This is a genomic window from Eggerthella sinensis (genome assembly GCF_003339815.1).
Taxonomy (GTDB): Bacteria; Actinomycetota; Coriobacteriia; order Coriobacteriales; family Eggerthellaceae; genus Eggerthella; species Eggerthella sinensis.
In genome coordinates, this window is record NZ_PPTT01000010.1 from 57672 (window position 1) to 115342 (window position 57671).

46 protein-coding genes (2 of these 46 cut by a window edge) are annotated in these 57671 nt (G+C 65.1%); 35 read left to right on the forward strand and 11 right to left on the reverse strand.

From position 1 onward, the window contains the following. From C1876_RS07220 to C1876_RS07260, 9 genes are all read left to right on the forward strand, one after another. On the forward strand, positions 1–2541 hold the 3' portion of the coding sequence (locus C1876_RS07220; RefSeq protein WP_114546047.1) for a bifunctional diguanylate cyclase/phosphodiesterase. 126 nt of this gene lie to the left of the window's left edge; 2541 of the gene's 2667 nt are visible here — the last part of the coding sequence; its start codon lies off the left edge, out of view; it ends in the stop codon at positions 2539–2541. Then, entirely contained in the window at positions 2541–3665 is a 1125-nt protein-coding gene (gene tilS, locus C1876_RS07225) for a tRNA lysidine(34) synthetase TilS (RefSeq protein WP_114546048.1), read from the forward strand. The genes C1876_RS07220 and tilS overlap by 1 nt, the downstream gene beginning before the upstream one ends. Before the next feature lie 39 nt (positions 3666–3704). Continuing rightward, positions 3705–4364, forward strand: a complete 660-nt coding sequence (locus C1876_RS07230; protein ID WP_114546092.1) for a Maf family protein — start codon at positions 3705–3707, stop codon at positions 4362–4364. A 205-nt stretch (positions 4365–4569) separates the two neighbouring features. Beyond that, the gene (gene hpt, locus C1876_RS07235; protein ID WP_114546049.1) at positions 4570–5112 is read left to right on the forward strand and encodes a hypoxanthine phosphoribosyltransferase; all 543 of its coding nucleotides are present in this window, start codon (positions 4570–4572) and stop codon (positions 5110–5112) included. A gap of 9 nt (positions 5113–5121) precedes the next feature. Further along, on the forward strand, positions 5122–7326 hold the full coding sequence (gene ftsH, locus C1876_RS07240; protein ID WP_244910073.1) for an ATP-dependent zinc metalloprotease FtsH: 2205 nt from the start codon (positions 5122–5124) through the stop codon (positions 7324–7326). After that, entirely contained in the window at positions 7323–8630 is a 1308-nt protein-coding gene (folP, locus tag C1876_RS07245) for a dihydropteroate synthase (protein WP_114546050.1), read from the forward strand. The genes ftsH and folP overlap by 4 nt, the downstream gene beginning before the upstream one ends. A 107-nt stretch (positions 8631–8737) precedes the next feature. Then, positions 8738–9502, forward strand: a complete 765-nt coding sequence (locus tag C1876_RS07250) for a biotin--[acetyl-CoA-carboxylase] ligase (RefSeq protein WP_244910076.1) — start codon at positions 8738–8740, stop codon at positions 9500–9502. A 119-nt stretch (positions 9503–9621) separates the two neighbouring features. Further along, positions 9622–11130: an MATE family efflux transporter gene (locus tag C1876_RS07255; RefSeq protein WP_114546051.1), complete on the forward strand. Its 1509-nt coding sequence runs from the start codon at positions 9622–9624 to the stop codon at positions 11128–11130. Between the two features lie 114 nt (positions 11131–11244). Then, entirely contained in the window at positions 11245–11844 is a 600-nt protein-coding gene (locus tag C1876_RS07260; protein ID WP_114546052.1) for a biotin transporter BioY, read from the forward strand. 89 nt (positions 11845–11933) lie between these two features. On the opposite strand, the gene C1876_RS07265 is transcribed toward C1876_RS07260, so the two are convergent. After that, entirely contained in the window at positions 11934–13043 is a 1110-nt protein-coding gene (locus tag C1876_RS07265) for a 3-oxoacyl-ACP synthase III family protein (RefSeq protein ID WP_114546053.1), read from the reverse strand. A gap of 161 nt (positions 13044–13204) precedes the next feature. Beyond that, positions 13205–14011, reverse strand: a complete 807-nt coding sequence (locus C1876_RS07270) for a gamma-glutamyl-gamma-aminobutyrate hydrolase family protein (protein WP_114546054.1) — start codon at positions 14009–14011, stop codon at positions 13205–13207. 195 nt (positions 14012–14206) lie between these two features. Between C1876_RS07270 and C1876_RS07275 the strand changes: the two genes are divergently transcribed. Together C1876_RS07275 and C1876_RS07280 are read left to right on the forward strand one after the other, a co-directional pair. Then, positions 14207–15451 (forward strand): CoA transferase, encoded by a 1245-nt coding sequence (locus C1876_RS07275; RefSeq protein WP_114546055.1) that lies wholly within the window; start codon positions 14207–14209, stop codon positions 15449–15451. Between the two features lie 109 nt (positions 15452–15560). Continuing rightward, positions 15561–16835 carry an MFS transporter gene (locus C1876_RS07280; RefSeq protein WP_114546056.1) on the forward strand — a complete coding sequence of 425 codons (1275 nt, stop codon included), beginning with the start codon at positions 15561–15563 and terminating at the stop codon, positions 16833–16835. 94 nt (positions 16836–16929) lie between these two features. On the opposite strand, the gene C1876_RS07285 is transcribed toward C1876_RS07280, so the two are convergent. Then, complete coding sequence (locus C1876_RS07285) at positions 16930–17691, reverse strand: Hsp70 family protein (protein WP_114546057.1); 762 nt, start codon at positions 17689–17691, stop codon at positions 16930–16932. A gap of 129 nt (positions 17692–17820) precedes the next feature. Here C1876_RS07285 and C1876_RS07290 point away from each other — a divergent pair, with 129 nt between their 5' ends. The 7 genes from C1876_RS07290 to C1876_RS07320 all read left to right on the forward strand — a co-directional run bounded on the left by C1876_RS07290 (position 17821) and on the right by C1876_RS07320 (position 28269). Further along, complete coding sequence (locus tag C1876_RS07290) at positions 17821–19062, forward strand: CaiB/BaiF CoA transferase family protein (RefSeq protein ID WP_114546058.1); 1242 nt, start codon at positions 17821–17823, stop codon at positions 19060–19062. Between the two features lie 144 nt (positions 19063–19206). Further along, complete coding sequence (locus C1876_RS07295) at positions 19207–20466, forward strand: MFS transporter (RefSeq protein WP_114546059.1); 1260 nt, start codon at positions 19207–19209, stop codon at positions 20464–20466. Between the two features lie 30 nt (positions 20467–20496). Beyond that, a complete protein-coding gene (locus tag C1876_RS07300) occupies positions 20497–22596 on the forward strand; it encodes an oxidoreductase (protein ID WP_114546060.1) in 2100 nt (699 codons plus the stop codon). A 21-nt stretch (positions 22597–22617) separates the two neighbouring features. Beyond that, a complete protein-coding gene (locus C1876_RS07305) occupies positions 22618–23385 on the forward strand; it encodes an enoyl-CoA hydratase/isomerase family protein (RefSeq protein ID WP_114546061.1) in 768 nt (255 codons plus the stop codon). A 43-nt stretch (positions 23386–23428) separates the two neighbouring features. Next, complete coding sequence (locus tag C1876_RS07310) at positions 23429–26011, forward strand: AMP-binding protein (RefSeq protein WP_114546062.1); 2583 nt, start codon at positions 23429–23431, stop codon at positions 26009–26011. 26 nt (positions 26012–26037) lie between these two features. Continuing rightward, positions 26038–27213 (forward strand): acyl-CoA dehydrogenase, encoded by a 1176-nt coding sequence (locus tag C1876_RS07315; protein WP_114546063.1) that lies wholly within the window; start codon positions 26038–26040, stop codon positions 27211–27213. A gap of 258 nt (positions 27214–27471) precedes the next feature. Continuing rightward, the gene (locus tag C1876_RS07320; protein ID WP_114546064.1) at positions 27472–28269 is read left to right on the forward strand and encodes a TIGR03084 family metal-binding protein; all 798 of its coding nucleotides are present in this window, start codon (positions 27472–27474) and stop codon (positions 28267–28269) included. Here C1876_RS07320 and C1876_RS07325 read toward each other — a convergent pair. Continuing rightward, positions 28260–28688, reverse strand: a complete 429-nt coding sequence (locus C1876_RS07325; protein ID WP_114546065.1) for a GNAT family N-acetyltransferase — start codon at positions 28686–28688, stop codon at positions 28260–28262. The two genes, C1876_RS07320 and C1876_RS07325, sit on opposite strands and share 10 nt — an antisense overlap. 196 nt (positions 28689–28884) lie before the next feature. Between C1876_RS07325 and rpoN the strand changes: the two genes are divergently transcribed. The 4 genes from rpoN to C1876_RS07345 all read left to right on the forward strand — a co-directional run bounded on the left by rpoN (position 28885) and on the right by C1876_RS07345 (position 34161). Further along, on the forward strand, positions 28885–30306 hold the full coding sequence (gene rpoN, locus C1876_RS07330; RefSeq protein ID WP_114546066.1) for an RNA polymerase factor sigma-54: 1422 nt from the start codon (positions 28885–28887) through the stop codon (positions 30304–30306). Between the two features lie 188 nt (positions 30307–30494). Beyond that, positions 30495–32378: a sigma-54 interaction domain-containing protein gene (locus tag C1876_RS07335; RefSeq protein WP_227114635.1), complete on the forward strand. Its 1884-nt coding sequence runs from the start codon at positions 30495–30497 to the stop codon at positions 32376–32378. A 90-nt stretch (positions 32379–32468) separates the two neighbouring features. Continuing rightward, on the forward strand, positions 32469–33236 hold the full coding sequence (gene fixA / locus C1876_RS07340; protein ID WP_114546068.1) for a putative electron transfer flavoprotein FixA: 768 nt from the start codon (positions 32469–32471) through the stop codon (positions 33234–33236). 10 nt (positions 33237–33246) lie between these two features. Continuing rightward, positions 33247–34161, forward strand: a complete 915-nt coding sequence (locus C1876_RS07345) for an electron transfer flavoprotein subunit alpha/FixB family protein (RefSeq protein WP_114546069.1) — start codon at positions 33247–33249, stop codon at positions 34159–34161. A 54-nt stretch (positions 34162–34215) separates the two neighbouring features. Here the strand turns inward: C1876_RS07345 and C1876_RS07350 are convergent, their stop codons facing one another. Next, complete coding sequence (locus C1876_RS07350) at positions 34216–34779, reverse strand: TetR/AcrR family transcriptional regulator (protein ID WP_114546070.1); 564 nt, start codon at positions 34777–34779, stop codon at positions 34216–34218. 171 nt (positions 34780–34950) lie between these two features. On the opposite strand from C1876_RS07350, the gene C1876_RS07355 reads away from it, so the two are divergent. Continuing rightward, entirely contained in the window at positions 34951–35439 is a 489-nt protein-coding gene (locus tag C1876_RS07355; protein ID WP_114546071.1) for an HsmA family protein, read from the forward strand. Between the two features lie 6 nt (positions 35440–35445). On the opposite strand, the gene C1876_RS07360 is transcribed toward C1876_RS07355, so the two are convergent. Both C1876_RS07360 and C1876_RS07365 read right to left on the reverse strand, forming a co-directional pair. Next, entirely contained in the window at positions 35446–36390 is a 945-nt protein-coding gene (locus C1876_RS07360) for a sensor histidine kinase (RefSeq protein ID WP_114546094.1), read from the reverse strand. Positions 36391–36500: 110 nt separating this feature from the next. Then, on the reverse strand, positions 36501–37196 hold the full coding sequence (locus C1876_RS07365; RefSeq protein WP_114546072.1) for a response regulator transcription factor: 696 nt from the start codon (positions 37194–37196) through the stop codon (positions 36501–36503). A gap of 124 nt (positions 37197–37320) precedes the next feature. Between C1876_RS07365 and C1876_RS07370 the strand changes: the two genes are divergently transcribed. Beyond that, positions 37321–38091 carry a type III pantothenate kinase gene (locus tag C1876_RS07370; protein ID WP_114546073.1) on the forward strand — a complete coding sequence of 257 codons (771 nt, stop codon included), beginning with the start codon at positions 37321–37323 and terminating at the stop codon, positions 38089–38091. A gap of 52 nt (positions 38092–38143) precedes the next feature. Next, complete coding sequence (locus tag C1876_RS07375; RefSeq protein WP_114546074.1) at positions 38144–39811, forward strand: formate--tetrahydrofolate ligase; 1668 nt, start codon at positions 38144–38146, stop codon at positions 39809–39811. 155 nt (positions 39812–39966) lie between these two features. Here C1876_RS07375 and C1876_RS18125 read toward each other — a convergent pair whose 3' ends face one another. Continuing rightward, complete coding sequence (locus tag C1876_RS18125; protein WP_274542567.1) at positions 39967–40098, reverse strand: hypothetical protein; 132 nt, start codon at positions 40096–40098, stop codon at positions 39967–39969. A gap of 359 nt (positions 40099–40457) precedes the next feature. Here C1876_RS18125 and C1876_RS07380 point away from each other — a divergent pair, with 359 nt between their 5' ends. Beyond that, on the forward strand, positions 40458–41069 hold the full coding sequence (locus C1876_RS07380) for a cyclodeaminase/cyclohydrolase family protein (RefSeq protein WP_114546075.1): 612 nt from the start codon (positions 40458–40460) through the stop codon (positions 41067–41069). Between the two features lie 16 nt (positions 41070–41085). Then, entirely contained in the window at positions 41086–41934 is an 849-nt protein-coding gene (locus C1876_RS07385) for a bifunctional 5,10-methylenetetrahydrofolate dehydrogenase/5,10-methenyltetrahydrofolate cyclohydrolase (protein ID WP_114546076.1), read from the forward strand. 83 nt (positions 41935–42017) lie between these two features. Here the strand turns inward: C1876_RS07385 and C1876_RS07390 are convergent, their stop codons facing one another. Further along, positions 42018–42920: an ECF transporter S component gene (locus C1876_RS07390; RefSeq protein WP_114546077.1), complete on the reverse strand. Its 903-nt coding sequence runs from the start codon at positions 42918–42920 to the stop codon at positions 42018–42020. Between the two features lie 130 nt (positions 42921–43050). Between C1876_RS07390 and C1876_RS07395 the strand changes: the two genes are divergently transcribed. Continuing rightward, positions 43051–43323, forward strand: a complete 273-nt coding sequence (locus C1876_RS07395) for a homocitrate synthase (protein WP_114546078.1) — start codon at positions 43051–43053, stop codon at positions 43321–43323. 66 nt (positions 43324–43389) lie between these two features. Here C1876_RS07395 and C1876_RS07400 read toward each other — a convergent pair whose 3' ends face one another. Next, complete coding sequence (locus C1876_RS07400) at positions 43390–44475, reverse strand: M24 family metallopeptidase (protein WP_244910074.1); 1086 nt, start codon at positions 44473–44475, stop codon at positions 43390–43392. A 180-nt stretch (positions 44476–44655) separates the two neighbouring features. Between C1876_RS07400 and tsaE the strand changes: the two genes are divergently transcribed. After that, positions 44656–45171: a tRNA (adenosine(37)-N6)-threonylcarbamoyltransferase complex ATPase subunit type 1 TsaE gene (gene tsaE / locus C1876_RS07405; protein ID WP_114546079.1), complete on the forward strand. Its 516-nt coding sequence runs from the start codon at positions 44656–44658 to the stop codon at positions 45169–45171. Next, positions 45168–47654 carry a tRNA (adenosine(37)-N6)-threonylcarbamoyltransferase complex transferase subunit TsaD gene (gene tsaD, locus C1876_RS07410; protein WP_114546080.1) on the forward strand — a complete coding sequence of 829 codons (2487 nt, stop codon included), beginning with the start codon at positions 45168–45170 and terminating at the stop codon, positions 47652–47654. The genes tsaE and tsaD overlap by 4 nt, the downstream gene beginning before the upstream one ends. 125 nt (positions 47655–47779) lie before the next feature. Here tsaD and C1876_RS07415 read toward each other — a convergent pair whose 3' ends face one another. Next, positions 47780–49408 (reverse strand): FAD-dependent oxidoreductase, encoded by a 1629-nt coding sequence (locus tag C1876_RS07415; protein ID WP_158544644.1) that lies wholly within the window; start codon positions 49406–49408, stop codon positions 47780–47782. A 232-nt stretch (positions 49409–49640) separates the two neighbouring features. Here C1876_RS07415 and C1876_RS07420 point away from each other — a divergent pair, with 232 nt between their 5' ends. The 5 genes from C1876_RS07420 to C1876_RS07440 form a co-directional block, all read left to right on the forward strand. Further along, a complete protein-coding gene (locus C1876_RS07420) occupies positions 49641–50525 on the forward strand; it encodes a LysR family transcriptional regulator (RefSeq protein WP_158544645.1) in 885 nt (294 codons plus the stop codon). A gap of 331 nt (positions 50526–50856) precedes the next feature. Next, positions 50857–52635, forward strand: a complete 1779-nt coding sequence (gene kdpA / locus C1876_RS07425; protein WP_114546083.1) for a potassium-transporting ATPase subunit KdpA — start codon at positions 50857–50859, stop codon at positions 52633–52635. 18 nt (positions 52636–52653) lie between these two features. Beyond that, on the forward strand, positions 52654–54795 hold the full coding sequence (gene kdpB, locus C1876_RS07430; protein WP_274542566.1) for a potassium-transporting ATPase subunit KdpB: 2142 nt from the start codon (positions 52654–52656) through the stop codon (positions 54793–54795). A gap of 55 nt (positions 54796–54850) precedes the next feature. Further along, positions 54851–55453 (forward strand): potassium-transporting ATPase subunit KdpC, encoded by a 603-nt coding sequence (gene kdpC / locus C1876_RS07435; protein ID WP_114546084.1) that lies wholly within the window; start codon positions 54851–54853, stop codon positions 55451–55453. Between the two features lie 20 nt (positions 55454–55473). Then, positions 55474–57671 carry the 5' portion of an ATP-binding protein gene (locus C1876_RS07440; RefSeq protein WP_114546085.1) on the forward strand. Its footprint extends 598 nt past the window's final position, so 2198 of the gene's 2796 nt are visible here — the first part of the coding sequence; its start codon is at positions 55474–55476; its stop codon lies beyond the right edge, outside the window.

Here is a 57671-nt window from a genome sequence, read left to right on the forward strand (position 1 = left end):
CACAGCTTCGTGTTCGACAGCGTGCTGGAAGGCATGCGCACGAGCATTTACGTGACCGATCCCGCTACGGATCGCATTCTGTATATGAACGGGTTCATGAAGCACGACTACGGCGTGGAAGACCCCGAAGGCAAGGTGTGCTGGCAGGTGCTACAGCGCGGCCTGACGGAACGCTGCGCGTTTTGCCCGGTGGGCGAGCTGCTGAGCTGCGGCGAAGAAGCGCCGCTGGTGGAATGGGACGAGGAGAGCCCCGTCACCGGTCGCACGTATCGCAACTACGACAGCCTGGTGACCTGGATTGACGGCTCGCGCGTGCATCTGCAGCAGTCCGTGGACATCACGGCGCTCGTGTCGGCGAACACCGACGAGCTGACGGGCATGCTGTCGCGCCGGGCGGGCAAGGAACGCCTGGCCATCACGTTGGGCCGCGCGGCGGTCGAAGGCGAGGACGTGTCCGTTGCGCTTTACGACATCAACCGCCTCAAAGAGGTGAACGATCTCTGCGGGCATGCCGAAGGCGACTACCTCATCCGCTCGGCTGCGAACGCCGTGCGCCGCGAGTTCGGCCCGAACGATTACGGCTTTCGCCTGAGCGGCGACGAGTTCGTCTGCGTGTTTTTGGGCGATGCGGTGTCCGCGCGCCTGAAGATGGAACGCGCCCGTGCCGCGCTCGCCTCCCTGCCGCATCGCACCGATCCGGTGTACGACATGGGCTTTTGCTACGGCATCGCGGAGGTGGACCCCGATGCCCCGCTCGAGCTGTACGAGGTGCTGGCGCAGGCCGATCAGCGCATGTACGAGGAGAAGCGCCGCTACCATATCGACCGCAACATCAACGCGCTCATCTGCGCCGAGGAGTCCGGCGCCGGCGTGTCCGTCGATCCGGATACGTTCACCTACGACGAAGACCGGCTCTACGATGCCCTCGTGGAGAGCACGGACGACTACCTTTATGTATGCAACATGAAGACGGGCGTGTTCCATTACCCGCGCGCGATGGTGGAGGAGTTCGACCTGCCGGGCGAGGTCATTGAGAACGCCGCCGCCGTGTGGGGCGCAAAGGTGCATCCCGACGACCGCCAGGCGTTCCTCGAGTCGAACCAGGAAATCACCGATGCGCGCACGACGCGCCATTGGGCCGAGTACCGCGCCATCAACCGCAAGGGCGAGTGGGTGCGCCTGCGCTGTCGCGGCCGACTCATCCTCGATGCGAAGGGCAAGCCGTTGCTGTTCGCCGGGTTCATCGCGAACCTGGGGAAGAAGAGCAAGGTGGACCCGCTCACGGGCCTGTTCAACAAGTTCGAGTTCGAAGACGACGTGCGTCGCCGCATCGAGACGGAGCCCGATGGGGCCATCAGCCTCATGATGCTGGGCATCGACGACCTGCGCCACATCAACGACCGCTACGACCGCGCGTTCGGCGACGAGGTCATCCGCTTCGTCGCGCAGCGCATTCAGAGCTCGCTGCCCGAAGACGCGCGCGTGTACCGCTTGGACGGCGACGAATTCGCCGTGCTCGTGAACGACGACATCGACGTGCTGCGCGGGGCGTATGCCCAGTTGGGCGGAATGTTCCAGCGTCAACACGACCACAAGGGCCGCAAATTCTACTGCACGTTGTCGGGTGGCATCGCGCAGTATCCCGGCGACGCGCAAACCTATGAGAGCCTCGTGAAGTACGCGAACTACGCGTTGGAGCACGCCAAGGGGCACGGCAAAAAGCGCTGCGTGAACTTCTCGCAGCCCATCCTGTCCGAGCGCACGCGCGAGCTCGAGCTCATGGAGCTGCTGCGCGACAGCGTCGAGAACAACTTCAAGGGCTTCAGCCTGTGCTATCAGCCGCAGGTGGAGGCGGCTACGGGACGCGTGGTGGGCGCCGAGGCGCTCGCGCGATGGCGCTGCGACGAGTACGGCGATCTGCCGCCGCTCGAGTTCATCCCGCTGCTCGAAGAGAGCGGCCTCATCGTGCCGATGGGCGCGTGGGTGCTGCGGCGCGCCGTGGATACCTGCAAGAAATGGCGCAAGGTGGTGCCGAACTTCACCATGAGCGTGAACCTGTCGTACCGTCAGCTCGACGAAGACGGCCTGGTCCCGCTTATCGTGGACACGCTGGAAGAGGCCGGTTTGCCGCCGGGAAGCCTCGTCGTGGAGATGACGGAAAGCCGGTTTGCCGACGATGCGAAGGTGACGCACGAGCTGTTCGACGAGCTGCGCATGCAGGGCGTGCGGGTGGCCATGGACGATTTCGGCACGGGCTACTCGTCGTTGGGCGTGTTGAAAACGTCGCCCGCCGACATCGTGAAGATCGACCGCGCCTTCATCCGCGATATCCGCACGAGCACGTTCGACGCGACGTTCATCCGGTTCGTGGTGGAGCTGTGCCACGCGGTGGGCATCAGCGTGTGCCTGGAAGGCGTCGAAACCGACGAGGAATACGAAGTGGTGGGCGGCATGGGGCTCGACTACATTCAGGGCTTCCTGTTCGGTCGCCCGCTGCCCGAAGACGAATTCGAGCGGAGGTTCTTGGAGGGGAGCGTGTGATGACGGACGCGAACGATCTTGTCGCGCGCGTGGAGGCAGCGCTTGCCGCGCGCGCTTTGGCCGGGGCGGATACGCCTGCTCTGCTGATGGTGTCGGGGGGCTCGGATTCCACGGCGCTTGCCTACCTGGCGCACGAGCTGCGCGAACGCGGTGCGCTCGGGCAGCTGGCCATGCTGCATGTCAACCATCAGCTGCGGGGTCAGGACGCCGACGACGATGCGCGCTTCGTGGCGCAGTTGGCCGAGCTGCTGGGCATCCCGCTGTTCTCGTGCGACATCGACATCGCGGGCGAGGCGCAGCGCACGGGCGAGAACGTGGAAGCCGTCGCCCGCCGCGAGCGCTACCTGGCGGCGAACGAGGCGCTTGAAAGCCTGTGCCTCCATGCGGCGGCGCCGTTGGCGGACGGCCGCATCCTCACGGCGCACACGTCCGACGACCGCGTGGAGAGCTTCTACATGCGCTCCATCGTGGGCACCGGCCCGGGCGGCTTCCGCGCGATGAAGTACCGCAACGGCCCCGTGGTGCGCCCGCTGCTCGACGTGAGCCGCGACGACCTGCGCGCCTACGTGTCGCAGCGCGAGCAGGCGGGCGAAGCCGTCGCGTGCGACGGCGAGGGCAACCTGTGGCGCGAGGACGCGACGAACGCGCATACCGACCGCTTCCGCGCCTTTGTGCGCCACGAGATCGTGCCGCGCGCGAAGGAGCGCAACCCGCAGCTGCTCGAGGTGCTGAGCCGCACGATGAACCTCATCGCCGACGAGGACGACATGCTGGAAAGCATGGTGGACGAGCTCATGGAGCGCCACGTGACCTGGACCGAGCAGGTGCCGGGCCGCGCGCCGGACTTCGACGCCGGCTGCGTGCTGGCCCCCGCCTTCGGCGCGGAGCCGCTGCCGTTGCGCCGCCGCTCCGTGATGCGCACGCTGCAACTCATGCTCGGCCGCGAGGCGCGCGTGGAAACCGCCTCGGTGCAGGCCGTGCTCGACGCTTACGACACGGCGGACGGCGCCCCTCGTGGCGGCTACGTGACCAACATCCAGGGCGACCTCGCCGTGAGCGCGAACAAGCACGGCGTGCGCCTCGAGCCCATGCCCGCCTACCGAGCCCGCCGCAAACGCGCCTGACGGGTTGTCGCCGGCGCGAGTTGCGTTACAATGCGGGGCATGGAAAACGAAGAGAACACTCAAACTGACGCGATGCCCGCCCTTGATGTGGTGCTGGCAAGCGCGTCTCCGCGTCGCAAGCAGCTGCTTGCGGACGCCGGCGTGCGCTTCGTCGTGCACGCATCCGACGTGGACGAAACCCTTGAGCCCGACCTGTTGGCCGACCCGCCCGAGGCGTGCAAGAAGCTGGCCGAACGCAAGGCCGGTGCCGTGGTGCAGGAAGTGCTGGCCGAGGACTACATCGGCATGGCCGCCGTCATCGGCGCGGACACCATGGTGGTGTGCGAGGGCGAAATCTTCGGCAAACCCGTGAGCCTTTCCGACGCGAAGCGCATGCTGCGTCGCCTGTCGGGGCGCACGCACGAGGTGCTCACCGCCGTGTCGGTGTGGATGGTGGCTGCTCCCGAGCCCGAGAAGATCTCGCTCGGTTTCCGCACGTTCGTCGATCGGTCGGCTGTGACGTTCCACGAGCTCACCGACGAGCAGATTGCCGATTACCTGCGCAAAGGCGAATCGTTCGACAAGGCGGGCGCCTACGCCGTGCAGGGCGCCGGCGCCGATCTCGTCGCGCGCGTGGATGGCGCGCTGGACACCGTCATCGGCCTGCCCGTCACCCGTCTGCTCAAGGAGTTCCCCGACCTTGTCGGTCCGGTGGCCTAACGGTTTCGGTAGCCTATTGTCCCAGTTCCCACGGTGAAATGTAAAAATCGTGGCATGTGGGCTGGCGTTACCGTATCGTCTCCTTTTCCCGTGACGGCAATGGTACACTAACCGAACTCAAGGTAAGCGTGACGCTTTCGCCCTCTGATCACGTACTTCGATCAGGGACGATGGCAGATGCAAACGCGATGAAGAGGTTAGGAACGTGCACAACGACATTTCGGAGATTCTGTTCACCGAAGAGCAGATCGCAGATCGTGTGAGCGAAATCGGTGCAGCAATCACCCGTGATTACGCCGACGCAGCAGACGAGGGCATCGTCCTCATATCGGTACTGCGCGGCGCCGCCATCTTCATGGCGGACCTCGCGCGTCAAATCGAGCTTCCCTGCGAGATGGACTACATGGCCATCTCGTCGTACGGCAACGGGGCCAAAAGCTCCGGCGTCGTGCGCATCCTGAAGGACTTGTCCTCCGAGATCGAGGGTCGTCACGTTGTCATCGCCGAGGACATCCTCGACTCTGGGCTTACCCTGACGTACTTGCTGAAAAACCTGGCGTCGCGTCGTCCGGCCTCGCTCGAAGTGGCCACGCTTCTGAGGAAGAAGACGCTCGCACAGGCGAAGATCGACTGCAAATATATAGGTTTCGAGTGCCCCGACGAATTCATCGTGGGATACGGGCTGGATTTTGCGGAGCGGTACCGCAATCTGCCCTACATCGGCATCTTGAAGCCGGAAGTCTACTAAAGAGGAACTATGCCACAGCCAAACAAACAATCGCAGTTCCAGCAACCCAGTCCGCGGACGACCATCATCTCGGTCATTCTGTTCATGCTGGTGGCCTTCTTCGTGGGCCAGCAGTTCATGAACATGTCCTCCACGAGCGCCACGCCCACCGACCGCCTCATCACCTCGGAGTTCGTGCAGGCGGTTGAGCAGGATCGCGCCACGAAGGTGGTGTACAACGCCGGCGACTACACGGTGTCGGGTTCGTACTATCCCGCCATCACGGCCGGGTCCACCGGCGCCGACGCCTTCAACGAGGCCTTCCAGGCGCTCAACGCGCGCATGGCCACGCTGAAGAGCCCCGAGACGGGCAAGGCGCTTGGCGGCGTGGGCACCACCGACATCAAGCCGGCCACGCTGGGTGAGCCTCACAACTTCACGTCCACCTACTACGGCGGTTCGCTGGGCGACCTCATGGCTGCCCATCCCAACATTCCCTACGAGGTGTCGCTGCCGAGCCCCTTCCTTGAGCTGCTTGGCACGCTGCTGCCCATCGGCCTGATTGCGCTCGTGCTGCTGTTCTTCTTCTCGCAGATGCAGAAGGCGAACAACTCGCAGATGAGCTTCGGCAAGGCCAAGACGAAGAAATCCATCGAGGAGCGTCCGGACGTCAAGTTCACCGACGTTGCCGGTGTGGACGAGGCCGTCGAGGAAATGCAGGAGATCAAGGACTTCCTCGCGAACCCTGCGAAGTACCAGTCCATGGGCGCGAAGATTCCGCGCGGCTGCTTGCTGGTAGGCCCTCCGGGCACCGGCAAGACGCTGCTTGCGCGCGCTGTCGCCGGCGAGGCAGGCGTGCCGTTCTTCAGCATCTCTGGCTCCGACTTCGTGGAAATGTTCGTCGGCGTGGGCGCGTCCCGTGTGCGCGACCTGTTCCAGCAGGCGAAGGACGCCAGTCCGGCCATCATCTTCATCGACGAGATCGACGCGGTTGGCCGTCAGCGCGGTACCGGCCTCGGCGGCGGTCACGACGAGCGCGAGCAGACGCTCAACCAGCTGCTCGTTGAGATGGACGGCTTCGAGAGCAACGACTCCGTGGTGCTCATCGCCGCCACGAACCGTGCCGATGTCCTTGACCCGGCGCTGCTGCGTCCCGGCCGTTTCGACCGCCAGATTGTGGTGGACGCCCCCGACGTGAAGGGCCGCGAGAAGATCCTGCAGGTGCACTCGAAGGACAAGCCCATCGGCAGCGACGTCGATCTGACGAAGGTGGCCAAGCTCACGCCGGGCTTCACCGGCGCCGACCTGGCGAACCTCATGAACGAATCGGCGCTGCTCACGGCGCGTCGTGGCAAGAAGATCATCACGCAGCAGGAAGTGTCCGAGTCCATGGAGCGCGTCATTGCCGGACCGGAGCGCAAGGGCCGCGTGCTCGACGAGCAGACGAAGCACACCATCGCGTACCACGAGAGCGGTCACGCCCTGGTGGGTCACTCGCTGCCGCACGCCGATCCCGTGCACAAGATCTCGATCATCTCGCGCGGCCGTGCGCTGGGCTACACGCTGTCCATCCCCAAGGAGGACAAGGTGCTCAACTCGCTCGGCGAGATGCGCGACGAGCTGGCCGTGTTCATGGGCGGTCGCGTGGCGGAGGAAATCTTCTGCGACGACATCACCACGGGCGCATCGAACGACCTCGAGCGCGCCACGAAGATGGCCCGCGCCATCGTCACGCAGTACGGCATGAGCGCCGAGCTGGGCACGCAGGTGTTCGGCCAGCCGAACCACGAAGTGTTCCTGGGCCGCGACTACGGCAACACGCAGGACTACTCGGAGGAGACGGCGAAGCGCATCGACGACGAGGTTGCCCGCATCATGAAGGATGCGCACGATCGCGCCTACGAGATCCTCAGCAGCCATCGCGAGCAGATGGATCTTATGGCGAACGTGCTGCTCGAGCGCGAGACGGTGGAAGGCGAGGCCTGCCAGGCCCTGCTGGACAACACGTGGGACGAGTACCTGAACCACGAGAGCGACATCATTGCCGCCAAGGAAGCCGAAGAGCGTGCGGCGCGCGAGCGCGATGCGAAGCTGGCCGATCCGAACTGGAAGGAAGAGCCGGTGGAGCCGGGCGATCAGGACCCGAATCCGCCCTTCCGCGAGCCGTCCGACGAGGCTGAGGGAACCGACCCGCAGGAAGCCCCCAAACAGGAAGGCGACGAGACCGCACGATGATCTGGCGCTGCTCAACCTATGAATTCGACACGAGGATGCCCATCGTTATGGGCATCCTCAACGTTACCCCCGATTCCTTCTCCGACGGCGGACAGCATAACGCGCTCGATGCCGCGCTCGCGCATGCCGACCGCATGCTGGAGGAAGGTGCCCGCATCATCGACGTGGGCGGGGAGTCCACCCGTCCCGGCGCCGCCCCGGTGAGCGTTGACGAAGAACTCGCGCGCGTGCTGCCCGTGGTGGAAGCGCTGGCCGCGCGCGACGTGTGCGTGAGCATCGACACGCGGCACGCCGATGTGGCGCGCGCGTGCGTGGATGCGGGCGCGTCCGTCGTGAACGACGTGTCCGGGTTCCGCGATCCGGCTATGGTGGACGCCGTACGTGAAAGCGACTGCGGCCTGGTAATCATGCACATGCAGGGCGACCCCTCGACGATGCAGAACGCGCCGGCGTACGACGATGTGGTTGTTGACGTGCGGGAATGGCTGCGCACGCGCGCAGCCGAGCTTGAGGCTGCGGGCGTTGCGCACGACCGCATCTGCATCGACCCGGGCCCTGGCTTCGGCAAGACGCCGTCGCAGACGCTCGAGCTGGTGCGCAACTTCCAGGAGTTCGTGCGCCTCGGCTATCCCGTCATGGTGGCTGTGTCGCGCAAGAGTTTCCTGGGATGGGCCTATCACATCGATGAGCCTGCCGCGCGCGACGAAGTGTCGGCTACCGAAGCGCTCATGGCCTGCGAGCTGGGAGCGAGCGTGGTGCGCACGCACAACGTGGCAGCGACGGTTGCGGCGCTCGAGGGGCTGCGCCCGTACGCGCTCATCGGCATGGGATGCAACGTGCCGCTGGTTGCATCGCCCGGCGAGGAACGCGAGGGCAAGCTGGCCATGCTCAACCAGGCCATCACCGAGCTGTGCTCGCTGCCCGACTCGCAGATCGTCGACATTTCCAGCTTCTACGAGAGCGAACCTGCCTACTTTCTCGATCAGGACCCGTTCGTCAACGCCGTGGTGCTGCTGCGCACGGGCATCCCGCCGAAGGAGCTGCTGGGTTACCTCCACGCCGTCGAGAACAGCCTGGGCCGCGTGCGCACCGTGGAGAACGGCCCGCGCACCTGCGACCTGGACATTCTGGACTACCAGCTGTACGTCGTGGACACCGACGTGCTCACCCTGCCGCACCCCCGTGTGCTCGAGCGCGACTTCGTGGTGAAGCCGCTGCTGGAAATCATGCCGGGACACGTGCTCGCCGATGGCGCGCCCGTGACGGAAGAGCACGTGACCGTAGGGAAGAGCGTTCGGTTGTGAGGGATGCGCCGGTCGCATCCCCCTATTGCGCCGGGGAGGGCTCTTCGGGACCTGCACCGCGCACGCCCGGCGCAATAAGGGGATGCGGGGGCGCTTCTTCCTTCCGCATCCTTTCTCTTGATGAAACTCCCTCTACCAACTCCGAGGTCAAGCGGGCGCTCGATGCGGGCGAAGCCGAAGGGCTTGTCGTGTGCGCGCGACGACAGGTGGCGGGATACGGGCGGCAGGGGCGCGCGTGGACGAGTCCCGAGGGCGGTCTCTATTGCTCGCTCTTGCTGCGGCCGGACGTGAACGCGGTCATCCTGCCCACGTTGAGTCTCGTCGTGGGCATGGCCGTGCGGCGGGCCGTTGCTTCCCTCGTTGATGCGGGCGCCGCGGAACGCGTCAAAATCAAGTGGCCGAACGACGTGGTGGTCGCGCAGAATGTTTCACGTGAAACATCTGTACGTGATGAAGCGTACTCGAAGCTCTGCGGCATCTCGCTCGAGGCGCACGGCGGCGGCGTGTGCGTGGGGGTGGGCGTGAACGTGGTGCCGCCCGCCGAGCGCCCCGACGTGGGTGGCAAGAACCGCGCCGCGTACGTGAGCGACCTGATGAGCTCCCCGGTTTCCATCGAGGATGTGCTCGAAGCCTTCCTCACCGCGTTCGCTCCCTTGTACGATGCGTGGACAAGCGACGGCTTCGCCCCCTTGGTGGACGAGTTCAACGCGCATGCGAGCCTGCTCGGCCGCTCCGTGAGCGTGGTGGACCGATCCGGTGCGACGCTGTCGGCGGGCACGGTGGAACGCGTCGATGCCTGGGGACGCCTCCTGCTGCACGACGAAACCGGGGCCGAGATTCCCGTGTGCTCGGGGGAGGCCCACCTCGTATAAACGCACGCTTGTTTGTGTATGAATTATGTATATGAAGCCCATGATTACGTGCTGTTTTCGTACAGGTTACAATATGCCGTTCCTCAGAATCAGAGAAGCGGAAAGGCAGCGACGAACGCATGGCAGCAGAAGCAACGAACCCCATCCTTGACCTGGCAGAAGAAAGCACGGGAGCCCCCGTGGGCATGGACCCGAAACGTCCCGCTCGCGACGATAAAGTAAGCCGCATGGGCACGGCGTCCATCCCGCGCCTCATCGTGGAATTCGCCATCCCGTCCATCTTGGGCATGTTGGTCAACGGCGCGTACAACGTTATCGACTCCGTATTTCTCGGGCAGGCCATGGGCGAAATCGGTCTCGCAACCGCCACGGTTGCCATGCCCATCATGACCGTGTTCATGGCTATCGCCATGCTGGTGGGCAACGGCGGCAACGCGCTTGCCGCGCTGCGCATGGGTGAGGGCAACCGCGTGGAAGCCGAGCGCAGCCTGGGCAACACCGTGTGCCTGTCCATCGTGTTCGCGGTGATCGTGGCGGTGGCCATGTTCATTCCCGCGTGCGTGAACGGCCTGCTCAGCGTGTCGGGCGCCACCCCCGAAGACTGGGAGTACGCGCGCTCGTTCATCCAGATCATCGCGTTGGGCTTCGTGTTCCAGTGCATCGGCATGGGCGTGAACAACTTCATCCGTACGGCCGGCGCGCCGAACCGCGCGCTGGGCACCATGATCATCGGCGCCGTGTCGTGCACCATCTTCAACTTCCTGTTCGTCATGGTGCTGGGCTGGGGCGTGCAGGGTAGCGCGCTGGCCACCGTGTGCGGCCAGGCCATCTCGTGTGCCACCGTGCTGTGGTACTTCACCATCACGAAGAACGTGCCCATGAAGCTGCACCTGCGTTTCATGCCGCTGCATACGCGCACCGTGCGCCTCATCCTCTCGCTCGGCCTGGCAAGCTTCGCCGTGCAGGCGGGCATGGCCGTGGTGAACTTCGTGCTGAACAACCTGCTGAACATGTACGGTGCCATGAGCCCGCTCGGGGCCGAAGGCGCGCTCGCGTCCATCGGCGTGGTGCAGCGCGTGGCCATGTTCTCGGTGCTGCCGCTCATCGGCATGTCCATCGCCATTCAGCCGCTGCTCGGCTTCAACTTCGGCGCGCACCTGTTCGAGCGCGTGAAGAAGACGCTGTGGTACGGCATCTTCGGCGCGACGGCCATCGGCGTGGTGCTGTGGTCGCTCGTGCATCTGTTCCCGGAGCAGATCGTCGGGTTCTTCGGCATTACGAACGAAACGCTGCGCGACTTCACCGTGTTCGCCTTGAAGGTGCAGCTGCTCATGCTGCCGTTCATCGGCTTTCAGATTGTGGGCTCGAACTACTTCCAGGCAACGGGTCAGCCGCTCAAGTCCATCTTCCTGTCGCTGACGCGCCAGATTTTGTTCCTCGTGCCGCTGCTCATCGTGCTGCCGATGGTGCTCCCGGAGTGGTTCCCGCAGTTCACCAGCCTCGATGCGCTGTACTTCGCCGCGCCCATCTCCGACTTCCTGGCCATCTTCACCACCGTGGTATTCATCATTTTGGAAATGGGACGCCTGAAGAAGCTCAAGAGCGGCGAGCTGCAGGCGAAGTTCTAGCCCGCTCCGCCGCGCCCTGCGGCGCTCATTGTCACCCTTATGCAAACCCCGTAGTTCACAATGCTGCGGGGTTTGCTTATAGTGCGGTGCGACCGAACGGAAAGGAAGCATCGTATGGAGGCAAGCAAGGTGAAGCAAGGTTCGATGGGCGCGTCGCGCACGCGCTCGATCGCGTTCGTGGGGTTGACGATTGCCATTATGGGCGTGTCGGCGTGGGTGGCCATTCCGTTTGGCCCCGTGCTGCTGACGCTGCAGATGTTCGCGCTCATGTTCGCCATCATGGTGCTCACGCCGAAGCAGTGCATGGCGGCCATCCTCGGGTATCTGGTGCTGGGGGCTATCGGGCTGCCGATGTTCTCGGGCATGCGCGGCGGCATCGGCATGCTGGCGGGTCCGACGGGCGGCTATTTGTGGGGGTATGTCCTGGGCGCGCTTGCGGCGTTGGCGGTGCGCGCGGCCCTGCGGCGCGTGACGGGCGGCGAGACGCAGAAGACGGTCGGACCGAAGGCGTTCGCCATCGACATGGCGGCGTGCCTCGCGTTCATCGTGATCACGTACGTGTGCGGCTGCTTCCAGTATGCGCTGGTGACGGGTGTCGACATGGCGGCCGCCTTCGCGGTGACCATCGCGCCCTTCGCGATTCCCGACGTGCTGAAAGCGGTTGCGGCGGTGCTGTGCGCGCAGGCGGTGAAGCGCGCGTTGCCGAAGCGCTAGGACATGAAAACGGGCACCCGCAGGTGCCCGTTTTGCGTGATGCAACACGAACGAATGTTTCACGTGAAACATTCGATGGGGAAGAGGCGTTATGCCTCGATGAGCACCGCGCCGGAGGTGAAGCCGCCGCCGAAGGCGACGAGCACCACTTTGTCGCCGCGCTTGATGCGGCCGTCAGCGTAGGCGTCGCTCAGGGCCATGGGCAGGCTTGCGGCCGACGTGTTGCCGGTGTGGTCGATGGACAGCTGGAAGAAGTCGAGGGGACGGCCGAGCTTCTTGGCGGCGTACTTGATGATGCGCTCGTTCGCCTGATGAGGCACGATGCACGCCACGTCGTCGAGCGATACGCCCGCACGGTCGAGCGCCACGTGCACGGCGGTGGTCATGGCCTCGGCGGCGAACTTGAACACCTTGGGGCCGTCCATGCGCAGCACTTGACGCGGCTCACCGGCTTCCACGAGTTCGGCGATGTTCAGCTCCTGGTCGACGTGCGCGAGCGCCGCGTCTTCGATGCGCTCGGGGGTCACGCCGTCGGCGCTGAACGGGATGGGTGCGTCGATGGCGAAGGCGCAGGTGAGGGCATTGGTGTCGTCGTCGGCGTTCGTGATGAAGCTGCTCATGATGCCGGGGCGGCTCTCGTCCCATTCCAGCACGGCCGCGCCGGCGCCGTCGCCGAACAGCACGCAGGTGTTGCGATCGCTCCAGTTCGTCACGCGGGTGAGGCGCTCGGCGCCCACGACCAGCGCGCGGCGAATGGGGTTGCGACCCGCGGCGCCCGGTGCGCCGGCGGCCGAGCCGGCCATCATGCACTCGGCCACGGTGAGGCCGTACACGAAGCCCGTGCAGGCGGCGTTCAGGTCGAAGGCGATGGCGTGCTCGAGGCCGAGACGGCGACGCAGCAGACCGGCGGCGGAGGGCACGGTCACGTCGGGCGTGATGGTGGCGAAGATGACGAGGTCGATGGTGGACGGATCGACGGCCGACCCCTCGCACCAACCGCCCGCGTCGAGGCCGAGCGCTTGACGCGCGGCGGCTTCGGCCAGGTCGGTTGCGGTTTCCTCAACGGCCACGTGACGGGTTCGGATACCCGTGCGCGAGCTGATCCACTCGTCGTTCGTGTCCACCAGTGCTTTCAGGTCGTCGTTGGCCACCTCGAGCTTCGGGAGTGACTTTCCGCATCCGATGATCGTGCTGCCCATGCTGCTCCTTAATGCTTTGATAATCAAACTAAATGGATTATAGCACCGCGAGCGGGCCCTGCGCGAAACCCAAGCGACCTTCACAAAGGAGGGAAGGAGGGCGGGAGGAGGCGGACGCGTGCGAAGGGAACGAATGTTTCACGTCAAACATTCGGCGGGTCTTACCCGGCGGCCTCGGCCAGGGCTTCGAAGAGGGCCGTGTCGCTGTCAAGGTATTCCGGGTGCCACTGCACGCCGAGGAAGAAGCGGCGCGAGGGGTCTTCCACGCCTTCCACGAGGCCGTCGCCGCTCACGGCGCTCACCAGCAGGGCGGGAGCCACCACGGCAAGCGCCTGATGGTGCATCGAGTTCACCGAGCGCGAGCACGACACGGGGAATCCCTCGCCCGCGCCCGTCTCGAGCGCCACGGGCCACCCGATTTTGCATCCCGGCACCATGCCGTCGCCTGCGCCGCCGCACAAAACCTGCTCGAGGCGGCTGCCCGGCGCGATGTCCACGCGCTGCGGCATCCTGTCGTGGGGCGGCTTCTGCTGATGCTTGAAATCGGTGATGCCGCAGGCGTGCACGTCCTGGTAGAGCGTGCCGCCCAACGCCACGTTCATCACCTGCATGCCGCGGCAGATGCCCAGCGTGGGCAGGTCGTGCTCGTGCGCGAGCCGCGCAAGCTCCAGCTCAAGGGCGTCGCGCTCGTCGAAGACGTAGGTGGTTTCCGCCATGCGCGTCTCGTCGCCGTACGCGGCGGGGTTGATGTCCCCGCCTCCGGCCAGCACGAGGCCGTCCAGGCGCTCCACCAGCTCGCGCGCGGCGCGCCGGTTCTCGTCCGCGCCGCCCGCCACCGGCGGCAACAGCACCGGCACGGCTCCGGTTGCCGCCACGCGTCGGACGTACTCCACCGTCACCCGTTCGACGGGCACCACTTCGCCCTCGCGCTCCTCTTCCACGAACGTCGTCGTAATCCCGATGATCATGCGTCCCCATCCTTCGCTTGCCGTTTTGACAGCAGCATACGAAACCTGTCACCTCAAAACGGAGCACAGCGCGGCAATTCCATAAAAGGAAAACTGGCACGGTAGTTGCTACTGAAGGGCCAGAGATGGTTGTCGCTTGGCGCGCATGCGAGCGAGCGACGCACGATGAGAACCTGAAACCAAGGAGGTAGGCATATGAAGTCATCGGATCGCCCCAAGTTCGGCAACTTGCAGAACTTGAAGGTGCTCAATGCCGGCGCGGTTATCGCGGCGCCGTTCGTCTGCGAGCTGTTCGCCGAGCAGGGCGCGGACGTTATCGAGCTGGAAAGCACGGTTGCTCCCGATATGTACCGCATGTACGGCGACGCGTGGTCGGTGGACCGTCGCAATCAGCGCATGATGACGCTCAACATCCCCTCGCCCGAGGGCAAGGAGATTCTGCTGCAGATGGTGAAGTGGGCCGACGTGCTGGTGGAGTCGTCGAAGGGCGGCACGTGGGAAAAGTGGGGGCTCACCGACGAGGTGCTGTGGGAGTCCAATCCGGCGCTCGTCATCCTGCACATTTCGGGCTTCGGCAACTGGGGCGACCCCGACTACGTGCGCAAGGCGTCGTTCGACCCCATCGGCCAGGCGTTTTCGGGATACTCGAACCTCAACGGCTTCCCCGATAGCCCGCCGAGCGTGACGAAGCCCTTCACGGGCGACTTCATGACGGGCCTCATGGGCGCATGGGCCACCTTGGCCGCGGTCATCCGCGCGCGCGAGACGGGCGAGGGCGAGTCCATCGACTGCTGCCAGTTCGAGGCGCTCGTGCGCCTGCAGGGCGCCACGCTGTCGGACGGCATCAACCACGGCATTCAGCCCACGCGCATCGGCAACGAAGATCTCGTGGGCGCCTGCGCCGGCGCGCAGAAGTGCAAGGACGGCTACTGCCAGGTGGCGGTGGGCGGTGCCGGTCCGGTGAAGAAGCTCGTCGAGTTCTTCGGATTCGCCGACGATCCCGACTTCCAGCCGCTCGGCACCTACCCCTCCATCACGCGCAAGCCGGGCTGCAAGAGCCTCGACGAGCCGCTGCCCGATCGCGCGGCCAAGTTCCGCGCTGCGCTCGACAGCTGGTGCGAGGAGCACACGGTTGAAGAGGTCAACCAGATATTCGGCCAGATGGGCGTGGCGGTGAGCCCCCACATGACGTACGAGATGATGCTGAACGACCCGCACTACCAGGCGCGCGAGGTGTTCGTCGACTGCTACGACGAGATCACGCAGAAAACCATCAAGCAGGTGAACATGATTCCGCGCTTCAAGAAGCATCCCGGCAAGATCGTGCGCGGCGGCGCGAAGTACGACGCCGACACGAGGGACGTGCTCGAAGAGTTCGGTTACTCGGAGGAAGAAGTCGAGCTGCTGTACGGGAAGGGGGTGCTGCGCAAAGGCGAGTAGCGAGACCGCGCGCGAAAAGGAAAGGGGAACCCCCGAGCGCCCTAACGATGGCATGCTTTTTGCTCATCGTTATGGCGTTGGGGATTCAAAGTTCAACTAAGGAGGCACTATGGGAACTGAAACAATGAAGGGCAGCAACTACGCTTGGGCGATCGCTATCGCCTGCGTAGCCTTCTACGCTATCCCGCTTGGCGTCGTCGCCAACCAGGCCGGCTTGTTCGCGACGCCGGTTATGGAAGAATTCGGCTGGTCGCGCACCGATGCGACGCTGTACATGACCATCCAGCCGTGGGTGGCTGCCATCTGCACGCCGTTCGCCGGCAAGCTCATCTCGCGCTTCAACCCGCGTTGGGTGATGACTGCGGCCGCCGCCGTGTTCGGCCTGGCCTCGCTGGCCTGCGCCTGGTTCACCGAGCCGTGGCAGTGGAACGTCTACGGCGTGCTGTACGGCGCGTCCGCCGCGTTCTGGATGTACATCGCCACGCCGACGTTCATCAACCGGTGGTTCGCGAAGAGCAACGGCACCGTCATCGGCACCATCGGCGTGTGCGCATCGCTTATCGGCGCGTTCATGAGCCCCGTCATCCAGGGCTGGATCAGCGGATACGGCTGGCACACTGCCCGTATCATCATCAGCGTCATCGCGCTGGTGGCTTCGGTGGTGCTCACGGCGGCGCTGCTGCGCGAGTCGCCTGAAAAGATGGGCGTGCTGCCCTGGGGATACGGCTCCGCTGAGGTTGCGGCTGCGAAGTCCGATGCGAAATCCGTTATCGAAGTGTCCGCCGACGAGGGCGTTACCGCCGCTCAGGCGCGCAAGAACCCGGCGCTGTGGCTGCTCATCATCATGGCCGGCTTCTTCGTGGTGGCCGCTGGCATGATGCAGCAGTTCTCGTCCTACGCTTCCACCGGCGCCCTCGGCGCTGCGGTTGGCGCGCTGGGCGTGACCGTGTGCATGATCGGCCAGCTGTTCGGCAAGTTCGGTCTGGGCTGGCTGTGCGACCACACCGGCGCCCGCATCTCCGGCGTCGTGGCCAGCATCTTCGGCGCGCTCGGCATTGCCATCGTGCTGTTCAGCGTTGACAGCGCCATGATGTTCTACGTGGGCGTGTTCCTGTTCGGCATCGGCTTCGCCGCACTCAACATCGTGCCGCCTATGGCATGCCGTCAGGCATTCGGCCAGAAAGACTACGCCAACATCTTCTCGATGGTGGCGACGGGCCTCAACGTGTTCTCCGGCTTCTCGGCCATCATCTACGCTCAGATCTTCGACATCACCGGATCGTTCGCCGGCTGCTTCTGGCTGATCATCGGCTTCTACGTGGTCACGCTCATCTGCTCGCTGGTTATCGTCCCGATGGGCCGTCGCTCCTGGGCCAAGAAGTAAGGCACGTACGTACAACCCCAGCACGCAAGCGGGCCGCCCTCGGGCGGCCCGTTCGTGTGGTGCGGGCCCGGCGCAACGCCGGGGGGGGGGGGTGCTACGCGTACCAGCTCATCACTTGCTTGTATATCGGCAGGATGGACTGCCGTTGCTCGCGGAACGCTTCGAGCGCGGCGTTGAGCTCTGCGACGGAGGCCTCGTCGGCGGCGCTCGGTTCCACGCTGAGCGCTTTCTCAAGGCGCTTGCGCGCCTGCTTGTAGGCGCTCTTCCCGGCGTAGGTCATCTTCTTCTTCGCCGCGCTGTAGTAGTCGTTCGTGGCGCCGATGAGCGCGAAGCTGTCGAGCATCTGCTGAATGAGCGCCCGCGTGGCCTTGTCGGCCGCCTCGTGCTCCTGCGCATCGGCGAGGGCCTGCTGTATGTCGTTCTGGGTGACTTCGTCGCCGGCGGTGAACACGACGATTTCGGCGTTGCTGCGATCGAGGTTGGCGGCCGAAACGGTTAAGAGGCCCGCTGCGTCGAGCTCGAACCGCAGCTCGATTTGCGGCACGCCGGCCCCGCTCCACTTGATGTTGCGCACGCGGATGCGGCACAGCTCGATGCCGTCGCGCGCGAGCGGGCGGTTGCCCATGAGGACGTGGAACTCGGCCGCCATCTGGAACGAGTCGGCCGTGGAGAACATCGTGGTGGTGGCGTAGGGCAGGCGCACGCCACAGGGTACCACCTCGGACACGTAGCCTCCGGGAAGCTCCACGTTGAGCGCGAGCGGCAACAGGCCGTCGGGAAGGTCGAGGTGCACGCGCGCCTCGGGTTCGTCAACGCGCACCATATTCTGATAGAGGTCGGAAGCTTTGTTCGCCATGGTCGCTCCTCCTGCATTGTTCGGATTCCTTGGTGCGTTCGCCTGCAAATATCATGCCAGGTTGGCATCATTTTTGCAGGTGGCCTTCGTAGCCGCTCTCAGGTGGCATCGCCAAGAAGGAGGAAGCATATGAAAGCACAGGAATGCCCGAAATTCGGCCCGCTGCAAGGGGTGAAGGTGGTCAACCTCACGATGGCCATTGCCGGTCCGTTCGCCTGCAGCCTGCTGGCCGACTTGGGTGCCGAGGTCATCGGCGTGGAAAGCCCGCGCGGTCGCGACACGTCGCGTCCCACGAACGAGGCGTTGCAGGGATGGGGCACGCAGATGGAGCGGCGCAACACGCGCTCGCTGTGCATGAACGTGAAGGACGGCGCCGGTCGCGCGTGGTTCTTCGAGCTGCTCAAGCAGGCCGACATCCTCGTGGACGGTTTTCGCGGCGGGCAGATGGCGAAGTGGGGCATGACCGACGAGGCTCTGTGGGACATCAACCCGAAGCTCACCATCGCGCACATTTCCGGCTTCGGGCAAACGGGCGACCCGGCCTACGTGTCGCGCGCCTCGTTCGACGGCATCGGGCAGGCCTACGGGTGCTTCATGGAGATGAACGGCTACCCCGACAGGCTTCCCGTGCTGGCATTTCCGCAGGTGTCGGACTACTACGCGGGGTTCATGGCCAGCATTGGCGCGCTGGCAGGCTACATCAACGCGCAACGCACGGGCAAGGGCGATAGCGTGGACGTGGCGCAGTACGAGGCCATGCTGCGCTGCGAGGGCTTCTACGCACTGAACTATTTGAACACGGGCGCGCTTCCCGTGCGCGAAGGCTCGCACAGCACGTCGAGCGCGGGGTACGGCACCTACATCTGCAAGGACGGCGTGCCCATCTACACGCTCATCCTGGGTCCCGGCGTGGTGCGCGCGGCGTTGCCGCTGTTCGGGCTTGAGTACGGCAGCGAGCTGTTCCCCGAGGGCACGCCGGTTATCTCGTTCGGCAGCGAGGCGGGCGTCGTGTTGGAAGAGGCGATGGAGGCGTTCTTCAAGCAGCACACCGCCGAGGAGGCCGAGCAGCTCATGCTCGATGCCGGCGTGCCGTGCAGCCGCATTTATACGTTCGAGATGGCGGAGCGCGACCCGCACTATCAGGCGCGCGAGAGCTTCACGCAGTGGAAGAACTCGTTCGACGACGAAACCGTGCGCGGCGTCAACGTCGTGCCGCGTTTGAAGAACAACCCGGGTCAGATATGGCGCGGCATGCCGCTGGTGGGCGCCGACAACGAGGATATCCTCGAAGAGCTGGGGGCTTCGCCCGAGGAAGTGGCCGCCCTCTACGACGAAAAGCTGCTCAAGAAGGAGAACGGGCCCTTCGGGTAGAAGGCGCCGCCCCTTCGGAGGGCATCGCCGGGCCGATGGGGGAACGGGCGCGCGCCTCTTCCCCCATCGGCCAACTTGGCACGGTATTTGCTTCGTGTTCTTCATCGGAAGTTTCAGGGGGTTTTGAGACAAGGAGATGAGGATATGGGCACTGCGCGTACCAAAGGAGCCGTGTGGGCTTGGCTCGTCGTAATCGGTTGTATCGGCTTCTACTCCATTCCCACCGGCATCATCGGCAACACGTCGGGCATCTTCGTCGCGCCCGTCATGGACCAGTTCGGATGGACGCAAACCGACACCACCATGTACCGCACCATCCAGCCGCTCGTCGCGGCCGTGTGCGCACCCATCGCCGGCAAGCTGATGGGGAAGTACAACCCGCGGTGGATTCTGGCCGCGGTGTCGGCGGCGTTCGGCCTGGCGTCGTTCGCGAGCGCGTACGCCACCGAGCTGTGGCAGTGGAACCTGTACGGCGTGGTGTTCGGCGTGACGTCGGCCTTCTTCATGTACCTGGCGGCCCCCGTGCTCATCAACGCATGGTTCAAGAAGAGCGCGGGTCTGGCCATCAGCATCACGGCGGCGGTGCTGTCCATCTTGGCGGCGGTCGCAAGCCCGGTTGGCCAGGAGCTTATCAACCAGTTCGGATGGCAGACGGCGCGCGCGGCGCTGTCGCTCGTGACCACCGTGCTGTCGGTGGCGCTCACGGTGGCGTTCGTGCGCAAGGACCCGTCCGTGATGGGCTTGCTGCCGTTCGGCGCCGACGAGCGCGATTCGTCCGCGGGCGCGGTGGCCGCGGTCGATGAGGGCGCCACGGTTGCCCAGGCCATCAAGTCGCCCGGCCTCTACCTGCTCATTCTCGTAGCTTGCATCTTCGTCATGTGCGCGGCCTTCTTCCAGCAGATTCCCGCGTTCTGCGCGCACGGAGCGTTGGGAGCCGGCGCCGGCGCCATGGCCGTGTCCATCATCATGGTGGGCGGCGTGGTGTTCAAGCTGCTGCTCGGCGCGCTCAACGACAAGATCGGCGTCAAGTTCACGGGCATCATCGCCGCGGCGTGCGGCGCCATCGGCATCCTGTTGGCTTACATCGCCGGCGAGAACATCGCGCTGTTCTACGCGGGCATGGTCATCTTCGGCGGCGGCTACGCAGGTCTCACGGTCATCGCGCCCATGCTGGCGCGCGCGGCCTTCGGTTCGCTCAACTACTCGCAAATCTACTCCTGGGTGTCCACGGGCATCTTCATCGCAACGGCTATCTCGTTCTTGGTGTACGGCATGATCTACGACACCACCGGCTCGTTCGACCTGTGCTTCATCCTGGTCATCGCCCTGTACCTGCTGGCCGTCGTCCTGGTTCCCATTACCCTGTCGCTCTCTCAGAAGGCGTGGAAGCGCAGCGGAAAGTAATCGCACTCGAAAGGAAGAGGAAGTTTCACTATGAGCACGTTGTACCCCTTACTCGGATCGCCCTTGCAGGTGAACGGCATTACGCTGCAGAACCGTCTGATCACCACGTCCATGTCGCCGGGCGCCGGATACGTGACGAAGGACAACCGTCCCACGCAACGCCTGGCGAACTACCTGGAAGAGCGCGCCGAAGGCAAGACGGCGCTCATCATCCAAACCATCTGCTCCTGGAAGCGCAACGAGATCGACCCCGCGCACATCCACGAGCTGCCCAGCTGCTACGACGATAGCTGCATCCCCGACCTGCGCACCTATATGGTGGAGCCGGTGCACAAGCACGGCGGCCTCATCTGCGCGCAGCCCTATTGCGTGCACGATTGGAAGCCCGATGCCGAGACGCCGGAAGGTCCCTACGGCCCCTCCGACATCGCCATCCTCAAGTTCATGGGCGGCTTCCGCGCCATGTCGCTCGAGCAGATCGAGGCGTTCAAGCAGCAGTTCTTCAACGCGGCGCGCGTGTGCAAGGAGGCCGGGTTCGACGCCATCGAGGTCATGGCCGGCGTCGGCGGCATCCTGTCGCGCTTCATGGCGTTGGCCACGAACAACCGCACCGACGAGTACGGCGGCAGCCTCGAGAACCGCGTGCGGCTCACGCTTGAAGTCATTCGCGGCACGCGCGCCGTGGTGGGACCCGATTTCCCCATCGTGGTGCGGTGGTCGCCCATCGACTTCATCAAGAGCCCGGCGGGTGCGGGCCTTTCCATGGAGGAATCCCTGCTCATCGCCCCGATGTTGGAAGAAGCCGGGTGCGATCTGCACGACCTCGCGGTGGGGTGGCACGAAACCAGCGAGCCGCTTACCACGAAGGCGATCGAGGACGGCCACTGGACGTTCGTGTCGCAGCAGATCAAGACCGTGGCGAAGAAGCCGGTGGCACAGGGGTACCGCAACACCGACCCGCGCGTGATGGAGCAGAACCTGCAAGACGGCAAGCTCGACGTGGTGGCCGGACTGCGCTACAGCATTGCCGACCCGGCGCTGCCGCGCAAGGTGATGGAAGATCGTACCGACGACATGCGCCTGTGCATCGTGTGCTGCCGCTGCCTGGACGACGTGGTGAGCTCCGGCAAACCGTTGAACTACTGCGGCGTGAACGCGCGTTTGGGCGAAGAGCTCGACCACGAAGCCTTCCCGAAAGCGGCGCAGCGCAAGAAGGTCATGGTGGTGGGGTCGGGGCCGGCCGGCATCAACGCGGCGCTCACCGCCGCGCAGCGCGGCCACACCGTCGACCTGTACGAGGAGGGGCCGCGCCTCGGCGGCTGCGTGAAGATGAGCTCCATCTTCAGCCCTTACCACGAGCGATACCTGGACTACCTCATCACACAGGTGAAGAAGCACCCCGAGATCACCCTGCATTTCAAGACGAAGGTGACGCCCGCCGTGGTGCGTACGGCGAAGCCCGATGCGGTGATCGTTGCCGTGGGCGGCAGCCCCATCGGGCTTGACGTGCCCGGCGGCGACGGCAAGAACGTGGTCACGTCGCACGACTTCCTCGAGATGATCAACGGCCATAAGCCGGCGGGCAAGCAGGGTGCGTTCAACAACTTCATGTGGGGCGCAGGCTCGCTGTTCCTCAGCATGTACTACACGCCGTCGTTCGCCCGCACCATGACGGAAAAGTCGCCGTGGCCCATCGGGCGCAGCGTCGCCATCATCGGCGGCGGCCTGCCGGGCTGCGAGTTCGGCCACCTGTGCATGGAGACGGGGCGCACCACGGCCATCATCGAAGAGCGCAAGAAGGTGGGCTTCGACGTGGGCGGTTCCGACCGCTTCGGCCTGATCAGCGGATTCAAGAAGGCAGAGAACGTGGAGCTGTACCCGCTCACGCGCGTCGTGGCCATCACCGACGACGGCGTGAAGGCCGTGCAAACCGATGCCGACGGCAACGAGCGCGAGCTGTTCATCCCTGCGAAGACGGTGGCGGTCACGCTCGGCCTCGACGAGAACCATGAGCTGGGAGAGGCGTTGAAGCCGCTCGTGAACGCGGTGTACCTCGTGGGCGACTGCGAAACGCCCGGCCGCATTGCCGATGCCACCAAGATGGGGTATCGCGCCGCCTGCGCGCTGTAGCCCGAAAGGAGCAATCGAACTATGTCTGAAGAGAAGGACGTCGTCTACGCCGAGCGGGCAGACGACGGCATCGAGGTGCTGTACCTCAACCAACCGCGCAAGAAGAACGCGCTGTCCGGCGACATGATGGGCAAGCTGGACGCCCTGCTGCGTGCCGCCGACGACGCCAACGACGTGCGCGTCGTGGTGCTGCGCGGCGCCGGGCAGGACTTCTCGAGCGGCGGCGACCTCAACCAGGGTCCCGCCCTCGAACCCGGCCCGGAGGGCGCGCGGAAAACGTTGCGCCGCTACCTGAGCGTGGTGCGCACGATGCGCACCATCGCCAAGCCCGTCGTGGCCATGGTGGACGGTTACGCCGTGGGAGGCGCGTTCGCGTTGGCGTGCGCGTCCGACCTCGTGTGCGCATCGGACCGCGCGCTGTTCGTGCCGGCGTTTTGCCAGATCGGCATTATCCCCGAGATGGGCATGATGAAGCTGCTGCCCGATCTCGTGGGGCCGCAGCGCGCCAAGGAGCTGCTGTTCTTCGGCGGCAAGATTCCCGCGCAGCAGCTGCAGGCATGGGGGCTCGTGAACCGCGTGTTCCCCGCCGCCACCCTCGAGGAGGAGACGCTTGCGTTCGCGCGCGAGCTGGCGGCCATGCCCGACGCGTCCATCCAGATCACGAAGAACATCATGAACGCGCTTGCCGACAGCTCGCTGGAGGCCTGCCTGGAAGCCGAGTCGACGGCGTCGCCGTTCTGCACCACGACGAAGGCATACGCCGCCACGATGGAGAAGTTTGCCCGCTGAGCCCCGAGCAACGGAGCCGCGACGCACGAATGAGGTGAACGATATGGCGCAGTACAACGTGGTAGAGCCGTTCTTGGAAAGCGTGCGCGCGCATCCCGGAAAAACGGCCGTCGTGTTCAACGGATGCGAGATCACCTACGGCGCGCTCAACGACCGCATCAACCAGATGGTGGGCGTGCTGACGCGCGGCATGGGCGTGCGCCCCGGCGACCGCGTGGCATATCTGCTGCCGAACTGCCCCGAGATTTTGGAGGTGTACTACGCCATCCAGAAGATCGGGGCCGTGGCCGTGCCGCTGAACTTCAAGCTCATCCCGCGCGAGGTGAGCTACCTCGTGAACGCGAGCGGCGCATCCGTGCTCGTGTTCGCCGCGCAGTTCGCCGCGGCGGTGATGGAGGCGGCCGCGTCGTTCACGGACACGGTGGCGTTGGCGAGCACGGGCGGCGCGGTGCCGGGCGCGCTTGCGTTGGAGCCCGCCTGCCTGCTGCACGCCGCCGACGAGCCCCCGCTGTTCCGCGACGAGCACGCGCTGTCGCGCATCCAGTACACGGGCGGCTCGACCGGGCTGCCGAAGGGCGCAGCCCGCACGCACGCTGCCGACCTGGTGGAACTCGATGCCATCATGGATTCCAACGGCATCGGCGACGACCCCGACAACGTGGTGCTCATCCAGTGCCCGCTCGAGCATCACGGTGGGCACAGCTGGTTCACCATCACCTTCGCGGCCGGCGCAACGCTTGTTATATGCGAAGCATTCAACGCGGAGCAGATCCTCCACTTCATCGACTACTACCGCGTCACGTACATGATTCTGCTGCCGCCCACCACCTACCTGCGCCTGCTGCGCTGTCCCACCATCGACCAGTACGATTTGAGCTTGGTGCGCCTCGTGCAGAGCGCGGCTGGCGCCACCACGAAGCCCATCATCGAGGCCATCTACGACAAGTTCCCCAACGCTGTGCTCAACTACGGGTGGGGGCAGTCGGAAAGCGGCGCGGGCAGCAGCCTGCGCATCACGCGCGCGATGCTGGCGGCCGATTCCCCGCTGCTCGAGAGCGTGGGGCGGCCGATGAAGCACGTCGAGATGAAGGTAGTGGACGAGGCGGGCAACGAGCTGCCGGACGGCGAGGTGGGAGAGGCGCTGTTCCGGTCGGATGCGACCATGCAGGGCTACTACGGGCAACCCGACCTGACCGATGCCGTGTTCGCGCCCGACGGCTGGCTGCGTACGGGCGACCTCATGGAGCGGGACGCGCGCGGGTACTTCTACGTGCGCTCGCGCAAGAAGGACATGATCAAGTCGGGCGGCGAAAACGTGTTCGTGGCCGAGGTGGAGAACGTGCTGCGCACGCACCCCGCCATCGACGACTGCCTCGTGTTCGGCACAAGCGACCCGGTGATGGGGGAGGCGGTAGCGGCGGTGATTCAGCCGTTGCCGGGGTCGAATCTCACGGCCGCCGAGGTGCAGTCGCACTGCAAGCGCTCCATCGCCAGCTACAAGAAGCCGCGTTATGTCGTGTTCATGGACGACCTCGGCCGTGACAGCGCGGGCAAGGTGCGCAAACAGCATATCGTCGATTACTTCAACGAGCGCAAGGAGCAGGCCGCGCCGCGCCATCACGAGAAGATCGCGAGCGATCCGGACATCTACCTCATCCAGGTTCCGTACTCGGGCGGCACGCCCATCGGGTACACGAACGCCTACCTCATCGCCACCGACGAGCGCAACCTGCTGGTGGACACGGGCGTGAGCCACGAGGCGTCGTTCGAGGTGCTGCGCTCGGCGCTGCAGGACCTGCGCGTGGACATGGGGCGCACCGACGTGTTCGCCACGCACTTCCATATCGACCATTTGGGTTTGATCGCGGCGCTTGCGCACGAGAACACGCGCGTGTACCTGAGCGCGCGCGACGAGGAGCTGTTCCGCGGCAGGGGCGCCCGTTCGTATCGCGGCACGGTGAAGGATCGGCTGGCATCCGAGGGATTTCCGCTCGACGACCTCGACGAGCTCGAGCAGACCGACGCCAGCCTCATACCGCGCGCGGAGTGGCCGATGCCCGAGCGCTTCGTGAACCTCGCCGACGGCGAGGAAATGCGCTATGGCCCGTACCGCATGCGTGCCGTTTCCACGCCCGGCCATACGCCGGGGCACCAATGCCTGTACCTGCCCGATCAGCGCATCATGTTCTACGGCGATCACGTGCTGATGAACAGTTCTCCCAACATGGCGCCGTTTCCGGGCGAGCCGGACGCCTTGGGCGATTACCTGGAAAGCCTTGAGAAGGTGGCGCGCTTGCCGGTGGAATTCGCCTGCATGGGGCACGGCTTCGTCGACCCGCGCAGGCAGGCCGAGCGCATGGCCGAGCGCGTCGCGTGGCTTCGGCGGCATCATCAGCAGCGTCTCGACGAGATTATCGCGTGCGTGCGCGAGCATCCCGGCATAGATGGCACGGAACTTGCTAAGTCCATCACGTGGAACATTCCGCATGAGCGATGGGAGGACATCCCCATCATTCAACGGTGGATCATCGTGTGCGAGACGCTTGCCCATCTCGATCATCTGATGCGCGCCGGGCGCCTGCGCAGGGTGCGGGAGGACGACGCATACCGGTACTTCGCGAGCTAGCGTAAACAAAGGGAAAGGAACGACACATGGATTTCAGCTTGACCGACGAACAGCAGTTGTTGCTGGAAAGCCTCGATGAATTGATGGAGCGTTCGTGCTCCGAGCAGTACATGAAGGAGTGCGACGCCAACCACGAATGGCCGCACGAGTTCACCGACGCGCTGTTGGAGAACGGGTTTCAGATGCTCGGCGTGGACGAGGAGTTCGGCGGCACGCCCGTCGACGTGACCACGCTCATGCTGGTGGCCGAGCGCGTGTGCAAGAACGGCGCGCCCATCTACGTGTACGGCAACCTGTGCGCGCTCAAGGACATGACCGAGTACGGCACGCCCGAGCAGCAGGAGCAGTGCTTCGCCGAGGTGATGGCGGGCCGCCCCGGGTTCGTGCTGGGCTTCACCGAGCCGGGTGCTGGCAGCGACAGTTCGGCGTTGGCCAGCACGTATCAACGTCGCGATGGGAAGGTGTACCTGAACGGCAGCAAGTCGTTCATGACGAACGCGGTGAACTGCAAGTACATGCTGTGCGTGGCCCGCGACGCCGACGACGACCCTGAGGATCGCGCCAACCGCTCCCGTTTCTCCATGTGGTGGGTGCCCCTGCGCGACGACGAGGGCAACCTGACCCCCGGCATCTCCATCGAGCCGCTCGAGAAGATCGGCTGGAACATGGGCAACACCTGCGAGCTGCACATGCAGGACGTGGAGCTTGAGGAGAAGGACCTCGTGGGCGTCGAGGGCAACGGCTTCATGCAGGCCATGGTGAACTTCGAGGTGGAGCGCCTGCTGGCGTGCGCCCAGTCGCTCGGCGCGGCGGAATGCGCGTTCGAGGACGCCACGCGCTACGCGACGCAGCGCATCCAATTCGGCAAGCCCATCGGCCGCAACCAGCTCATCCAGGAGCATATCACCGATATGTACATGAAGATCGAGAACATGCGCAACTGGGTGTACAAGACCGCGTGGAAAATAGACAACGGCGAATCCGTGCAGATCGACTCCGCCGTGGCGAAGCTGTACTGCGGCCGCGCCGCCTTCGAGGTATGCGATACCGCGCTCCAGGTCATGGGCGGCATCGGCTACACGAAGGACTGCCGCATCTCGCGCCTCTGGCGCGACCAACGCGTCTACCGCATTGGAGCCGGCACCGACGAAATCATGATCCACATAGCCGGAAGAGCCATCCAAAAGCAATACCAGGAGTAAAAAAGAGGGGGGCGGGAGCTGCCCCCCTCCCCTGTGTGTGCGGCGTGCAACCTGCTGTCTCTCTCTTTGCGCGGCGCGGGACCTGCCGTTCCTCTCTTTGTGCGACGCGGGACCTGCTACCCCTCTCTTTGTGCGGCTTTCAACCTGGGGGATGCGGGGGTTGCGCCTGCCGCACGACGCGCCTCTCCCGCAGGTTGACGCGGGCGCAAAAAAAAGAGCACCCCTCAAAAGAACCTCATCCCAGAAAGGACTTTTCCCATGACCCAGATATTCAATCCCATCGACGACCTCATTGCTGAGCAGGCGTTGGTTGATGCGCTGGTGGCGGACTTCACCGAGGACGACTGGAACCGTATGGCGTCGTATTGCACCACGTGGACGTTCAAGGACGTCATCTGCCATATCGCGTTCTTCGACTACTGCGCGGTGGAGCTGCTTGCCGGGCGCGGCGAGAGCGTGAACGCGGTGGCCGACGCCGCGTCGGAGCAGGACGAGCACTATCACGTGATGGCGTTCCGCGATCAGAGCGGCGCCGACATCCTCAACTGGTGGCGCGAGCAGCGCACGCTCATGACGGCGGCCTTCATGGAACTCGGACCGAAGGGGCGCGTGCCGTGGGCGGCGGGCATCCCGCCGATGTCGGTGCGCTCGCTCGCGTCCGCGCGCCTCATGGAGCTGTGGGCGCACAGCGTCGACCTGTACGATGCATTGGGCATCGACCCCGTTGTGAAGGAGCGCATCACGTCCACGCTGTTCCTCTCGTGGCAGGGCCGCCCGAACATGTACAACGTGAACGGGCTGAAGTTCAATCCCGAAACGCCCCTGTACCTGGAGCTCACGCTCCCCTCGGGCGAGCTGTGGATCAAGGGCGAGCCGAACGACCAGAATTACATCAAGGGATCGGCGAAGGAATGGGCGCTCGTGGCCATTCGCCGTCGCAACTGGATGGACACCGATCTCGAGGTGGTGGGCGACGAGGCCTGCGTGTACGCGAGCATCGTGCAGACGTACGCGGGGCCGGCCGATTTGCCGCCGGAGCCGAAGCGTCAGCGATAGATCATAGGGACGGGGCAGCAGGTGGCAACATCGGGACACGTGTCGCAGTCCTCGCCGAGGTCGGGCGAGATACGGTCCCGTGCCACCTCCTCGCATCCGAGCGCTTCGTAGAAAGGAACCGCGTGACCGCGCGCAACGAACAACAGCTCACCGTATCGTGCCCGAGCGTCCTGCATGAGCGCACGTCCGACGCCCAAGCGGCGGGCGCTCGCGTCCACCACGATGGGGTTGACGTACCAATGGCCCTCGGCTTCGACGATGCGGATGAATCCCACGGTGCGCCCTTCGCTTACGGCTACGAACACGGTGCCGCGGGGCGTGAGCGTGCCCATGCCGGCATCGGCCGTCAGCTTCGCCACGATGTTCGCGTCGTCTTCGGTTGCCTCGCGGATGGTGAGCAAAGAGGGATCGCACGTCATGGAAGATTCCTTTCTGAGCGGTATCCATATGTTAGTAAAACAATTAGCAAAAATCGTGCTAAAGTTTATGATATACCAAAATATGTTGAAAATTTCACGCAATCATCTTAAAATGGGTGCACAGATACCGTTTGTCGGTGTACCGGTGCGTTGGCCGAAGGGGAACGGCCCGCAGGCACCGTACCAAGGGGGTTGCATGCCGGAGAGCTCAAGCCAAACCGTGCGCATGGAGGCAAGGTCCACTGTTTCGGTGCGCACCAAGCAACGGTTGGCCCCTGCTGCCATTCAGGGGCTCGAAGTGCTGTCCTTGCCGGTCGCTCGGCTCGACGCCTACGTGTGCGAGGTGGTCGAGCGCAACCCCCTGCTCGAGTTCGATTACGAACGCGCCTCGCTGTCGTTCGAGGAGCTTCCCGAAGAAGAGGACGACGGCGCGGAAGGGCCCGCGGCGGACCCCGACGGCTACGTGCCGCGCACGTCCGCTGCCGTCGCCTGGGACGATCGCGGGTTCGATCTGGCTCGCCTGCGCGACGAATGCTCGGAGACGGAAACCCTTCACAGCCACCTGCGCATGCAGCTGACGGGTACGAATGCAAGCGACGAGGACCGCGCGCTGCTCGACGTGCTCATCGAGAACATCGACGACGACGGCTACTTTTCCGGCAGCATGCCCGCCGTGTGCGCCGAAGTCGGCCGCCCCGTTGCCGACGGCGAGCGGCTGCTCGCGCTCGTGCAGCAGCTCACGCCCCGCGGGGTGGGCGCGCGCGACTTGGCCGAATGCCTCACGTTGCAGCTCGACGACGGCGCCCCCTACGCCGCCGTCATTCGCGACATGCTGCGCAATAACCTGGAAGACCTCGCCGAGAATCGCACCACGAAGCTCACGCGCACGTACCACCTCACCGTGGACGACCTTTCCGCTATCCGGGAGTGCATCTGCGCGCTCGACCCGCGCCCCGGCTCGTCGTTCTCGCAGCGCAAGAGCACGGTGTACGTGGTTCCCGACCTCACCATCGTGCGCGACGGCGCGGGTTTCGCCGTGCGGGTGACCGGCGAGCTATCGGAGACGGTGGTGATCAACCGCACGTACGACCGCATGGCCGAGCAGGGCCGCATGGACGCCGAAGCGCGGGAATGGCTGGAGCAGAAGCGCGCCGAGGCAGACGCGGTGTTGGCCAACATCGATCAGCGCCGTCAAACGCTCCATCGCTTCGGCGTGTACCTGGCCGAAGTGCAGTACGACTTCTTCACCGGGGGCGAGGCGCGCATGCGCCCGCTCACCATGCAGCAGGCGGCCGACGCGCTCGGCGTGCACGTGTCCACCATCAGCCGAACCGTGCAGGACAAGCACGTGCTCACGCCATGGGGCGTCTACCCGCTCAAGCACTTCTTCTCAAGCTCGGTGGCGTGCTCGGCGGAAGAGCGACGCCATGCGCTGTCCTCGCTCGCCATCAAAGATCGCATCAAGGATCTCGTGGCGGGGGAAGATCGTCGCAAGCCGCTCAGCGACGCCACCATCACCACCATCCTGAACGGCGAAGGCGTGGACATCAAGCGCCGCACGGTGGCGAAGTATCGGGAAGCGCTGGGAATCGGAAGGCAATCGCAGCGAAGACGGTAAGGTTTCAGCACAAGACGGAGGGAGCGCACGTGGTGTACCGCAAAGAGCACGCCATAGAGGCCTGGAAAACGTTCGTCAGTACGGGCACGATTCTCGAAGACAAGGTTCGGCCGGAAATAGCTCGCTCATGGATTCGGTGTCGCGCGGCGGGCGTGAATCCATGGTCGAGCGATTTCGTTGATCAGAATGTGCCGCTTCTCGAAGAGAAGCGCGCGCGATTCGCCGCCTCGCTCAAGGCCACCGCGCCCATCATGAAGTTCCTCGAATCCATGCTGGGGTGCAACGTGTCGCTCATGGACGGCGAAAACTTCGTGTTCGAGCTGCTGTCGCCGATGGCCACCTATCCGCGCACGTTCGGCACGTTCACCCGCGAAGAGGAAGTGGGCACCGGCAACGCGTCCCTCGTCGCCTACGAGAAGCGCCCCGTGCGCGTGGACGGCTTCGAGCACTATCGCGCCATCGTGCAAACGTACTCGGGCGTGTCGGTTCCCTACCTCGATCCGGCGGGCAAGTATTACGGCGCGCTCAACATCAACAGCCCGTTCGCCGCGCTGCCGCAGAGCGCGCTCGACCTGTGCCGCATCGGCGTGTCGCTGACGAACGACCTGTACCGGGCGCGCACGAAGGCGGGCGCTCTGCTTTCCACGGTGGACTTCTTCAGGCCGCTCATGTTGGCGTACGAGCATCCCGTGCTGCTTATCGACCGCAGCGGGCGCATCCTGGGAGGCAACGCCGGCATGCGCGCGTACTGCCCCGACTGGGAGCAGTATTCGTACGGGTCGCAGTCGCTCGGCGCGTATCTGGGCAAAGAGATGTCCGTGCAGGACATTCTCGCCTTGCCGAAAAAGCTCGACGCGCCGCTGCCCATCACGTTTCGCAAGGGGCGTTCGCGCGCGGTGCACGAGCTCAACCTCGTGCGTCATGGGGAAGTGGATATCGAGGGACAGGAGCCGTTCGTCATGCTCGTGTTTGAAGACGGCGGCGAAGCCGAGCGCAATGCGAAGACCGCGACGGGGCGGCGCAAAGATGCCGCGGTCATGCCGACGGGCGACAAGGTGGACTACATCGGCGAAACCGAGGAGTGGAAGAAGATCGACCGCCTCGTGCAGAAGGTGGCTCCCATCAAGACGAACGTCCTGCTGCTGGGCGAGACGGGCACGGGCAAGGAAGTGGTGGCGCGCGCCCTGCATCGGCGCAGCGGCCGCACGGGCGAGTTCGTGGCCATCAACTGCGGCGCGATGCCGCGCGATTTGCTGGCGACCGAGCTGTTCGGGTACGAGGGCGGCGCGTTCACGGGCGCGCGCGAGACAGGCGCGGTGGGCAAGTTCGAATACGCCGACGGCGGCACCCTGTTCCTCGACGAGATCGGCGAGATGCCGGTGGACATGCAGGTGAGCCTGCTGCGCGTGCTGCAGGAGCAGAGCGTGACGAAGCTCGGGTCGAACACGGCGAAAACGCTCGACGTGCGTGTGATTGCCGCGACGAACCAGAACATCGAGCGTCTCATCGCCGAGAAGAAGTTCCGCAGCGACCTGTACTACCGGCTCAGCCTCGTGGAGATTCGCCTGCCGCAGCTGCGCCGTCGCGCCGCCGACATCGCCCCGCTCGTGGACTACTTCAACGGGCAGCTGTCGTCGGTGCTCGAGCTGCCCTGCACGCCGTTTCCCGAAGAAACCATCGAGGCGCTGCGCGCGTACAGCTGGCCCGGCAACGTGCGCGAGCTGCGCAACATCGTCGAGCGGTGCCTCATCATGCAGGGGCAGGGTGCGAACGTCTCGGTCGATGCGCTGCCGCCGCATATCGCGAACGCCGTCAACACCATGCCGGACGGCCCGGTTGCGCACGTGACGGCCGCGGTGCAGCATCACGTGGGAGCGTTGCAGGAAGGGGTCGAAGACGACGCGATGTCGGAGGAGCGGCACGTGGTGCAGGCGTTGCTGGCGCAGTACGAAGGCGACCTCGCTGCGGTGGGCCGCCATCTGAACCTTTCGCACGACGAGCTGGCCGACCTGCTCAACCGCCTGCGCCTGCGGGTGCGCGTCGTGCTCGAAAGCGCCGAGGACGCGTTCTAGGGGAGGGCTGCAACCTGCGTTTTCATCATGGCACGCTTTTTGCTTCCTTTCGGGAGGAACCGCATTCCCGATACGCAAAAGGAGTGATTCATGAACATCGTTGTGTGCTACAAGATCGTGCCCGACGAGCAGGACGTGGTCGTGCAGGCCGATCGCACGCTGTCGTTCGAGCGCGCGGCGCGCAAAATTGGCGACTACGATCTGAACGCCGTGGAAGCCGGCGCCGAGCTGGCGGAGGCGCACGGGGCGTCGCTCGTGTGCCTCACCGCCGGCGGCGACGCCGTGGAGGACACGAAGCTCAAGAAAGCCATCCTCGCACGAGGCCCGCAGGAGAACGTGGCCGTGAAGGACGCCTCCCTGCCCGAGGCCGGCTCGACGAAAACGGCGCGCGTGCTCGCGGCCGCCATCAAGCAGCTCGACAGCGCCGACCTCGTCCTGTGCGGCGAGGGCTCGGCCGACCGCTACGCGCAGCAGGTGGGCGTGCAGCTTGGCGAGCTGCTGGGCCTTCCCGTCATCAACGCGGTGAGCTCCATCGAGCTGGCGGACGGCGTTGCGCACGTCGAGCGCACCGTCGGCAACGTGGTGGAGTTGCTCGACGTGCCGCTGCCCGCGGTGCTGTCGGTGGTGGCCGACATGAACACGCCGCGCATCCCGTCCATGAAGGACATCCTGGGCGCCGGCAAGAAGCCTTCGCGCGTGCTTTCCCTCGACGACGTTGCTTTCGAGGACGCTCCCGAACCCGTCGACGTGGTGAGCACCCTGGCCCCCGAGCAGCGCGACCGCGCCTGCGAGGTACTCGAGGGCTCCGACGACGAAACCATCCAGGCGTTTATCACGCGCCTGCGCGAGAAGCTGTAAGGAGGACCTGATGAGCAACAAGATGGTGATATTCGCCGATGCGGTGGAGGCGTACGAGGAACTGTGCAGCGGCGCGCGTGCGCTGGGATGCGAGCCGGTGGCGCTCGTGGTGGGCACCGAGGACGACGCGGCGCGCGTCGCCGCATGGGGTGCTCGCGTGATCTTCGCGGGAGGCATTCCCGAGGGGGCGCTGTACGAGGATTGCGTTCTCGCGTTCGAGCAGGCCATTCGCGCCGAACAGCCGGCGCTCGTGCTTGCGCGCATGTCGAAGCGCACGCAATGCGTTGCGGGTCGGCTTGCCGTGCGTCTCGAGGCGCCCGTGGTAACCGACGCGTCGCGCCTGACCCTCGACGGCGATGGCGTGGAGGCGTCGCATCTCGTGTACGGCGGCGCGGCCGAGCGCGTCGAGCGCGTGCACGGCCTGGCTCTCGTCCTCGTGGGGTCCGGCGTGTTCGACCTCGATGAAGCCCCCGCCGCGGGAACCGTCGAGCGCGCCGCCGTCTCCCTCGAGCCGGGCGCCATCAAGCTGGTCGGGCGTCAGGAGAAGCAGGAAGAAGTGGTCGACCTGGGGGCTGCGAAGCGCGTGGTGTGCGTGGGCCGCGGCATTCAGAGCGAGGCGAACGTGCACCTCGCGCAGGAGTTTGCCGCGCGCATCGGCGGCGAGATGGCCTGCTCGCGTCCCATCGCCGAGGGCGAAGGGTGGATGGCGCACAGCCGCTACCTGGGCGTTTCGGGTGCCACCGTCAAGCCGGAGCTCTACCTTGCCCTGGGCGTGTCGGGCCAGGTGCAGCATACGGTGGGCATGACGGAGTCGCAGTTCGTGGTGTCCATCAATAAGGACAAGAACGCCCCGCTCATGAAGCAGTGCGACCTCGGCCTCGTCGCCGATGTGGAGAAGGTGCTGCCCGCGCTTGCCGCGCTGTAAGCAGCTGCGTTCAAGCTTGCATTGAAGAAGCGGCCCCTCGGGGCCGCTTCTTCGTTAGTACAGCGTGTTCCTCAGCAGGGCGAAGAGGGTTTCGCAGCCGGTGTCTCCGCGTTTGATGGACGAGAGCATGCTGTCCCATACGAAGGAGCACAGCGGCTCGGGTGCGAGGGCGCCCTGCAGGCGGTCGGCCACAACGCGCGGGTCGCGCTCGAGGGCGACGGTCAAACCGCCCCGGATGTGCTTGAAGCAGGCTTCCTCGCGCTTGCGCGCCGAAGCCAGGCCGCGGGCGTCGAGCGCCGCGATTTCGGCCAGCCAGTTGTCGCGGAACTTCGTAAGCGCCTCCGACAGCTGCCGCGCCAATTCCTGGCAGAATCCGATGAAGTCGTCGCCCGCCGCCGCGCGCGGCATACGGTCGGCCAATGCTTCGTTCCAGAAACGGCCAACCACGTCGTTCACCAGGTCGTTCTTGGTAGGGTAGGAGTTGTACACCGTGCCCACGGCCACGTTGCACGCGCTTGCCACGTCGCGAATGCTCAGGCCCGAGAGGCCCGAGGCGCTGGCGATGTCGAACGCCGTGTCCAGAATTTGCTGCTTGTTGATGATGGGTTTGTTGCCCATGAGCGCCTCCTGCGTGAACGTGTTCCCTCATTGTAGAGGATCGCGCCGCGTCGCTCGTGAAGAAACCGTGAGCGATCATGCCGCCGTCTTGCATTCTACCGCACCGCTTCTTATTATGAACCTAGTTCATTAATGAACATAGTTCAGATAAGACGAAAGAAAGGAGCGCTCATGAGTGTGGAATTGATCGTGGCAAGCGTTGCCATCACCTGTGCGCTGGTTCTGTATACCATCGGAGTGTTCGGAGAGCGTCGTTCGGGCACGTTGTCGCTGCGACACGTGCTGCTGTTTTGGGGAGGCCTCGTGTGCGACACGACGGGCACCATGATCATGTCGAACATGGCGCAGCAGTCGGCGGCGGGCGGGTTCGGCATCCACGCGGTGACGGGCGTCATCGCCATCGGGCTCATGCTCGTGCACGCCACCTGGGCAACCGTCACGTACGTGAGGAAAAACGAGCGCGGCATGCAGCGCTTCCACACGTTCAGCACCTTCGTGTGGCTGGCGTGGCTCGTGCCCTACATCATCGGCATGCTCGTGGGCATCCCGATGATCCACCTCAACGCGGTGTGCGCCATCGGCACGAGCGTCATCGTGGTGGCAGCGCTCTCGTTCGTGTTGTTCCGCGGGAAGGGTCACCACGCGCATCGCGCGGCGTAAGCGCGTTTAGCGTTCGGGCTTGCGCTCGGGTTTGCGCGAGATGTCGGCGGGGATGGACGGCAGCGCGATGATGAAGCAGGCTCCGCCGTCGGGCAGGTTGATGGCTTCCACCGTGCCGTCATGCGCTTCCACCACCGACTTCACGATGGCCAGCCCGAGGCCCGTGCCGCCCGTGCCGCGGCTGCGCGAGGCGTCGGTGCGGTAGAAGCGGTCGAACAGCAGCTGCGGGTCGATGTCGCCGAAGCCCGTGCCGTCGTCCTTCACGGCCAGGATGGAATTGCCCTTGAGGCCGAACAGCTCGATGGTGATGTGACCGTCGGGCTCGATGAAACGGCTCGCGTTCTCCACGAGGTTCGTCACGGCCTGCTTGAGGCGGTCGGGGTCGCCCAGCACGTCGGGCGCTTCGCCGATGATCTCGGTGTTCGCGTGACGGTCGCGCAGGATGGGCTCGAGCGCGTCGAGTACGCCCGTTGCCAGCTCGCGCAGGTTGACGCGCGACAGCTCCATGGGCATGGTGTCGTCGGCGATGCGCTGCAGCGTGAGCAGGTCGTGCGTGAGGCGGCTCAGGCGCTCGCTCTCGTTGATGATGATGGAGCAGAACTTCTCGTGCAGCTCGGGCGGCAGGTCGGGGTCTTCCAGCATCTCGGCGTTGCCGCGGATGGCGGTGAGCGGCGTGCGCAGCTCGTGCGCCACGTCGCTGATGAACGCCGCCTGACGACGCTCCTTCAGCACCAGGTCGTGCTGCTGGGATTTCATGGTTTGCGTCATGGCCTTGAAGTCGGTCGAAAGCTCGTCGGCTTCGAACAGGCGGCCGTCGGGTTCGAACGGCACGTCGGCGCCCGCGCGGTACGCGGCCGTCTTCTTCGCCAGCAAACGCAGCGGCTCGGACAGGAAATGCCCGATGATCAAGCTGAACGTGAATACGATGATGCCGACGGGAATAAGCAGCAAAAACGCCTTCGACGGGAGGTCGAAGGCGAGAAAGCACACGAGCAAGAGCACCGCGCCGGCGAGAAGAGAGAGCAGCGTTGCCAGCAGCGAGAAGTATGTTTGCAGTCTTTTTATTGTTTGAACCTGTATCCGTAGCCGCGAACCGTCTCAACCAAGCCGGGATCGTACCCGGCAGACTCAATCTTATCACGGAGACGCTTGATGTGGGTGTCGACGGTCTTGGTTTCCGTCAAGTATTCCCAACCCCAGGCGTCGCGCAGCAAATCTTCACGCGAAACCACCTTGCCGGCGTTCTTCATAAGGCTGGCAAGCAGCTCGAATTCGCGCGGCGTGAGGTCGATTTCGCCGTTCATGCCCGAAGCGGTGTGGGCGTCCTCGTCAAGCGTGATGCCGCTTGCCGTGACGGCGTGGTTCGCGCCGGGGAAGTCGCCGCCGGAACCGCGACGCAGCAGCGCGCGAACGCGGGCGATGAGCTCGCGCACGCCGAAGGGCTTCGCCAGGTAATCGTCGCCACCGATTTCGAGGCCGACCACCTTATCGAGCTCGGTGTCGCGTGCGGACAGGAAAAGGACGGGAACCGTCGTCTTGGAACGCAGGCGGCGGCACAGCTCGTAGCCGTCCATTCCGGGCAGCATGATATCAAGTACGAACAAGTCGTAGGAATTCTTCGTAGCAAGAGCCAAGGCGTCTTCGCCATTGTCCACGACGTCGGTGAAGAACCCCTCCTTTTTCAGAGCGTAGCTGACGAATTCGGTGATGGATGGCTCGTCGTCAACAACGAGGATGCGATGCGGGGTGTCGTTCATGTGTTGCCTTTCTATCAGATGGACTCCCGTTGCCGGTGCCTGACAGATGCGCGTGGGCGGGTTGTTATAATGTCGAGAGCAACTATAAGCATTCGGACCGCTTCCGAAGGAGACTGTCAGAAACATGTTACTTGCCATCGACGTGGGGAATACCCAAACCGTAGTCGGTATTTACCAGGACGGAAGCCTTCAATATCGGTGGCGCGTGGCCACGAACAAAAGCCATACATCCGACGAGCTCCGCGTGAAATTGGTGCCGCTTTTGGCGTCCGAAGGCATCGCGCTCAAGGACATTTGCGGCGTGTCGCTGGCGTCGGTGGTGCCCGCGCTCACGCTGGCATGGCGTGCTGCGGCGCATCGTATGATCGGCGAGGAGGCGGTGGTGTGCTCGGCTGAAACGGCGGGCACCTTGTTCGAGGCCGACTATCCCAACCCGCACGAAATCGGCGCCGACCGCGTGGCCGATGCCGTGGCGGCGAAGGCGCTGTACGGCGCGCCCGTCATCGTGGTGGACTTCGGCACGGCGACGAACATGGAAGTGATCGATGCGGACGGCCGCTTCATCGGCGGCGTCATCGCGCCGGGCGTGGAAACGTCGGCTTCGGCGCTGTTCTCGCACGCCACGAAGCTCGGCGCCATCGACCTGACCGACCCGCACACCGCCATCGGCCATAACACCGAAGAGGCCATCCAGGCGGGCATCGTGTACGGCGAGGCCGACCGTGTGGACGGGCTCATCCGCCGCATCTTCGCCCAGCTGGGCTACGAGGCGCCCGTGGTGGCAACGGGCGGTCTCGCGTCGCGCGTTGCGGCTCAGTCCCAGACCATCACCGCAATCAACCCCGAATTGACCCTTGAGGGATTGCGCCTCGTCCATGAGGCGCAAAACCAGTAGAATGCAGGCCATAAGGCAACGAATCCAACCTGAGGAAAGAGAGGGGCCCGACGTGTTGAGCGACATTGAAATTGCCCAGGCGACGAAACCCGAGCACATCAGCGCAATCGCCGAGAAGGCGGGAGTGCCAGAGTCGTACCTCGAGCTGTACGGTACGAACAAGGCGAAGGTGGACTACAACCTGCTCACGGACGTTGAGCATACCCCGGGCAAGCTCATCCTGGTCACGGCTATCAACCCCACGCCGGCCGGCGAGGGCAAGACCACCACAACCGTGGGTCTGTCCGACGCGCTGGCGCGTCAGGGCAAGAACATCGTCGTCGCGCTGCGCGAGCCCAGCCTGGGCCCCGTGTTCGGCGTGAAGGGCGGCGCTGCGGGCGGCGGATACGCCCAGGTCATCCCCATGGAAGACATCAACCTGCACTTCACGGGCGACTTCCACGCCATCGGCGCGGCCAACAACCTGCTGGCCGCCATGCTGGACAACCACATTCAGCAGGGCAACGAGCTGGGCATCGACGTGCGCAAGATCACGTGGAAGCGCGTCGTGGACATGAACGACCGTCAGCTGCGCAACGTGGTGGACGGCATGGGCGGCAAGGCCCACGGCGTGCCGCGCGAGGACGGTTTCGACATCACGGTGGCCAGCGAAATCATGGCCATCTTCTGCTTGTCCTCCTCCATTACCGACCTCAAGGAGCGCCTCGCGCGCATCGTGGTGGGCTACACGCGCGACGACAAGCCGGTGACGGCGGGCGACCTCAACGCGCAGGGTGCCATGGCCGCGCTGTTGAAGGATGCGCTCAAGCCCAACCTCGTGCAGACGCTCGAGGGCACGCCGGCGTTCGTGCACGGCGGCCCCTTCGCCAACATCGCGCACGGCTGCAACTCCATCATGGCCACGCGCATGGCCATGGCGTTGGGCGACTACTGCGTGACGGAGGCCGGCTTCGGTGCCGACCTGGGCGCGGAGAAGTTCCTCGACATCAAGTGCCGTCTCGCGGACCTCAACCCCGATGCGGTGGTGGTGGTGGCCACGGTGCGCGCGCTGAAGAATCACGGCGGCGTGGCGAAGGCCGACCTCAACAACGAGAACCTTGAGGCCCTCGAAGCGGGTCTCCCGAACCTGCTGCAGCACGTGGAGAACATCACGAAGGTGTACCAGCTGCCGTGCGTGGTGGCCATCAACCGCTTCCCGACCGACACCGAGGCCGAGCTGAAGCTGGTGGAGGACAAGTGCCGCGAGCTGGGCGTGAACGTGGCTCTGTCCGAGGTGTGGGCGAAGGGCGGCGAGGGCGGTCTGGCGCTGGCCGACGAAGTGGTGCGCCTGTGCGAGGAGCCCAACGAGTTCCGCTTCGCTTACGAGGACGACCTGTCGCTGGCCGAGAAGATCGAAGCCATCGCCACGAAGGTGTACCATGCCGACGGCGTGGACTTCGAGCCGAAGGCCGCGGCTGAGCTGGCGAAGCTCGAGGGCCTCGGCTTCGGCGGCATGCCGGTGTGCATGGCGAAGACGCAGTACAGCTTCTCCGACGACGCGAAGAAGCTCGGTGCGCCGCGCGACTTCCGCATCACGGTGCGCAACGTGAAGGTGTCGGCCGGCGCCGGCTTCGTGGTGGCGCTCACCGGCGACATCATGACCATGCCCGGCCTGCCGAAGGTTCCGGCCGCCGAACGCATCGACGTCGACGAAACCGGCAAAATCTCCGGCTTGTTCTAGAACCCCGAAGCGCCCCCGATCTCCCTTGAAATCGGGGGCGCTCCTGTCGTATACTACGAATACCGGCGGTGCCCAGGATGTGAGTCTAGGACGCTACACGATCCAGTTCGGGCGGCGCAGGTATTGTGGGAGGCCGGGATTATTCCCGGCCTTTGCTATTTCAGCTTCCCTCTGGTTCCCTCCCTGCTTCGTCCGTGCTCTTTATACTCCGTCCACAGATCGAAGAGGAAGCTCCCGATCGTGGCCACCGCTGCGTAAGCGTACAGGACTTCAAGAATCTCGTTCATAAGGTATGCTCCTCTCGAAAAGAAGCACCACCCGAACACGGACACCGCCGGCGAGGTCATTGTACTCCCTGAACGGGCGTGGTGGAAGCATAAAAACACCTGATCACATGCATAAAATGTGCGCTTGAACTGCGTTGGACTCGCGTGTGATTTCGGCTGGAAATCCGCTGGATCGGGGCGCATTTTCGCTTGATTCGCGTTGGATTCGCGTCGAAAAGCGGTGAGAAATCCGCTGTCTTTCCGCCGCACGTCGAGGGTTCTTGCAGGTTTCGCGGCTTGTCGGGTGCTCGCCAATCGCATGACGTATCATACGGATAGCATGTCCGAGTGAACCGAGCGTATCGACAAGGAGAACCTTCGTGGACACCACGTTTATCGACGAGCTGGCAAGCGCTGCGCCCACGCCGGGCGGCGGCGGGGCCTCGGCCTATGTGGGCGCGCTGGCCGCGGCCGCAGCGTCCATGGTGGGTAACCTCACGGTGGGCAAGAAAACGTACGCCGACGTGGAAGACGAGGTCAAAGCCTCGCTCGCACGCCTCTCCAGCCTGCGCGAGCGACTTCTTCATCTGGTGGACGAGGACGCGCGCGCGTTCGAACCGCTGTCGGCCACGTATCGCATGCCGAAGAACACGCCCGACGAGTTGGCTGCGCGCAACGAGGCCATGCAAGCCGCACTCGTCGAGGCGAGCGACGTGCCGCTCGCCATCATGCGCACGATCGCCACGGTCATGGACGAGGTCGAGTTCCTGGCGCATCATGGCAGCAAGCTGGCGCGCTCCGACGCGGGCGTCGCCGCAGCGTTCGCCCGTGCGGCCTCCGACGGAGCCAGCCTCAACATCTACATCAACGCGGCCTCGATGGACGACGCTGCACGTTCCGCATACTATCGCGAAGAAGCCGACTCGCTGGCCGCGCGCACGCGTGAGCGTTGCGACGAGGTGTTCGAGTTCGTGAAAACCGCCGTTTCATAAAGGAGTCTCGACGTCCATGGCTGAGCTATTGAAGGGCAAGCCCGTTGTCGAGAGCATGGCCCTCGACCTGACCGCGCGCATCGACGCGCTCGGCCGCGCAGGCATCACGCCCACCCTCGCGCTCGTGCGCGTGGGCGCGCGCCCCGACGATCTGTCGTACGAGCGCACGGCGCGCAAGCGCGCGGAATCGCTCGGCATCGCCATTCGGCCCTACGAGCTGGAGGAATTCGCCCCGCAAGCGGCCATCGAAGCCGCCATCCACGAGGTGAACGCCGATCCGCGCGTGCACGGCTGCCTGCTGTTCCGCCCGCTGCCGTCGTTTGTGGACGAGTCGCACGTGTGCGAGCTGCTCGATCCGAAGAAGGACATCGATGGCATCACGTTGGCGTCGCTGGCTTCGGTGTTCACCGACGGCCATCGCGGGTACCCGCCGGCGACGGCCGCCGCCTGCATCGAGCTGCTCGACTTCTACCAGGTGCCGCTGCAGGGCAAGCACATCGTGGTGGTGGGCCGCAGCCTCGTGGTGGGCAAGCCCGTGTCCATGATGCTGCTGCGCCGCAATGCGAGCGTGACCATCTGTCACAGCAAGACGGAGAACCTCGCGGCCATCTGCCGCTCGGCCGACGTGGTCATCTGCGCCACCGGCCGCGCGCGGGCGTTCGGTGCGGAGTTCTTCAGTCCCGGCCAGACCGTGCTCGACGTGGGCATCAACTTCGACACGCAGGGCAACCTGTGCGGCGACGTGGACTTCGCCGAGGTCGAACCGGTGGTGGGCGCCATCACGCCGGTGCCGGGCGGCATCGGCACGGTCACCACGTCGGTGACCATGGCGCACACGGTGGCAGCGGCCGAAGCCGGGCGGTAAGCGGTGCCCATGAGGTGCGCGCCAAACGAGAAACGCCCGGGCCTGCCGGGCGTTTCTCGTTTTTGAAAGGGCAATGTTTCCCCCTACGCTGCCTTCGGCAGCTCTTCTTGCTTGTCGGCTTCTTCGGTGTTCGCGCCGCCTTCGATCACGCTGACGACGTTGGCCGCGGCATCTTCCACGGCTGCGGGGTCGGCGTCGGTCAGAAGGTCGGTGCCGTCTTCGACGGCGCAGCCCGAGCAGGCGCGGGTGCGGCCGGCCTCAAGCGCGTCGCTCACGGTGCCGGAGTAGATGGTGCCCGAGTTCTTGATGTACTGGCAATCGGGGTTGAAATGGTACACCTCGCCGAAGGGCGTCCAGTACGCCAGCCCGTCGTCGGAGAGCACGGCGGCGCCGGCTTCGGCCTGGTCGAGGTCTTCCTGCGACGTCGGATGGTAGTCGATGCCGCTGCCGATGGCGGCCACGAGCGCGACGCCTGCCACGATGGAGCACACCTGCTTCGTCTTCTTGTCCATGTCCTTGTTCGTCAGCATGAGCAGGAGGATCGGGGCGAACGCGATGACGGCGATGATGACGCCCAGCTCGGTCTGCACCCAGTAGGCCAGCTTGTTCTCTTTCGGCGCGGGGCTGATGTGGTTCGCGCGCTTCCACAGTTGCGAGCCTATCACCACGGCCACGAGGTCCACCACGAGGAAGATAACAACCCAGGTCATAGACGGGAACTTCGGCAGATACAACGTGCTGTTCGCCACGAGGATGGCCACCACCTCGAACACGATGCCCACCACCCACAGCACGATGGCGCCGATGCGGAAGGGCAGTGCGTTCCCCTTGCGCTCCGCGTGCATTTCTTCGCGCACCGCCTGCGTGGCCGCGGCGCCCGAGCCGCCCTGCTTCGGCTTCGCCACGGTCTCCCCGGTTTTCGCGTCGACGAAGTGACGCTCCTTCGGTTCTTTCGGCTGCTCGCTCGGCTGCTTCTTCGTGGTCATAGGCGTGTCGTCCCCTTTGTTCTCATTGAATCGTTGTCGATATGATAAGGTACGCGCGGAGGTAGAGAACGCAATAAGCCCAGTTCAACGTATAGTTGAAGCGGAAAGTCGAGCGATGAGGAGCAGGAATATGGACGTGCAGGAAATTGTGGGGCAGTTCGTCAAGGGGGCGGCCGAAGATCCGGAGCAGCTCAAGAATTTCGGCATCGACCCGGGCGCGGCCATCAAGAACGCCACGGGCCTCGAGCTGAGCGACGAAGAGCTCAAGGACGTCGTGGCCGCGGTGGAGCCGCTCCTCGAGGGCAAGGAACTCAACATGAACAAGGTGATGGAAGTGGTGGGCGACTTCCTGGGAGACGGCGACATTCTGGGGAAGCTGTCGGGCCTCTTCGGCGGCAAGTAGGCAGACGAACGAACGAGGGGCGCTCGCTTTCGCAAGCAGGCGGCCCTCGTTCGTGGACGGAACGCGTTATCCGATGGTGTCGATTTCGCGCGGGTAGCTGTTGAGCACCTCGCAGCCGTCTTCGGTGACCAGCACGAGGTCCTCGATGCGCACGCCGAATTCGCCCGGCAGGTAGATGCCCGGCTCGATGGAGAAGATCATGCCCGCCTCGACCGGGGCGTCGTGCGCGGACGACACGTCGCCCGGCTCGTGCACGTCGAGGCCAATCTGATGCCCCAGACGATGGGTGAAGTACGGTCCGTACCCGGCCTCGTCGATGACGTTGCGCGCCGCCGCGTCGATGTCGCAGAAGCGCACGCCGGGCGCCACCAACGCCCGTGCCGCCTCGTTCGCGCGCCGCACCGTGTCGTGCACTTCGCGCTGCTTGGGCGTAGGCTCGCCGAACACGAACGTGCGCGTCATGTCCGAGCAGTACTCGTCTTGGCGGCAACCCACGTCGAACAGCACCACATCGCCGGGGGCGAGCGGGGTGTCGTCGGGCTCGTGGTGCGGGTCGGCCGCGTTTGCGCCGAAGCTCACGATGGGCGTGAACGAATGGCCCTGCGCACCCAGCTCGCGATAGATGCCTTCCAGCTGCCCGGCCACGTCGGCCTCGGTGACGCCCTCGCGCACGAGCTGGCGGAAACGGCCCATGGCCGCGTCGTTCGTGGCGCTTGCCGCGCGCATGAAGTCCTGTTCAGCGGCATCTTTGTGGGCGCGCGCATCGTCCACGGCATCCGATGCCAGCACGAAGCCGGCGGCTGCGCCGCGCTCCATGAGCGGCAGCAGGAACCGCGCCGGCAGGTTCTTGTCGCATCCGAGCGGCGCGTCGGCGTTGCACAGCTCTTCCACCAACGCCAGCGGGTCGTCGGTATCGGTGAACGCACGCACGGCGCATGCCGCATCGCCCGGTGCGGTGAACAGGGCGTTCAGCACGAGCGTCGGTTCGGCATCGGGCGTGATGACAAGCCCGAGGAAGCGCTCGCCCGGCTCGACGTACGCGCCGGTAAGGTACTGGATGGATCGGGGGTCGCACACGAGCATCTGCTCGAGGTCGCGGCGTGCGAGGTTGCGCCTCACGGTATCGACGCGCTGTTCGTGCATGGCGGACATGGTTGGGCTCCTATCGCGTGATGGGCGGCGGGGTTCCGCGCGCCGTCTTCGGCATTCGCTGTTCGATGTGATCATAGCTCAAAGATGCGCGCCCGCCTACGCGTATCCACGAATGCGGGGGAATGCGGGGATATTCGGGAGGGCTGGCCCGGGTGGGGGCGTTGGCGTATGATACGAGGCATGGCAAATGGACTGACATATACGCGGAAAACCACCTCGTCGGAAGCGACGAAGCAGCTGGCGGCCACCCTTTCGCCGTACTTGCAGGCAGGCGACGTCATCGTGCTGTCGGGCGACCTCGGCGCAGGCAAGACGCAGTTCGTGCAGGGCGTCGCCGCAGGCCTTGGCGTGCGCGACCAGGTGACCAGCCCCACGTTCAACATCCTGCTCACGTACCCGGCGGGCTCGCTGCCGCTGTACCACTTCGACCTCTACCGTCTCGACGACGCGGACGAGCTCGAGGATATCGGCTACTACGAAACCATCGACGGCGATGGCGCGTCGTTCATCGAGTGGGGCGAGAAGTTCCCCGAAGCGCTGCCGTACGGCTACCTTGAGCTATCCATTCGCGTGGATGACGAGGGCAATCGTACCGTGCGCGTGCATGCGTACGGCGACCGCGCGCGCAGGCTGCTGTTCGTGTGGGCGAAGGATTCGAAATCGCGACTCATGAAGTGCGCGGGAGGAAATGCGTGAGCGATGTGAACTCGCGTCCTGAGGACGCGTCTGGGCGAGCGCCGTACGTGCTCGCATTCGATACTGCCAACGAAGTGATCGCCATCGGCGTGGGCGCGCTCGATCGCGCCTCGCGCACGGTTGATGTGGTGGCGTCCGTGGAAATCGAGGCGCGCCGCGCGTCGAACACGCAGCTGCTGCCGCGCATCGACGAGACGCTTGCCTCGTACGGCGTGGCGCGCGAGGACATCGCGTGCGTGGTGGTGGGGCGCGGTCCGGGATCGTTCACGGGCGTGCGCATTGCCATGGCGACGGCGAAGGGCGTGGCGTCCGCGCTCGAGGTGCCGCTCATCGGCGTGTCGTCGCTCGACGCGGTGGCGTGGAACGCGTGGGCGGCCGACGTGCGAGGGCCGCTTGCCGTGGTGGCCGACGCCATGCGCAAGGAAGTGTATCCGGTGCGGTTCGATCTGAGCGACGCCGGTATCGAGCGTCTTGAGGCCGACCGCGTGGTGAAGGCGGAGCTGGCTGCGGAAGAACTGGCCGCCGACGAGGCATCGCTGCAGGTGACGGGCGACGCCCTGCGCAAGTATGCCGAACTGTTCGCCGCGTGCGGGGTGATGCTTGACGAGGGGCTTTGGACGCCGACGGGGCGCGGCCTGCTGCTGGCGTTGCAGGCGGCGTGGCGCGCAGACGAGGCCGACCCGTTCGACGCGCGTCGTCACGACCCGGCGTTCGCGCTGCCCGTGTACACGCGCCTTTCGGACGCGGAGGAAAACGAGCGCATCCGCCTGGCGAAGAACGATCCGAAGAACCTGTCGACCGGCGTGCAGGATGTGGCCCTGCGGCGCGATCAGCGCGCGAGCATGCACGATACCGCCGTTCTGAATGCGCGTCCCGACGAGTTCGGCATCACGTACAAGCCGCTCGACGCGGCGCACGCAGGCGCCGTTGCGGCGCTCGAGACGCGGGTCATGGCCGCCGACGCCTGGACCGAGGCCCTCGTAGCCGACGAGCTTCCCCGCACCGACCGTAGCTGGTGGGCCGCGTTCGAGGGGTCGACGCTCGTGGGCTATGCCGGCGGGTGGATCGTCGATGGGGGCGTGCAGATTCTCAAGGTGGGCGTCGATCCGGCGGCGCGGCGCCGCGGCATCGCGCGTGGGCTGCTGGCGCGCGTGGCGGCTGATGCACGCGACCTGGGCGCGGCACGGTGCTCGCTCGAGGTGCGCGCGTCGAACGCGGGCGCGCAGGCGCTGTACGAGGCCGTGGGACTCCGCTCGCTCGGCGTGCGCCCGCACTACTATGCCGACGGTGAGGACGCCGTCATCATGGAGGGCCCGCTGCCGCTCGCGAAGCACGACGTGGCCGGCATGGAGCTGCAGGTGCACGACGCCGCCGCCGAAGTGTGCGCGGACGCCTTGATGCAAACGGATGTTTCACGTGAAACATCCGCCTCGCTCGACGCGGCGCGCCCGCTCATCCTGGCAATCGAGTCGTCCTGCGACGAAACCGCCGCCGCCATCGTGGACGGCAACGGCACGCTCCTCGCCGACGTGGTGGCTTCGCAGATCGACTTCCACGCGCGCTTCGGCGGCGTGGTGCCCGAGATTGCCAGCCGCAAGCACATCGAGGCCATCTGCGGCGTGTGCGACGAGTGCTTCGACGTGGCGGCCTCCGCGCTGGGGGTGGAGCGTCTCACTTGGTGCGATCTCGATTCCGTTGCGGTCACCTACGCGCCGGGCCTCGTGGGTGCGCTCGTGGTGGGCGTCGCCTTCGCGAAGGGCGCGGCCTGGGCGGCGGGCAAGCCGTTCATCGGCGTGAACCATCTCGAAGGCCACCTGTACGCGAACAAGATCGGCGCGCCCGACTTCGAGCCGCCGGCGGTGGTGTCGCTCGTATCGGGCGGCAATACGCTGCTCGTGCACATGAAGGACTGGAACGACTACGAGACGCTCGGCGCCACCATTGACGACGCAGTGGGCGAGGCGTTCGACAAGGTGGCGAAGGCGCTCGGCCTCGGCTATCCGGGCGGCCCCGTTATCTCGCGCGAGGCGGCGCTCGGCAACCCGAAGGCTATTCCCTTCCCGCGTGCGATGATGCATTCGGGCGACCTGCGGTTCTCGCTCTCGGGTTTGAAAACCGCCGTGGTCAGCTACATCAATGCCGAACGGGTCGCCGGCCGCGAGCTCAACGTGCCCGACATCGCCGCGAGCTTCCAGCAAGCGGTGGTGGACGTGCAGGTGAAGAAGGCGGAGATGGCGCTGCGCCAAACGGGCGCGCGCACGTTCTGCCTCGGCGGCGGCGTGGCGGCGAACCCGGTCTTGCGCGAGGCCTACCAGGCGCTCTGCAAGCGCCTCCACGTGCGTCTCACACTGCCCCCCATGAGCGCCTGCGGCGACAACGCCGGCATGATCGCCCTCGTAGCATTGGATCGCTACCGCCAAAGCAAGTTCTTCCCCCTAGAAGCCGACGCCCAAGCCCACGCCAACCTAGACGAGGCGTATTAAGGGTCGCTTTCCCGGTTTATTCGACTATTCCGGTCCCCCTCCCTTTGCGTCGCGAGCGTGATGCGCGGTTCGCTTGTCTTGCTCGCGACGCAAGGAGGAGGGGCGGAGGACGGATGCGCCGAGTTTTAGCCCTTAATCCCCACCATGTGATTCACGGCGATCACGCCGAACGTGAAGGCGGGGCCAATGGTGCCACCTTCACCGCCGTACGAGGGGCCGGGACCACCTACGCCGGCGCAGTTGCCCATGGCGTACAGGCCTTCGATAGGTTCGCCATTCACGTGCATGACCTGCGCATTCCCGTTGAGTTGGGGCCCGCCGATGGTGCCGCAGCATCCGGCGTTGATGGCCACGGCATAGTACGGCGGCTGCTCCATGACTTGGAGGTCGAAGGCGGGCTGCCCCGCGGTTCCCACTTCCCCGCGGTGGAACAACGGATCTTCTCCATCCTTCGCGTGGAGGTTGTACTCGTCGACGGTGCGCACAAGTTGCTCGGCGTTGACGCCGATGAGCACCCCGAGCTCCTCGAGCGTATCAGCCTTAAACACATAGTCGTCCTCGGGGATCTCGGGTACCGGATATCCCCACGAGGCGCACGTGCCCGTCGGCCCGCCGTTTTGGTCGTAGCACAGCTGATCGCATATCCACCAGGCAGGGTCGGCTGAGTAGCCCTCGTCGCCGAAGTTGTTGTAGCCTCCGAACGTGTTGTTGATTGACATGTACGACGAATCCTCGCGGCAGAAGCGTCGTCCGTTCTGATCGACGATGATCGATCCGGGGTTGCTGCGCGCTGCGTTTCCGGCCATGGACATGATCTGTCCGTTCTCGCGCGCGTATTCGCCGTGCGCCTGGAAGCACGGCATGCCGAACGTATGGGGCATGAGGCAGAGATCGGCTCCCACCGATTGCGCCATAAGCAGGCCGTCGCCGATGTTCTCAGGCCACGAAAGGCCGTACTTAAGCGGTACGCGGACGTACTTCTGCACAAGCTTTTCATTCCACTCGAAACCGCCCGTTGCCAGGATGATGCCCTTGTTCGCCTTGATGCGCAGCTCGCCCTTCTTCCCGTCGGCCACGATGCCCACAACTCGGGGCGTTGCGTCGGAGTCGGAGCGGCTCGTCACGAGGCGTCGTCCTCGCGTCTTCGTGAGCACCTCCACACCCAGCTTGTCGCATGCGGTGGAAAGCGAGCTGTTCAATCGCGCGCCGCCCGCTTCGGAAACGTCGTCGCCATCGTTATCCCCCATCACCTGGCAGCTGCGTCCGATCACGTCCGCGCCCTCCCAGTTCGGCTGGTATTGGCCGTTGCGAGGTAGCGGCTGGATGTTCACGCCGTTTGCGGTAAGCGTTTCGACAACCTTCTGCGTGTTGTTGAGATATGCCGTCACCAGCTCTTCGTTGTCCATGCCCATCTGCATATGGTCGAGGTACGTCTTGGCGAAATCGTAGCTGTCGCCGTTCGCATTCGAGTATTCCGTGTTCGCGAGCCAGGCATTGCCGCCTGAAAACGCCATTGCGCCCCCTACCATATCGCGCGCTTCAAGCAGGATCACGCTCATGCCCGCAGCGGCTCCGGCGATGGCGGCAGCCTGCCCCGTGCCGCCGCCCACCACCACGAGATCGGCTTCCTTGTCCCAGGTGCCGTTGTCCGCCGCGCTCGCTGCTCCGCTCGAGCAGCCCGCAAGCGTTCCGAGTCCCAGCGTGCTGCCGAGCGCGGCGGCACCCATGAGGAAGCTCCTTCGTGTCAGTTCCATGATCATCCCTTTCCTCTGATTGTCTGTACGCCTTTCGGCGTGGTGCGAGTATAGGAAGACCTCGATCAATAGGTGAAATATCGCTTTTCGAAGTGAGAATAGGAAGCAGGAAAGTGGGTATTACGCTTTGTAATACGTGATTGATCAGCATTTTTGGTGGGAATGTAGCGTGCTAAAATGAACGAGCGCTGTACGGCGTGAGGGGAAGGGACGCGTTCGAAGGGGCATGGACATGAGGCTTGAAACGCTGCGGGAATTCGTCGTATTCGCCAAATGCCAGAACTTCAGTGCTGCGGCGTTGGAGCTGCATTTGTCGCAACCCGCCATGAGCGTGCACATTGCCAACCTGGAGAAGGAGCTGGGCTTTCAGCTGGTCGACCGAAAGCGCGGCGCGGAACTCACGCCTGCGGGGCAGCGGTTTCTCGCCGGCGTGCAGGCGGCGCTTGCCAGCTATGACGAAGCGGTGCGCGCCTGCGACGAACTGGTGAAAAGCTACCCGGCGGTGCGCATCAAAACCACCGGGGACATCCCCTTCCTGCCCGACTTGTTGGCACGCGCGGGCGGTATCCCCTTCGAGCTCATCGAGCTGTCCATCGACTCGCTTGCGCCCTTGACCGAGCTCGATAAGGAAATCGTCGACATCAGCACGTGCTACGATTTTTCCTTCTCGCCCCATCTTGCCGCCGATGCCGAGCGCCGGGGTATCGCAACGGCTTTGGTGGGCGAGGATCGCATGCGTATCTGCATGAAAAAGGACCATCCCCTTGCATCGCTCAGCGCGTTGCGAAGAGAGGACCTGCGCGGTGCTACGGTGGCTATCACGAGCAGCAAGTGGTACGACTTCATGGTTGCGCAGGCTCTCCGCCTGTTCGGCGACGATCTCGACCTGACGTTTCGCATGATTCCCGTGGCGAGCCCTCTCTCGCTCCGCTACGTGGATCTCGGCGACGCCATTGCGTCCTGCGGCATCAACACTGAGGCGCTCACCGACCGCGATGATGTCGTGCTGTTCGACGAGCTGGACGGCCGCCCGCTCACGCTCGACCAAATGGTAGCCTACCGCGCCGACGACCCCAACCCGAACGTCCATGCCCTGATAGAGGCATTTAGGGCATAGTCTGCGCCTGCCTCGTCCTCCGCATCTCCCGATCCCCCCCCATTGCGTCGCGGAGGGGCATGCGACCAACGAGCGCCCCTCGCGACGCAAGGGGGGGGGGTGCGGGGACCCCCAATCTTAATCCCATCTTAATGCTCCAGCTTGCTTCTTTATGCCGCGCTCATGCGGCTTTTTCTATGCTGGGTTGGTGGCGGCGCTGTCGATGCGCTACCACGCCAGGCAACTCGTAAGGAAGGATCAAGATGGGAATCGTTACCGGCATCGTAGGGGGTTTGAGCATCATCGTTGCGCTCTACCTCTTTTATGTGCTTCTGCGAGGGGGTGATGAGCGATGATGGGCGAAGTGTTCGAGTACGCGGTGTACCTTGCACTGCTCGTGGCGTTGGCCATTCCCCTGTCGGGCTACCTCAACCGGGTCATGGCGGGCGAGCGCACCGTGTTGTCGCGCGTGTTCACCCCGGTGGAGAACCTCATCTACCGCGGCATTCGCGTGGACCGCACCGAAGACATGGGGTGGAAGCGCTACCTCGTGAGCGCACTCGCATTCTCGGCGATCTCGCTCGTGGGGCTGTTCGCCATCCTCATGCTGCAGGGCGTGCTGCCCGGCAACCCGGAGGGCCTCCCCGGCCTCAGCTGGGACCTCGCGTTCAACACCGCGGTCAGCTTCGTGACGAACACGAACTGGCAGTCGTATAGCGGCGAGTCGGCGCTCAGCTACTTCTCGCAGGCCATCGGCCTGACGGTGCAGAACTTCGTCACGCCGGCCGTGGGCATCGCCGTGCTGTTCGCCCTGTTCCGCGGCATTGTGGCCGAGAACGCGCCGGGCCTCGGCAACTTCTGGAAGGACGCGACGCGCGCGGTGCTGTTCGTGCTGCTGCCGCTGTCCCTCGTGGTGGCTATCGTCGATGTGGCGCAGGGCTCTCCGCAGAACCTCACGCCGTACGAGACGGTGCAGCTTGTGGAGCCGGTGGGCGTCACCGCCGACGGCACCATCGTGGACGCGGACGATCCCGCGGCCGTGCAAACCGTCACGGAAGAGGTCATCCCCCTCGGCCCGCAAGCCAGCCAGGTTGCCATCAAGCAGCTGGGCACGAACGGCGGCGGCTACAACGGCGTGAACTCGGCAAGCCCGCTCGAGAACCCCTCGCCGCTCACGAACCTCATCCAATGCGTGTCGCTGCTGCTGATTCCGGTGTCGCTCGTGTTCAGCTTCGGACGCTTCGTTAACGATCGTCGGCAAGGACGCGCCCTGTTCGCGGCCCTGTTCATCCTGCTGCTGGCAGGCCTCGTGGCCATCGCGTACTTCGAGCAGACGGGCACGCCGCAGCTTGCGCAAGACGGCGCGGTGTACATGGGCATGACCGACCAGTCGGGCGGCAACATGGAAGGCAAGGAAGCGCGCTTCGGCGTGACGGACTCGTCCGTGTGGGCCGCATTCACCACGGCGGCATCGAACGGCGCGGTGAACTCCATGCACGACAGCTACACGCCCCTCGGCGGCATGGTGCCCATGATTCTCATGGCGCTCGGCGAAGTGGTGTTCGGCGGCGTGGGCTGCGGTCTGTACTCGCTCATCGGATTCGTCCTGCTCACCGTGTTTATCGCGGGCCTCATGGTGGGACGCACGCCCGAGTACCTGGGCAAGAAGATCGGGCCGAAGGAAATGCGCATGGCGGTGATCCTGTGCGTGACGACGCCCCTCGTCATCCTCGTGGGCGCGGCCGTCATGTGCCTCGACCCCGCAACGGTGGACAGCCTCACCAACACGGGCGCGCACGGTTTCTCCGAAGTGCTGTACGCGGCCATCTCGGCAGGCGGCAACAACGGCTCGGCATTCGCGGGTCTCGGCGCGAACACGCCCATGATCAACGTGGTGCTGGGGCTTGAAATGCTGGTAAACCGCTTTATCCCGCTGGCGGCGGCGCTCATCCTGGCCGGTGGCCTGGCGAAGCGCTCGAAGGTGGCCACGAGCTCGGGAACGCTGTCAACATGCAACGCCATGTTCGTGTTCCTGCTCATCGTCATCGTCCTCTTGGTGGGCGCACTCACGATGTTCCCCGCGCTCGCGCTGGGTCCCATTGCCGAGCACCTTCAGATGGTTCTCGGGTAAGGCAAGGTGAATGGAGCTATGACTACAACAACCATGGAAGAACGCGGACGCAACCCCCGCGGCAATCGCAACGACGATGCCATGAGCGCGCTCGCGAAGCGTGCGGTGCGTGACGCGTTCACGAAACTCGATCCGCGTGAGCAGGCGAAGAACCCCGTCATGCTCATGGTGTACCTATCGGCCATCCTCACGTTCATCCTGTTCGTGCTGTCGCTGTTCGGCGTGACGGACTCGCATCCCGCGTTCGTGCTGGCCATCTCGGTGGTGCTGTGGCTCACCGTGCTGTTCTCGAACTTCGCCGAAGCGCTTGCCGAAGGTCGCGGCAAGGCGCAGGCCGACTCGCTCCGCGCCGCAAAGCGCGACGTGGACGCCCACAAGCTCAACCAGGGCCAGGTGGCGAAGGCGGCGCACGTGGACGATCCGGCGGAGTTCTTCCGTCTGAACGCCGACGAGGTGAACTCGGCCACGCTCAAGAAGAAGGACCTGTTCTTCGTGGCGGCGGGCGAGCAGATTCCCGCCGACGGCGAAATCGTCATGGGCGCGGCTTCGGTGGACGAGAGCGCCATCACGGGCGAATCGGCCCCGGTCATCCGCGAGTCGGGCGGCGACCGCTCGGCCGTGACCGGCGGCACCACCGTGCTGTCCGATTGGCTGGTTGTCGAGGTGACGGCCGACGCGGGCCACAGCTTCCTCGACCAGATGATTGCCATGGTGGAGTCGGCCGCGCGCAAGAAGACGCCGAACGAGATCGCGCTCGAGATCCTGCTCGTCGCGCTCACCATCGTGTTCCTCATCGTGGCCGTGGCGCTGTTCCCGTTCAGCTTGTTCACGGCGGGGCAGGAGGGCGCGCCGAACCCGACGACGCTCACCTCGCTCATCGCGCTGTTCGTGTGCCTGGCGCCCACCACCATCGGCGCGCTGCTGTCGGCCATCGGCATTGCCGGCATGAGCCGCCTCAACCAGGCGAACGTGCTGGCCATGAGCGGCCGCGCCGTGGAAGCGGCGGGCGACGTGGACGTGCTGCTGCTGGACAAGACCGGCACCATCACGCTGGGCAACCGCCAGGCGGCCGCGTTCCTGCCGGTCGACGGCGCCACCGAGCGCGACGTGGCCGATGCCGCGCAGCTGGCAAGCCTCACCGACGAGACGCCCGAAGGCCGCAGCATCGTGGTGCTGGCGAAGGAGCTGTTCGACATCCGCGCCCGCTCGCTCGAGGGCTCGGGCATGGAGTCCATCCCGTTCACGGCGCAGACGCGCATGAGCGGCGTCGATTTCGGCGGCCATGAGATTCGGAAGGGGGCGGCCGATGCCGTCAAGGCTTATGTGGAGTCGCACGGCGGCACGTACAGCGCTCAGTGCGCCGGCTTCGTTGAAGATGTCTCCCGCGCAGGTGGCACTCCGCTGCTTGTTGCTCGCGATCATCGTATTCTGGGCGTCGTCTATCTGAAGGACATCGTGAAGCAGGGTATCAAGGAGAACTTCGCCGACCTGCGCACCATGGGCATCAAAACCGTCATGATCACGGGCGACAACCCCATGACGGCGGCGGCTATCGCGGCCGAGGCCGGCGTGGACGACTTCATCGCCGAGGCCACGCCCGAGACGAAGCTCGAGGCCATCCGCGGCTACCAGGCCGAAGGGCACATGGTTGCCATGACCGGCGACGGCACGAACGACGCGCCCGCGCTCGCGCAGGCCGACGTGGCCGTGGCCATGAACAGCGGCACGCAGGCGGCGAAGGAAGCCGGCAACATGGTGGACCTCGACTCGTCGCCGACGAAGCTCATCGACATCGTGCGCATCGGCAAGCAGCTCTTGATGACGCGCGGAAGCCTGACCACGTTCTCCATCGCGAACGACGTGGCCAAGTACTTCGCCATCATCCCGGCGCTGTTCGTGCCGCTGTACCCCCAGCTCCAGGCGCTCAACATCATGCAGCTGGGCAGCCCGTCGTCGGCCATCCTCGCCGCCATCATCTACAACGCCCTCATCATCGTGGCGCTTATCCCGCTGGCGCTGCGCGGCGTGAAGTACCGCGAAGGAACGGCGCAGAGCCTGCTCACCCGCAACCTCGTGGTGTACGGCCTGGGCGGCATGGTGCTTCCGTTCGTCGCCATCAAGCTGCTGGACATGGCCCTCGTGGCGGTGGGCGTGGTGTAGGAGGGAGAAGCACCACCTCCCTCCTGTTCCCACCCTCCAAAGAAAGGATCCTCTTATGACTACGAAAGCAAAAACCTGGATCACCGCCGCCCTCTTCTTCCTCGTCGCCACGCTGCTGTGCGGCGTCCTGTACACGCTCGTGTGCACCGGCATCGCGCAGCTGCTGTTCCCCCATCAGGCGAACGGATCCATCATCGAAGTCGACGGCGTGAAGTACGGCAGCACGGTTGTTGGCCAGGAATTCTCCGACGACGATCATATGTGGGGCCGTCCCACGAACGCGAACGTCGAAACGTTCACCGATGACGCGGGCAACCCCCTCATGTGGTACGGTCCGTCGAACCTCAGCCCCGCGAGCGACGAGTTCGATCAGCTCGTGGCCGAGCGCGTGGAGAAGATTCGCGCCGCGCACCCCGAGAAGGGCGACCGGGCCATCCCGAGCGACCTCGTGACGTGCTCGGGCAGCGGCCTCGACCCACACATTTCGCCGGCGGCCGCCGAGTACCAGGTGGATCGCCTGGCGAAGAACACGGGCAAGAGCACGGTTGAGATCCGTGAGATCATCGAACGGTGCACGGAACAGCCTCAGTTCGGCGTGCTCGGCCAGGCGCGTGTCAACGTGCTGAAGGTGAACCTCATGCTTGATGGTATTCTGTAGGCCAACGAGAAAGGGTAGCGATGGCAGAGACGTACGACTGCGACGCGCGCCCCGACCCCGACGCCATCCTCCGGCAAATCGAGGAGGCCGAGGCGGCCGAGGGCGACACGCGCGGCAAGCTCAAGATATTCTTCGGCTACGCGGCGGGCGTCGGCAAAACGTACGCCATGCTCATGGAGGCGCACGAGGTTCTCGCGAACGGCTACGACGTGGTGGTGGGGTATGTGGAACCCCACACCCGCGTCGAAACCATGGCGCTCGTCGAGGGTCTCGAGCAGATTCCTCCACGTGAGATGCACCATCGCAGCATCACGCTCAAGGAATTCGACCTCGACGCCGCCCTCGCGCGCCATCCGCAAATCGTGCTCGTGGACGAGTTGGCCCACACCAACGCGCCCGGCGGGCGCCACAAGAAGCGCTACCAGGATGTGGAAGAGCTGCTGCGCGCGGGCATCAACGTGTTCACCACGGTCAACGTGCAGCACCTCGAGGGCCTCAACGACAAGATCGCGGCCATCACGCACGTCAGCGTGGCCGAGCGCATCCCCGACCGGCTGTTCGACCAGGCGGCGTCCGTCGAGCTCGTCGACATCGAGCCGGACGACCTCATCGACCGCCTCGAGGCCGGCAAAATCTATCTGCCCGAGCGCGCGAGCACGGCGCTGTCCAACTTCTTCTCGCGCAAGAACTTGGCGGCGCTGCGCGAGATATCGCTGCGCCGCATGGCCGACCGCCTTACCCGCAAGGGCGAATGCGTGGAGTCGGGCAAGCGCATCGAGGTGGGCGAGGACGTGCTCGTGTACGTCACCGCCGATGCGGGCAACGTGAAGGCCATCCGCGAGGCCGCGAACATGGCCGAGGCGTACCACGGCACGCTCACGGCGCTCATCGTGGAAACATCGCGCGACAAGAAGCTGGAAAGCGCGCAGCGCACCCGCCTGCACGACAACGCCGACCTCGCCGAGGAGCTGGGCGCGCACGTGGTCACGCTGTACGGCGAGGACATCGCGCAGCAAATCGCCCAATACGCCGAGACGGCGGGCATCGCGCACATCGTGGTGGGCAACACGATGGGCCTGCGCTCGCTCGCGCTCGGCCGCGAAGGGCTGGCGAATCGGCTCATGCGCCAGGTGCACGGTGCCGTGGTGAACGTGGTGCCCGTGCGCGACCTGCCGGCGCAGTACGGGCGCCTGCGCGAAGCCGCCGGCCTGCGTCCCACGATGGGCGACCTGTGGAAGGCGCTCGCGGCCGTGGCCATCGCCACGGCGCTCGGCATGGGCGTGTACGCCATCGGGCTGTCATCGTCGGTCATCCTCATGTTGTACCTGCTCGTGGTGCTGTTCCTCGCCACGAAGGCCGACGGGTTCTTCTACGGGCTCATCGCCTCGCTCGGCTGCATGCTGGCATACAACTTCTTCTTCACCACGCCGCGCTTCACCTTCAACGCCTACGGGCTGAACTACCCGTTCATCTTCGGCTTCCTGCTGCTGGGCACGCTGGCGGCGTCGTCGCTGGCCGTGCGCATGAAGCGCCAGGCCATCAGCACCACGCGCCGCGCGTACCGCACCGAGGTGCTGCTGGAATCCAGCCGCAAGCTGCAGGCGGCCCCCGATGTTGACACGTGCTTTCGCTTGGCGGCGCAGCAAATCATCAAGCTGCTCAACCGTCCCGTGGTGATGTACCGGTTGCAGGGCGCATCGCTCGGCGCGCCCGAAGTGTACGACGTGCCCGGCACGGTGGGCAACGCGGCTTCGGCGGCGCTCGTGTCGCCGGGCGAGGCGGGCGTGGCGGCGTGGGTGGCCACGAACAACGAGCGCGCGGGCGCCACCACCGAGACGCTTGCCGACGCGCGCTGCCTCTACCTTCCCATCAGGGCGAAGGATGCCGTGTACGGCGTGGCGGGCCTCGTGATGGACGGTGCCGACGACGAGGATTTCGGCGGATTCGAGAAGAACCTCCTCCTCATGGTGCTCGACGAGTGCGGACAGGCCGCCGAGCAGATAAGCCTCGAGCGCGAGCGCCGCCACATGGCCGTGCGCGTGGAGAAGGAGACGCTGCGTTCCAACTTGCTGCGCACCATCTCGCACGACCTGCGCACGCCGCTCACCAGCATCTCCGGGGATGCCGACGTGCTGCTGCACGAGGGCGGCGCGCTGACCGAAGAGCAGAAGACGCGCCTGTACCGCGACATCCACGACGATGCCTGCTGGCTGGTCAC

Bases quoted from the DNA above. Each gene is read 5' to 3' on its own strand.
- tilS (WP_114546048.1), top strand. From the start codon at position 2,541: ATGACGGACGCGAACGATCTTGTCGCGCGCGTGGAGGCAGCGCTTGCC.
- C1876_RS07230 (WP_114546092.1), top strand. From the start codon at position 3,705: ATGGAAAACGAAGAGAACACTCAAACTGACGCGATGCCCGCCCTTGAT.
- ftsH (WP_244910073.1), top strand. From the start codon at position 5,122: ATGCCACAGCCAAACAAACAATCGCAGTTCCAGCAACCCAGTCCGCGG.
- folP (WP_114546050.1), top strand. From the start codon at position 7,323: ATGATCTGGCGCTGCTCAACCTATGAATTCGACACGAGGATGCCCATC.
- C1876_RS07255 (WP_114546051.1), top strand. From the start codon at position 9,622: ATGGCAGCAGAAGCAACGAACCCCATCCTTGACCTGGCAGAAGAAAGC.
- C1876_RS07260 (WP_114546052.1), top strand. From the start codon at position 11,245: ATGGAGGCAAGCAAGGTGAAGCAAGGTTCGATGGGCGCGTCGCGCACG.
- C1876_RS07265 (WP_114546053.1), bottom strand. From the start codon at position 13,043: ATGGGCAGCACGATCATCGGATGCGGAAAGTCACTCCCGAAGCTCGAG.
- C1876_RS07270 (WP_114546054.1), bottom strand. From the start codon at position 14,011: ATGATCATCGGGATTACGACGACGTTCGTGGAAGAGGAGCGCGAGGGC.
- C1876_RS07275 (WP_114546055.1), top strand. From the start codon at position 14,207: ATGAAGTCATCGGATCGCCCCAAGTTCGGCAACTTGCAGAACTTGAAG.
- C1876_RS07280 (WP_114546056.1), top strand. From the start codon at position 15,561: ATGGGAACTGAAACAATGAAGGGCAGCAACTACGCTTGGGCGATCGCT.
- C1876_RS07285 (WP_114546057.1), bottom strand. From the start codon at position 17,691: ATGGCGAACAAAGCTTCCGACCTCTATCAGAATATGGTGCGCGTTGAC.
- C1876_RS07290 (WP_114546058.1), top strand. From the start codon at position 17,821: ATGAAAGCACAGGAATGCCCGAAATTCGGCCCGCTGCAAGGGGTGAAG.
- C1876_RS07295 (WP_114546059.1), top strand. From the start codon at position 19,207: ATGGGCACTGCGCGTACCAAAGGAGCCGTGTGGGCTTGGCTCGTCGTA.
- C1876_RS07300 (WP_114546060.1), top strand. From the start codon at position 20,497: ATGAGCACGTTGTACCCCTTACTCGGATCGCCCTTGCAGGTGAACGGC.
- C1876_RS07305 (WP_114546061.1), top strand. From the start codon at position 22,618: ATGTCTGAAGAGAAGGACGTCGTCTACGCCGAGCGGGCAGACGACGGC.
- C1876_RS07310 (WP_114546062.1), top strand. From the start codon at position 23,429: ATGGCGCAGTACAACGTGGTAGAGCCGTTCTTGGAAAGCGTGCGCGCG.
- C1876_RS07315 (WP_114546063.1), top strand. From the start codon at position 26,038: ATGGATTTCAGCTTGACCGACGAACAGCAGTTGTTGCTGGAAAGCCTC.
- C1876_RS07320 (WP_114546064.1), top strand. From the start codon at position 27,472: ATGACCCAGATATTCAATCCCATCGACGACCTCATTGCTGAGCAGGCG.
- C1876_RS07325 (WP_114546065.1), bottom strand. From the start codon at position 28,688: ATGACGTGCGATCCCTCTTTGCTCACCATCCGCGAGGCAACCGAAGAC.
- rpoN (WP_114546066.1), top strand. From the start codon at position 28,885: ATGCCGGAGAGCTCAAGCCAAACCGTGCGCATGGAGGCAAGGTCCACT.
- fixA (WP_114546068.1), top strand. From the start codon at position 32,469: ATGAACATCGTTGTGTGCTACAAGATCGTGCCCGACGAGCAGGACGTG.
- C1876_RS07345 (WP_114546069.1), top strand. From the start codon at position 33,247: ATGAGCAACAAGATGGTGATATTCGCCGATGCGGTGGAGGCGTACGAG.
- C1876_RS07350 (WP_114546070.1), bottom strand. From the start codon at position 34,779: ATGGGCAACAAACCCATCATCAACAAGCAGCAAATTCTGGACACGGCG.
- C1876_RS07355 (WP_114546071.1), top strand. From the start codon at position 34,951: ATGAGTGTGGAATTGATCGTGGCAAGCGTTGCCATCACCTGTGCGCTG.
- C1876_RS07365 (WP_114546072.1), bottom strand. From the start codon at position 37,196: ATGAACGACACCCCGCATCGCATCCTCGTTGTTGACGACGAGCCATCC.
- C1876_RS07370 (WP_114546073.1), top strand. From the start codon at position 37,321: ATGTTACTTGCCATCGACGTGGGGAATACCCAAACCGTAGTCGGTATT.
- C1876_RS18125 (WP_274542567.1), bottom strand. From the start codon at position 40,098: ATGAACGAGATTCTTGAAGTCCTGTACGCTTACGCAGCGGTGGCCACG.
- C1876_RS07385 (WP_114546076.1), top strand. From the start codon at position 41,086: ATGGCTGAGCTATTGAAGGGCAAGCCCGTTGTCGAGAGCATGGCCCTC.
- C1876_RS07390 (WP_114546077.1), bottom strand. From the start codon at position 42,920: ATGACCACGAAGAAGCAGCCGAGCGAGCAGCCGAAAGAACCGAAGGAG.
- C1876_RS07395 (WP_114546078.1), top strand. From the start codon at position 43,051: ATGGACGTGCAGGAAATTGTGGGGCAGTTCGTCAAGGGGGCGGCCGAA.
- C1876_RS07400 (WP_244910074.1), bottom strand. From the start codon at position 44,475: ATGTCCGCCATGCACGAACAGCGCGTCGATACCGTGAGGCGCAACCTC.
- tsaE (WP_114546079.1), top strand. From the start codon at position 44,656: ATGGCAAATGGACTGACATATACGCGGAAAACCACCTCGTCGGAAGCG.
- C1876_RS07415 (WP_158544644.1), bottom strand. From the start codon at position 49,408: ATGGAACTGACACGAAGGAGCTTCCTCATGGGTGCCGCCGCGCTCGGC.
- C1876_RS07420 (WP_158544645.1), top strand. From the start codon at position 49,641: ATGAGGCTTGAAACGCTGCGGGAATTCGTCGTATTCGCCAAATGCCAG.
- kdpA (WP_114546083.1), top strand. From the start codon at position 50,857: ATGATGGGCGAAGTGTTCGAGTACGCGGTGTACCTTGCACTGCTCGTG.
- kdpB (WP_274542566.1), top strand. From the start codon at position 52,654: ATGACTACAACAACCATGGAAGAACGCGGACGCAACCCCCGCGGCAAT.
- kdpC (WP_114546084.1), top strand. From the start codon at position 54,851: ATGACTACGAAAGCAAAAACCTGGATCACCGCCGCCCTCTTCTTCCTC.